The 56,203-nt window shown below is 71.5% G+C and carries 51 protein-coding genes (2 of these 51 cut by a window edge); 18 read left to right on the forward strand and 33 right to left on the reverse strand.

Translation table 11 applies throughout. The features are described from left to right. Positions 1-59, reverse strand: partial view of an N-methyl-L-tryptophan oxidase gene (gene solA / locus ACFYRY_RS02885; protein WP_389139322.1) — the 5' portion only. Its footprint begins 1,078 nt before the window's first position; the window shows 59 of its 1,137 coding nt (coding positions 1-59); it begins with the start codon at positions 57-59; its stop codon lies off the left edge, out of view. 279 nt (positions 60-338) lie between these two features. On the opposite strand from solA, the gene ACFYRY_RS02890 reads away from it, so the two are divergent. Then, positions 339-1,085, forward strand: a complete 747-nt coding sequence (locus ACFYRY_RS02890) for an IclR family transcriptional regulator (protein ID WP_389141034.1) — start codon at positions 339-341, stop codon at positions 1,083-1,085. 172 nt (positions 1,086-1,257) lie between these two features. Then, complete coding sequence (locus tag ACFYRY_RS02895; RefSeq protein WP_389141036.1) at positions 1,258-2,001, forward strand: IclR family transcriptional regulator; 744 nt, start codon at positions 1,258-1,260, stop codon at positions 1,999-2,001. Between the two features lie 185 nt (positions 2,002-2,186). Here ACFYRY_RS02895 and ACFYRY_RS02900 read toward each other — a convergent pair whose 3' ends face one another. From ACFYRY_RS02900 to ACFYRY_RS02910, 3 genes are read right to left on the reverse strand one after another with little or no spacing between them, the layout of a single operon-like run. Then, positions 2,187-3,626 carry an NAD-dependent succinate-semialdehyde dehydrogenase gene (locus tag ACFYRY_RS02900; protein ID WP_389139324.1) on the reverse strand — a complete coding sequence of 480 codons (1,440 nt, stop codon included), beginning with the start codon at positions 3,624-3,626 and terminating at the stop codon, positions 2,187-2,189. Beyond that, positions 3,623-6,508 carry an FAD-binding and (Fe-S)-binding domain-containing protein gene (locus ACFYRY_RS02905; protein WP_389139325.1) on the reverse strand — a complete coding sequence of 962 codons (2,886 nt, stop codon included), beginning with the start codon at positions 6,506-6,508 and terminating at the stop codon, positions 3,623-3,625. Before ACFYRY_RS02905 ends, ACFYRY_RS02900 begins: the two co-directional genes overlap by 4 nt. After that, positions 6,505-7,773: an aspartate aminotransferase family protein gene (locus ACFYRY_RS02910; protein WP_389139327.1), complete on the reverse strand. Its 1,269-nt coding sequence runs from the start codon at positions 7,771-7,773 to the stop codon at positions 6,505-6,507. Before ACFYRY_RS02910 ends, ACFYRY_RS02905 begins: the two co-directional genes overlap by 4 nt. A gap of 226 nt (positions 7,774-7,999) precedes the next feature. On the opposite strand from ACFYRY_RS02910, the gene ACFYRY_RS02915 reads away from it, so the two are divergent. Further along, entirely contained in the window at positions 8,000-9,682 is a 1,683-nt protein-coding gene (locus ACFYRY_RS02915; protein ID WP_389139329.1) for a PucR family transcriptional regulator, read from the forward strand. Between the two features lie 103 nt (positions 9,683-9,785). Here the strand turns inward: ACFYRY_RS02915 and ACFYRY_RS02920 are convergent, their stop codons facing one another. From ACFYRY_RS02920 to ACFYRY_RS02935, 4 genes are read right to left on the reverse strand one after another with little or no spacing between them, the layout of a single operon-like run. Next, positions 9,786-11,186 (reverse strand): acyl-CoA reductase, encoded by a 1,401-nt coding sequence (locus tag ACFYRY_RS02920; RefSeq protein ID WP_389139330.1) that lies wholly within the window; start codon positions 11,184-11,186, stop codon positions 9,786-9,788. Then, entirely contained in the window at positions 11,183-12,526 is a 1,344-nt protein-coding gene (locus ACFYRY_RS02925; RefSeq protein ID WP_389139332.1) for a hypothetical protein, read from the reverse strand. Before ACFYRY_RS02925 ends, ACFYRY_RS02920 begins: the two co-directional genes overlap by 4 nt. A gap of 17 nt (positions 12,527-12,543) precedes the next feature. Beyond that, positions 12,544-13,248, reverse strand: a complete 705-nt coding sequence (locus ACFYRY_RS02930) for an ABC transporter ATP-binding protein (protein WP_389139333.1) — start codon at positions 13,246-13,248, stop codon at positions 12,544-12,546. 11 nt (positions 13,249-13,259) lie between these two features. Beyond that, the gene (locus ACFYRY_RS02935; RefSeq protein WP_389139334.1) at positions 13,260-14,501 is read right to left on the reverse strand and encodes an ABC transporter substrate-binding protein; all 1,242 of its coding nucleotides are present in this window, start codon (positions 14,499-14,501) and stop codon (positions 13,260-13,262) included. Between the two features lie 127 nt (positions 14,502-14,628). On the opposite strand from ACFYRY_RS02935, the gene ACFYRY_RS02940 reads away from it, so the two are divergent. Then, positions 14,629-17,391, forward strand: coding sequence for an ATP-binding cassette domain-containing protein (locus ACFYRY_RS02940; protein ID WP_389139336.1), 2,763 nt, complete (start codon positions 14,629-14,631; stop codon positions 17,389-17,391). A gap of 86 nt (positions 17,392-17,477) precedes the next feature. Here the strand turns inward: ACFYRY_RS02940 and ACFYRY_RS02945 are convergent, their stop codons facing one another. From ACFYRY_RS02945 to fabG, 5 genes are all read right to left on the reverse strand, one after another. Further along, positions 17,478-18,272 carry an SDR family NAD(P)-dependent oxidoreductase gene (locus ACFYRY_RS02945; protein ID WP_389139338.1) on the reverse strand — a complete coding sequence of 265 codons (795 nt, stop codon included), beginning with the start codon at positions 18,270-18,272 and terminating at the stop codon, positions 17,478-17,480. Between the two features lie 16 nt (positions 18,273-18,288). Further along, positions 18,289-19,497, reverse strand: a complete 1,209-nt coding sequence (locus ACFYRY_RS02950) for an acetyl-CoA acetyltransferase (RefSeq protein WP_389139340.1) — start codon at positions 19,495-19,497, stop codon at positions 18,289-18,291. Beyond that, the gene (locus tag ACFYRY_RS02955; RefSeq protein WP_389139341.1) at positions 19,494-21,005 is read right to left on the reverse strand and encodes an OB-fold domain-containing protein; all 1,512 of its coding nucleotides are present in this window, start codon (positions 21,003-21,005) and stop codon (positions 19,494-19,496) included. Before ACFYRY_RS02955 ends, ACFYRY_RS02950 begins: the two co-directional genes overlap by 4 nt. After that, positions 21,005-22,255, reverse strand: coding sequence for an acetyl-CoA C-acetyltransferase (locus ACFYRY_RS02960; RefSeq protein ID WP_389139343.1), 1,251 nt, complete (start codon positions 22,253-22,255; stop codon positions 21,005-21,007). The genes ACFYRY_RS02955 and ACFYRY_RS02960 overlap by 1 nt, the downstream gene beginning before the upstream one ends. A gap of 69 nt (positions 22,256-22,324) precedes the next feature. Next, positions 22,325-23,071 (reverse strand): 3-oxoacyl-ACP reductase FabG, encoded by a 747-nt coding sequence (gene fabG / locus ACFYRY_RS02965; RefSeq protein WP_389139344.1) that lies wholly within the window; start codon positions 23,069-23,071, stop codon positions 22,325-22,327. Between the two features lie 150 nt (positions 23,072-23,221). Here fabG and ACFYRY_RS02970 point away from each other — a divergent pair, with 150 nt between their 5' ends. From ACFYRY_RS02970 to ACFYRY_RS02980, 3 genes are all read left to right on the forward strand, one after another. After that, complete coding sequence (locus ACFYRY_RS02970) at positions 23,222-24,448, forward strand: acyl-CoA dehydrogenase family protein (protein ID WP_389139346.1); 1,227 nt, start codon at positions 23,222-23,224, stop codon at positions 24,446-24,448. A gap of 119 nt (positions 24,449-24,567) precedes the next feature. Further along, positions 24,568-24,816, forward strand: a complete 249-nt coding sequence (locus ACFYRY_RS02975; RefSeq protein WP_389141038.1) for a hypothetical protein — start codon at positions 24,568-24,570, stop codon at positions 24,814-24,816. 15 nt (positions 24,817-24,831) lie between these two features. Further along, a complete protein-coding gene (locus ACFYRY_RS02980; RefSeq protein ID WP_389139348.1) occupies positions 24,832-26,019 on the forward strand; it encodes an SPFH domain-containing protein in 1,188 nt (395 codons plus the stop codon). On the opposite strand, the gene ACFYRY_RS02985 is transcribed toward ACFYRY_RS02980, so the two are convergent. Beyond that, a complete protein-coding gene (locus tag ACFYRY_RS02985; protein ID WP_389139350.1) occupies positions 26,016-26,588 on the reverse strand; it encodes a DUF2889 domain-containing protein in 573 nt (190 codons plus the stop codon). The genes ACFYRY_RS02980 and ACFYRY_RS02985 overlap by 4 nt on opposite strands. Next, on the reverse strand, positions 26,585-27,412 hold the full coding sequence (locus ACFYRY_RS02990; protein ID WP_389139351.1) for an enoyl-CoA hydratase-related protein: 828 nt from the start codon (positions 27,410-27,412) through the stop codon (positions 26,585-26,587). The genes ACFYRY_RS02985 and ACFYRY_RS02990 overlap by 4 nt, the downstream gene beginning before the upstream one ends. 167 nt (positions 27,413-27,579) lie before the next feature. On the opposite strand from ACFYRY_RS02990, the gene ACFYRY_RS02995 reads away from it, so the two are divergent. Both ACFYRY_RS02995 and ACFYRY_RS03000 read left to right on the forward strand, forming a co-directional pair. Next, the gene (locus ACFYRY_RS02995) at positions 27,580-28,383 is read left to right on the forward strand and encodes a FadR/GntR family transcriptional regulator (RefSeq protein WP_389139352.1); all 804 of its coding nucleotides are present in this window, start codon (positions 27,580-27,582) and stop codon (positions 28,381-28,383) included. Positions 28,384-28,465: 82 nt separating this feature from the next. Next, positions 28,466-29,680 (forward strand): amidohydrolase family protein, encoded by a 1,215-nt coding sequence (locus ACFYRY_RS03000; protein WP_389139354.1) that lies wholly within the window; start codon positions 28,466-28,468, stop codon positions 29,678-29,680. 45 nt (positions 29,681-29,725) lie between these two features. Here ACFYRY_RS03000 and ACFYRY_RS03005 read toward each other — a convergent pair whose 3' ends face one another. The 6 genes from ACFYRY_RS03005 to ACFYRY_RS03030 are packed head-to-tail and all read right to left on the reverse strand — an operon-like array spanning position 29,726 to position 34,581. After that, a complete protein-coding gene (locus ACFYRY_RS03005; RefSeq protein WP_389139356.1) occupies positions 29,726-30,850 on the reverse strand; it encodes a serine hydrolase domain-containing protein in 1,125 nt (374 codons plus the stop codon). Beyond that, the gene (locus tag ACFYRY_RS03010) at positions 30,840-32,306 is read right to left on the reverse strand and encodes a class I adenylate-forming enzyme family protein (protein WP_389139358.1); all 1,467 of its coding nucleotides are present in this window, start codon (positions 32,304-32,306) and stop codon (positions 30,840-30,842) included. Before ACFYRY_RS03010 ends, ACFYRY_RS03005 begins: the two co-directional genes overlap by 11 nt. 4 nt (positions 32,307-32,310) lie before the next feature. Further along, the gene (locus ACFYRY_RS03015) at positions 32,311-32,733 is read right to left on the reverse strand and encodes a MaoC family dehydratase (RefSeq protein ID WP_389139360.1); all 423 of its coding nucleotides are present in this window, start codon (positions 32,731-32,733) and stop codon (positions 32,311-32,313) included. Then, positions 32,730-33,182, reverse strand: coding sequence for a MaoC family dehydratase N-terminal domain-containing protein (locus tag ACFYRY_RS03020; RefSeq protein WP_389139362.1), 453 nt, complete (start codon positions 33,180-33,182; stop codon positions 32,730-32,732). The genes ACFYRY_RS03015 and ACFYRY_RS03020 overlap by 4 nt, the downstream gene beginning before the upstream one ends. A 54-nt stretch (positions 33,183-33,236) precedes the next feature. Then, entirely contained in the window at positions 33,237-34,085 is an 849-nt protein-coding gene (locus ACFYRY_RS03025; protein ID WP_389139363.1) for an enoyl-CoA hydratase-related protein, read from the reverse strand. A 4-nt stretch (positions 34,086-34,089) separates the two neighbouring features. Next, on the reverse strand, positions 34,090-34,581 hold the full coding sequence (locus ACFYRY_RS03030; protein ID WP_389141040.1) for a PaaI family thioesterase: 492 nt from the start codon (positions 34,579-34,581) through the stop codon (positions 34,090-34,092). A 145-nt stretch (positions 34,582-34,726) separates the two neighbouring features. Between ACFYRY_RS03030 and ACFYRY_RS03035 the strand changes: the two genes are divergently transcribed. Beyond that, positions 34,727-35,923 carry a CaiB/BaiF CoA transferase family protein gene (locus tag ACFYRY_RS03035; protein ID WP_389139364.1) on the forward strand — a complete coding sequence of 399 codons (1,197 nt, stop codon included), beginning with the start codon at positions 34,727-34,729 and terminating at the stop codon, positions 35,921-35,923. Between the two features lie 221 nt (positions 35,924-36,144). On the opposite strand, the gene ACFYRY_RS03040 is transcribed toward ACFYRY_RS03035, so the two are convergent. From ACFYRY_RS03040 to ACFYRY_RS03055, 4 genes are read right to left on the reverse strand one after another with little or no spacing between them, the layout of a single operon-like run. Next, the gene (locus ACFYRY_RS03040; RefSeq protein WP_389139366.1) at positions 36,145-36,903 is read right to left on the reverse strand and encodes an SDR family NAD(P)-dependent oxidoreductase; all 759 of its coding nucleotides are present in this window, start codon (positions 36,901-36,903) and stop codon (positions 36,145-36,147) included. Then, positions 36,900-37,415 (reverse strand): nuclear transport factor 2 family protein, encoded by a 516-nt coding sequence (locus ACFYRY_RS03045; RefSeq protein WP_389139368.1) that lies wholly within the window; start codon positions 37,413-37,415, stop codon positions 36,900-36,902. The genes ACFYRY_RS03040 and ACFYRY_RS03045 overlap by 4 nt, the downstream gene beginning before the upstream one ends. Then, positions 37,412-38,590, reverse strand: coding sequence for an acyl-CoA dehydrogenase family protein (locus ACFYRY_RS03050; RefSeq protein WP_389139369.1), 1,179 nt, complete (start codon positions 38,588-38,590; stop codon positions 37,412-37,414). Before ACFYRY_RS03050 ends, ACFYRY_RS03045 begins: the two co-directional genes overlap by 4 nt. Positions 38,591-38,625: 35 nt before the next feature. After that, positions 38,626-39,744 (reverse strand): acyl-CoA dehydrogenase family protein, encoded by a 1,119-nt coding sequence (locus ACFYRY_RS03055; RefSeq protein WP_389139371.1) that lies wholly within the window; start codon positions 39,742-39,744, stop codon positions 38,626-38,628. A 107-nt stretch (positions 39,745-39,851) separates the two neighbouring features. Here ACFYRY_RS03055 and ACFYRY_RS03060 point away from each other — a divergent pair, with 107 nt between their 5' ends. Together ACFYRY_RS03060 and ACFYRY_RS03065 are read left to right on the forward strand one after the other, a co-directional pair. After that, on the forward strand, positions 39,852-40,673 hold the full coding sequence (locus ACFYRY_RS03060; protein WP_389139372.1) for an enoyl-CoA hydratase/isomerase family protein: 822 nt from the start codon (positions 39,852-39,854) through the stop codon (positions 40,671-40,673). Positions 40,674-40,773: 100 nt separating this feature from the next. After that, positions 40,774-41,286 (forward strand): MaoC family dehydratase, encoded by a 513-nt coding sequence (locus tag ACFYRY_RS03065; RefSeq protein WP_389139373.1) that lies wholly within the window; start codon positions 40,774-40,776, stop codon positions 41,284-41,286. Positions 41,287-41,295: 9 nt separating this feature from the next. Here ACFYRY_RS03065 and ACFYRY_RS03070 read toward each other — a convergent pair whose 3' ends face one another. Next, the gene (locus ACFYRY_RS03070) at positions 41,296-42,717 is read right to left on the reverse strand and encodes a family 1 glycosylhydrolase (protein WP_389139375.1); all 1,422 of its coding nucleotides are present in this window, start codon (positions 42,715-42,717) and stop codon (positions 41,296-41,298) included. A 77-nt stretch (positions 42,718-42,794) separates the two neighbouring features. Further along, on the reverse strand, positions 42,795-43,709 hold the full coding sequence (locus tag ACFYRY_RS03075; protein ID WP_389139377.1) for a crotonase/enoyl-CoA hydratase family protein: 915 nt from the start codon (positions 43,707-43,709) through the stop codon (positions 42,795-42,797). Positions 43,710-43,826: 117 nt separating this feature from the next. On the opposite strand from ACFYRY_RS03075, the gene ACFYRY_RS03080 reads away from it, so the two are divergent. From ACFYRY_RS03080 to ACFYRY_RS03090, 3 genes are read left to right on the forward strand one after another with little or no spacing between them, the layout of a single operon-like run. After that, positions 43,827-44,612, forward strand: coding sequence for an enoyl-CoA hydratase/isomerase family protein (locus ACFYRY_RS03080; protein ID WP_389139378.1), 786 nt, complete (start codon positions 43,827-43,829; stop codon positions 44,610-44,612). 3 nt (positions 44,613-44,615) lie between these two features. Then, positions 44,616-45,758, forward strand: a complete 1,143-nt coding sequence (locus ACFYRY_RS03085) for an acyl-CoA dehydrogenase family protein (protein WP_389139379.1) — start codon at positions 44,616-44,618, stop codon at positions 45,756-45,758. Then, positions 45,755-46,780 (forward strand): TIGR03617 family F420-dependent LLM class oxidoreductase, encoded by a 1,026-nt coding sequence (locus ACFYRY_RS03090; protein ID WP_389139381.1) that lies wholly within the window; start codon positions 45,755-45,757, stop codon positions 46,778-46,780. The genes ACFYRY_RS03085 and ACFYRY_RS03090 overlap by 4 nt, the downstream gene beginning before the upstream one ends. 3 nt (positions 46,781-46,783) lie before the next feature. Here the strand turns inward: ACFYRY_RS03090 and ACFYRY_RS03095 are convergent, their stop codons facing one another. From ACFYRY_RS03095 to ACFYRY_RS03120, 6 genes are all read right to left on the reverse strand, one after another. Continuing rightward, positions 46,784-47,542: a FadR/GntR family transcriptional regulator gene (locus tag ACFYRY_RS03095; protein ID WP_389139383.1), complete on the reverse strand. Its 759-nt coding sequence runs from the start codon at positions 47,540-47,542 to the stop codon at positions 46,784-46,786. 5 nt (positions 47,543-47,547) lie between these two features. Then, positions 47,548-47,949 (reverse strand): Zn-ribbon domain-containing OB-fold protein, encoded by a 402-nt coding sequence (locus ACFYRY_RS03100; RefSeq protein WP_389139385.1) that lies wholly within the window; start codon positions 47,947-47,949, stop codon positions 47,548-47,550. After that, entirely contained in the window at positions 47,946-49,145 is a 1,200-nt protein-coding gene (locus ACFYRY_RS03105; RefSeq protein WP_389139387.1) for a thiolase family protein, read from the reverse strand. The genes ACFYRY_RS03100 and ACFYRY_RS03105 overlap by 4 nt, the downstream gene beginning before the upstream one ends. Next, positions 49,102-50,676: an AMP-binding protein gene (locus tag ACFYRY_RS03110; protein WP_389139388.1), complete on the reverse strand. Its 1,575-nt coding sequence runs from the start codon at positions 50,674-50,676 to the stop codon at positions 49,102-49,104. The genes ACFYRY_RS03105 and ACFYRY_RS03110 overlap by 44 nt, the downstream gene beginning before the upstream one ends. A gap of 46 nt (positions 50,677-50,722) precedes the next feature. Further along, positions 50,723-52,213 carry an aldehyde dehydrogenase family protein gene (locus tag ACFYRY_RS03115; protein ID WP_389139390.1) on the reverse strand — a complete coding sequence of 497 codons (1,491 nt, stop codon included), beginning with the start codon at positions 52,211-52,213 and terminating at the stop codon, positions 50,723-50,725. A gap of 102 nt (positions 52,214-52,315) precedes the next feature. Further along, on the reverse strand, positions 52,316-53,458 hold the full coding sequence (locus ACFYRY_RS03120) for an acyl-CoA dehydrogenase family protein (protein ID WP_389139391.1): 1,143 nt from the start codon (positions 53,456-53,458) through the stop codon (positions 52,316-52,318). 85 nt (positions 53,459-53,543) lie between these two features. On the opposite strand from ACFYRY_RS03120, the gene ACFYRY_RS03125 reads away from it, so the two are divergent. The 3 genes in view from ACFYRY_RS03125 to ACFYRY_RS03135 are tightly spaced (at most 32 nt apart) and all read left to right on the forward strand, a layout consistent with a single transcriptional unit that may run on beyond the window. Then, positions 53,544-54,299: an SDR family NAD(P)-dependent oxidoreductase gene (locus tag ACFYRY_RS03125; protein WP_389139393.1), complete on the forward strand. Its 756-nt coding sequence runs from the start codon at positions 53,544-53,546 to the stop codon at positions 54,297-54,299. Positions 54,300-54,309: 10 nt separating this feature from the next. Then, the gene (locus ACFYRY_RS03130; protein ID WP_389139394.1) at positions 54,310-55,080 is read left to right on the forward strand and encodes an enoyl-CoA hydratase/isomerase family protein; all 771 of its coding nucleotides are present in this window, start codon (positions 54,310-54,312) and stop codon (positions 55,078-55,080) included. A gap of 32 nt (positions 55,081-55,112) precedes the next feature. Further along, on the forward strand, positions 55,113-56,203 hold the 5' portion of the coding sequence (locus ACFYRY_RS03135) for a CaiB/BaiF CoA transferase family protein (RefSeq protein WP_389139396.1). The gene runs 64 nt beyond the window's last position; only the first 1,091 of its 1,155 coding nucleotides appear in the window; it begins with the start codon at positions 55,113-55,115; the stop codon falls past the right edge of the window.

Below are 56,203 nucleotides of genomic sequence, written 5' to 3' on the forward strand. Positions count from 1 at the left end.
GCCTGGCTGCCCATCGTTCCGACGCCGACGACGGCGACGCGCTTCCTGGCAGCTGACACAGGGGTTTCCTTTCGTATCGCCGGGGCGCATTCTGAGCGCCCGGCGCGAGGCTGTCCGATGCGAAGAGGTCCGGGCGAGGGCCAGGCCCTTCGGCGCCCTGCGGACCGCACCCGCCCGGGCGGGGAGTCCGGCTCGCTTCCTCGGAGCCTTCCGAGGAGCCGTGCCACATTGTGGAATGCTGTGCTAGAATCTGGCACGAGAATGGCAGTGGCTCGAAGGGGAGTCAAGAGGGTGTCTGCAAGAAGTTCCGAGGATTAACGGGGGGAAATCGGATGGAAATGAAGAGCGTCACCAGATCGCTGCGCATCCTGGAGGCGGTCGCCCAGCATCAGCCGGTGACCGTCGGGGAGCTGACGAAGCTCTTCGGCCTCCCGAAGTCGACGGTGCAGCGCACCCTGGTCACCCTGGCCGAGGCGGGCTGGCTGCGGGCGAACCGCAGGGACACCACCCGCTGGGAGATCGGCGCACGGGTGCTGGCCGTACGGCCCGCCGCCCTGCAGGGGTCGAGCCTGTTCGCCGCCGCCCGCGAGCCGATGGTGCAGCTGCGCGACAAGGTGAACGAGACGATCCACCTGTCGGTACCGGACGCCCTGCAGTGCATGGTCGTGGTCGACCGCGTGGACTGCGACCACGCCGTACGGACCTTCCACGCCATCGGCGACACCTCACCCCTGCACGCGACCGCCGCCGGACGAGCGGTCCTCGCCCATCTGCCGAGGCGGGACGTCGAGGAGCTGATCGCGCAGGGGCTGGAACGCTACAGCGACACGACCCCGGCCGAACCCGGTGAGCTGCGCGCGGAGCTGGACCAGATCCGCACCGGCGGCTACGCGGTCAACCGCAACCAGTACCGGCCGGGCGTCTGCGCCATCGCCGCACCCGTCCTCGACGAGGACGGCACACCGCTGGCGACGGTGGCCATCTCCATGCCCGACTCCCGGTTCGACGCGGACGAGCTGCCCGAGTGGGGCCGCCTCGTCGCCGAGACGGCCGCGGAGATCACGGGGCGCCGGCTGGGCGCCTGAGCAGGCGGCGACGCCATGGCGGACCGCGCCGAGGGTCGGCTCCTGGTCAGGGAGCCGACCCTCGGCGCGGGGGCGTCGCAGGCTCCGACCTCGACACGGGCGAGCCATTCCATGCCACAATGTGGAATGCTATGCTGCTATCCGGCATACGAATGAGGGGGTCCGGATGGAGATGAAGAGCGTGACCAGGTCGCTGCGCGTCCTGGAGGCCGTGGCGCAGCACCAGCCGGTCACCGTCGGGGAACTCACGAAGCTCTTCGGGCTCCCCAAGTCGACCGTGCAGCGGACCCTGGTGACGCTCAACGAGGCGGGCTGGCTGCGGGCGAACCGTAAGGACACCACCCGCTGGGAGATCGGCGCACGCGTGCTGGCCGTACGGCCCGCCGCCCTCCAGGGATCGAGCCTGTTCGCCGCCGCCCGCGAGCCCATGACGCGGCTCCGCGACACGCTGAACGAGACCATCCACCTGTCGGTGCCCGACGCCCTGCACGGCATGGTCGTGGTGGACCGCGTCGACTGCGACCACGCCGTACGGACCTTCCACGCCATCGGCGACATCTCCCCCCTGCACGCCACCGCCACCGGACACGCGGTCCTCGCCCATCTGGCGAAGCACGAGATCGACGAGGTCGCGGCAGGCACCCTCCAGGGCTACGGCGAGGAGACCATCACCGACCCGGTGGAACTGCGCGCGGAACTCCGCCGCGTCAGAGACCGGGGATACGCCGTCAACCACAACCAGTACATCCCGGGTGTCTGCGCCATCGCGGCACCTGTCCTGGACGGTGACGGGGTGCCGCTGGCCGCCGTGGCCGTCTCCCTGCCCGACTCCCGCTTCGAGCCCGACCGGCTCCCCGAGCTGGGGCGCCTGGTGACCGACACCGCGGCGGACATCACCACCCGCCACCTGGGCTGAGGGGTCCTCTCACCATGAGCGGCAGCCCCGCCGCTCCCCCGATGTCCGACAGCGGACCGGCCTCAAGAGCGGCCGTCGTGCGCCCACGACGCCCCGTGCTCGGCCAGGAGGACAGTCGGCCGGAGCACGGGGCGGCCCGCGCGGTGCGCGATGGGGGGGCATGTGTCAGGGCAGGACTGCCGCCGTCATCGCACGGGCACCGCGAGGTACTGGTACTCCAGGAACTCGTCGATCCCGACGCGGCCGCCCTCCCGGCCGATCCCGGACTGCTTGACGCCGCCGAAGGGGGCGGCCGGGTTGGAGACGAGACCGGTGTTGAGGCCGACCATGCCGACTTCCAGCCGTTCGCTGACGCGCAGGGCACGGTCGAGGCCCTCGGTGAAGACGTAGCCGACCAGTCCCCACGGTGTGTCGTTGGCCCGGCGGACGACCTCGTCCTCGTCGTCGAAGGTGAGGATCGCCGCGACCGGGCCGAAGATCTCCGTGTCCATCAGACGGCTGTCGGGCGCCACGTCCGTCAGGACCGTCGGCGGGTAGAAGCAGCCCGGCCCCTCCGGGGTGCGGCCCCCCACGAGCACCCGGGCGCCTCGCTCCACCGCGTCGGCGACCAGCTCCTCGACCTTGGTCCGCCCCGTCCTGTCGATCAGCGGGCCGACGTCGACACCGTCCCGGGTGCCGGGACCCACCACCAGGGCCCCCATGCGTTCGGCGAGCCGCCGTCCGAACTCCTCCGCCACCGAGTGGTGCACGAAGAAGCGGTTGGCGGCGGTGCACGCCTCGCCCATGTTGCGCATCTTGGCGATCATGGCGCCGTCCACGGCCACGTCCAGGTCGGCGTCCTCGAACACGATGAACGGCGCGTTGCCGCCCAGCTCCATCGAGGCCCGTACGACGGCGTCCGCGCACTGCGCCAGCAGCAGCCTGCCGACGGCCGTGGAGCCGGTGAAGGACAGCTTGCGGACGCGTCCGCCGCGCAGCAGCGGTTCGCAGACCTCTCCGGCCCGGGAGGTGGTGACGACGTTCAGCACACCGTCCGGCAGCCCCGCCTCCTTGAGGATCGCGGCGAGCGCCAGGCTCGACAACGGGGTCTGCGGGGCCGGCTTGAGGATCATCGTGCAGCCGGCCGCGATCGCCGGGCCGATCTTGCGGGTGCCCATGGCCAGCGGGAAGTTCCACGGGGTGATCAGCAGACAGGGGCCGACCGGGCGGCGGGTGAGCAGCATGCGGTTGCGCCCGTCGGGCAGGACGCCGTGGCCGCCGTCGATGCGCACGGCCTCCTCGGAGAACCAGCGGAAGAACTCCGCCGCGTACGCCACCTCACCGCGTGCCTCGGCCAGCGGCTTGCCCATCTCGGCGGTCATCAGGTGGGCCAGCTCGTCGGTGCGCTCAAGGATGAGCTCGTGCGCGCGGCGCAGGATCTCGCTGCGTGCCCGGGGTGCCGTGCGGGCCCACGCCTCCTGGGCGTTGACCGCCGCGTCCTCCGCGAGCCGGGCGTCCTTGGGACCCGCGTCGGCGACGTGGCAGATGATCTCGCCGGTCGCCGGGTCGTCCACGGCCAGGGTCGCGCCGTCCGCGGCGTCCACCCAGGCCCCGCCGATGAACAACTGCGTAGGTGTGTCGGTCATGAGGTCTCTCCTGGTCGGTCGGGCGCGGGGTCGAGGAGTTCGGCGAGGTGCAGGGCGCGGAGGTCGCGGTCACCGGCGAGGTGGTCGATCTGGGTGGCGCAGCTGAAGCCGTCGGCCACGACGACGCCGGGCGCGTCGTGGTCGAGGCTGTCGAGGCGGGGTGCCAGGGCGAGGTCGGCGACGGCCATGGAGGTGTCGTAGTGCTGTTCCTCGAAGCCGAAGTTGCCGGCGAGTCCGCAGCAGCCCTCGGCCTCGTCGACGGTGCGCACGCCGAGCCGGCGCAGCAGATCGCGCGGGCGGCGGTCGGTGAAGGTGGCGTACTCGTGGCAGTGGGTCTGCAGGACGACAGCGGCGGGCAGGGGCGGCGGGGTCCAGTCCGGGGCGGCGAGGTCGGTGAGCGCGCCGGTGAGGGTGTGGACGCGGGCCGCGACCCGGCGGGCGGCGTCCGTGCCGAGGAGTTCGGGCACGTCGCGTCTGAGGGCGGCGGCGCAGCTGGGTTCCGCCACCACGATGGGCCGGTCGTCGCCGTCGTCCAGGTGCGCGACCGTACGCGCCATGACCCGGCGTGCCACGGACAGCTGGCCGGTGCTGACCCAGGTCAGGCCGCAGCACAGGCCGTCCCGAGCGGTGCTGGGGATCCCGGCGTCGGCGAGCACCCGGGCGGTGGCACCGGCGACCTGGGGGCGGAAGGCACGGGTGAAGCTGTCGACGAAGAGCAGGGCCCTGGCCGGTTCGGCGGTCCTCGTCCCGCGCAGCTGCGCGCGCAGGGCGCGTCGGGAGGCGAAGGCGGGGATGGCGCGCCGGGTGGCGACTCCCCCGAGCCGGGCCAGAACCTTGCCGAGGGGCCCGCGCAGCAGCGCGTTGAGCGGGCGGGCGGCGAAGCCGGCGAGCGCGGAGGTCAGGGGAAGCCAGCCGAGTGAGTAGTGGGACCGGGGCCGGAGCCTGCCCCGGTAGTGCTGGTGCAGGAACTCGGCCTTGTAGGTGGCCATGTCGACGCCGACCGGGCAGTCGGTGGAGCAGGCCTTGCAGGACAGACACAGGTCGAGGGCGTCGCGGACCTCGGTCGAGCGCCAGCCGTCCTGGATCGACTCGCCGACCACCATCTCCTGCAACAGGCGGGCGCGGCCCCGGGTGGAGGCGTTCTCCTCGCCGGTGGCCCGGTAGCTGGGGCACATCACGCCGCCCGCATCACCGCGGCAGCGGCCGACACCGACGCAGCGGCGGGCCGCTCCGGTGAAGCCGTCCTCGTCGTGCGGGAAGGTGAACTCCGTGGTCAGGAGCGGGAGTTCGCGCAGCGCGAGGTCGGTGTCGAGGGGGGCCGGAGCGACGATGACGCCGGGGTTCAGCATCCCCTCCGGATCGAAGATCCGCTTGAACGCGGCGAACGCCTCGATCATCCGGTGGCTGTACATGATCTCCAGCAGCTCACCGCGCGCCCGTCCGTCGCCGTGCTCCCCCGAGAGCGTCCCGCCGTGCTCGACGACCAGGGCGGCCGCCTCGGCGAGGAACCGGCGGGTGGCGGCCCGGCCGGTCCCGGTGACGAGGTCGAAGTCGATCCGCACGTGCACGCAGCCGGCGCCGAAGTGCCCGTACAGCACCCCGGTGAGCCCGTGGCGGGCCAGCAGGTCACGGAAGTCCCGCAGGTAGGCGGCGAGGTTCTCGGGTGCGACCGCCGCGTCCTCCCAGCCGGGCCAGGACTCCCGGCCGTCCACCAGGCGGGCGGCGAGCCCGGCGCCGTCCTCGCGGACCCGCCACAGCGAGCGGCGTTCGGCGGCGCTGTCCACGACCCGGCCGCCCGTCATCCGGCCCCGGGCCTTGAGGACGTCGAGCAGTTCAGCGGCCCGGGTGGTGACCGTCGCCGGGTCCTCGCCGTCGAGTTCGACGTAGAGCCAGGCACGCCCCTCGGGCAGGCCGGTGACGGCGTCCGGACCGCGGCGGGCGCGCATGGTGGCGACGATCGCCTCGTCCATGCCCTCCACGGCGGTGGGCTCCCAGCGCAGGATCTCCGGGACGTCCTCGGCGGCGTCGCCGACGTCGTCGTAGCCGAGAGCGAGCAGCGCGGAGGCGGGCGCGGTGGCGACCAGACGTACGGTCGCGCCGGTGACGACCGCGCAGGTGCCCTCGGTGCCGACCAGGGCGCGGGCCGCGTCGAAGCCGTTCTCCGGCAGGAGGTGGTGCAGTGGGTAGCCGGAGACCTGGCGGGGGATGCGGCCGAGTTCGGTGCGGATCGGGGCCAGGTTGTCGGCGATCAGACGGCGCAGGTCCGCTTCGAGCCGGGCGACGCGTCGGATCGCGTCGGTGTCGTTCGGGTCGGCGGCGCGCAGTCCGGCGTGGTCGGCCACGGCGCGCACCCCGTCGGCGGTGACGAGGTCCAGGGATTCGATGTGGCCGCTGGTCCGCCCGTGCCGGACGGACCGGTTGCCGCACGCGTCGTTGCCGATCATTCCGCCGAGGGTGCAGCGGCTGTGTGAGGACGGGTCGGGGCCGAACGTGAGCCCGTGCTCGCCGGCCGCGTCCCGCAGCGCGTCGAGGACCACGCCCGCCTCGACACGCGCGGTGCCCGACTCGGTGTCGACGGCCAGGATCCGGTTCATGTACCGGGAGAAGTCCAGGACCACGCCGGGTCCGACCGCGTTGCCCGCCATGCTGGTGCCGCCGCCCCGGGCGGTGACCGGGACGCCTTCCTCCCGGCAGGCCCGCAGCACCGCGCACACGTCGTCGGCGGTGCGCGGGAACGCCACGGCCCGCGGCGGCACCCGGTAGTTGGAGGCGTCGTAGGCATAGGGGCCGGTGCCCGCGGGCCCGGTTTCCACCCGCAGGCCGGGCGCGGCCTGCGCGATGCGGGCCGACAGACCCGCCAAGTCGCGGGTGGCACCCGTCATCGCTGTGACGCTCCCGACGTACCGGTCTCCACCGCGGCCGCCCACGCCCGCAGGCCCGCGTCGACGGCCGACTCGTCGATCACGAGCGCCGGGATCATCCGCACGACCTGGTTCCAGGCCCCGCACAGCAGCAGGAGCAGGCCCTCGTCGACGGCGGCCCGCTGCACACGGGCGGCGGTCTCGGGGTCGGGGCTGCCGTCCTCGGTGACGAACTCGGAGGCCAGCATCAGGCCGAGGCCCCGTACGTCCCCGATGGCCGGTGTCCGCTCGGCCACCGCCTCCAGGCCGTCGCGCAGCCGCTTGCCCATCGCCTCGGCGTTCTCGACGAGTTTCTCGTCGCGTACGACGTCGAGGGTGGCGCAGGCGGCGGCGCACGACACCGCGTTGGCGCCGTACGTTCCGCCCTGCGAGCCCGGCCACGCCTTGCCCATGAGTTCCTCGGAGGCGGCGATGCCGGACAGCGGGAACCCGCTGGCGAGGCCCTTGGCGGTGATCAGGATGTCGGGCGTGACCCCGAAGTGGTCGTGCCCCCAGAACCGGCCGGTGCGGCCCACGCCGGTCTGCACCTCGTCGAGGATCAGCAGGAAGCCGTGCCGGTCGGCCCGCTCCCGCAGTCCCTCCAGGAAGGCGCGGTTGGCGGGCACGTAGCCGCCCTCGCCGAGTACCGGCTCGACGATGACCGCGGCCGTGTCGGCGGGCGAGGAGATGGTCTGGAGGGTGTAGTCGAGCTCCTGGAGGGCGAAGCGGGTGGCGGTGTCCTCGTCCCAGCCGTAGCGGTAGGCCGTCGGGAACGGGGTGACGACCACGCCGCTCATCAGCGGGGAGAAACCGGACCGGAAGCGGGTGCCGGAGGTGGTCATGGCGGCCGCGGCCACGGTCCGGCCGTGGAACCCGCCGTGGCAGACGAGCACGTTCGGGCGGCCGGTGGCCTGCCGGGCCAGCCGCAGCGCGGCCTCCACCGCCTCGCTGCCGGAGTTGGTGAAGAACAGGCTGTCCAGGCCGGCCGGCAACACCTCGCCGAGCTTGTCGACGAGCTGCCGCAGGGGCTGGTGCATGACGGTCGTGTACTGGCCGTGGACCAGCGTGCCCACCTGCTCCTGCGCGGCCGCCACGACCTTGGGGTGGCAGTGCCCGGTGCTGGTGACGCCGATGCCGGCGGTGAAGTCGAGGTAGCGGCGGCCGTCCTCGCCGTACAGGTGGACGCCCTCGCCCCGGACCGCCACGACGGGCGTGGCCTGGCGAAGGTGCGGCGACAGTGCGGTCATGTTCGTCTCCCGGCCAATGCGTTGCGGTCTACTCCGGCATCCCGAGCATCTCCACCCGTTCGCGAGCCGACAACGCGTGATCTGTCCAGCGGGGAGGCGGTGTTCGGACGTTGTGTCAACCGAGCCGGGTCCGGCGGGCCGCCTGTGGCCCCGGTGACCACCGTGGGTCCGCTCTTGCGCAGGTCAGCCACGCTTGTCACAGTGTCCGGGCGGGCAGGGAGGCACCATGAGCGAGTACGTCGAAACGTCCCGGACGTCCGGATCAGGCGCCGCCCCCACGGGCGGTGCGCTGACCGTCGCCGACGTCCTGGCCCTGCCGGTCCTGGCCGCGGGGCGACCGGAGGTCGTCACCGGTGTGGCCCGGCTCGACCGGCCGGTCCGCTGGGTCCACATCACCGAACTGACGGACCCCGCCTCGTTCCTCAAGGGCGGCGAGCTCGTCCTGACCACCGGGATGCCGCTGCCTCAGGACACGGCGGGCGTGCGCCGCTACGTCGACGAACTCGCCGATGTCGGCGCCGCAGCCCTGGTCATCGAACTCGTCCGGCGCTACCACCGGCCGCCCGACCCGCTCATCCAGGCCTGCCGGACCCGTGGGCTGCCGCTCGTCACCCTGGCCGAGGACGTCAACTTCCTGGAGGTCACCCAGGTCGTCCACACCCTCATCCTCGGCAACCAGGCGGATGCCATGCGCCGGACCCAGCGCGTCCACGAGGCGTTCACGGCCCTGACGTTGCGCGGCTCGGGCCCGGAGGAGGTCGTGCGGGCGGCGGCGGAGATGAGTGGCCGCACGGTCGTCCTGGAGAACCTGGTGCACCAGGCGCTGATCTGCGAGCCCTCCGGCAGCACCGTGGACGAGGCACTGACCGGCTGGGAACAGCGGTCCAGGGCGACACCTCCCGGCGATCGCACGGAGGTGAGCGGTCCCGAGAGCTGGCTCGTGGCGCCCGTGGAGTACCAGGGCGAACGCTGGGGCCGGGTCGCCATGCTCCCGCCCCCGTCCGGCACCCCGGCCTCCGCCCCGGCGGCTTTCCTCCCCGAGGACGTCACCGTCCTGGAGCGTACGGCGATGGCGCTCACGATCGCCCGCCTCATCCACGCCACCCCGTGGGAACGCACGGCGCACCGGAACGCGTTGCGTGATCTCGCCGGACAGCGCCACCACTCCCCCGAGGACGCCCGTGCCCGGCTGGCCGCGCTGGGCCTGCCCACCGAGGGCAGCGTCTTCCTCGCCGTGCTGGCGGACGTCCGGGCGGACGTCCGGGCGGACGTCCGGGCGGACGACGACGGCGGGGCGGAGAGCCGGTTGTCGCAGGAGCTCAGGACGACGGGCGTCCCGGCGCTCGTCGGCACACTGGCCCCCGGCCGCCTCGGCGTCCTGCTGGCCCTGCGGCCGTCCCAGCCGTGGCGGCCCGTCGTCGAGCGGCTGAGCCGTGTCGCCCTCGACCTGTGCCCCGAGGCCGTCGTGTGTGTCGGTCCGGAGGTCACGCACCTCTCCGACGCGGCGCGTTCCTTCCGCGCCGCGGCCCGCGTCGCCGAGGCGGCCCTGCCCGGGCGACCGCTTCCCGAGGGCAGGACCTTCCTCGAACTGTCCGACATCGGCCTGCCTCAGCTGCTGTACGCGCTGCGCGAGGACACCCGGATCCAGGACTACGCCGAGCGACAGCTCGGGCGGCTCATCGAGCACGACACCCGCCACGGCACCGATCTGCTGTCGACCCTGCGCCACTATCTGGACGCGGCGGGCAACAAGACCACCGCCGCCCGGCTCGGCGCCCTGTCCCGGGAGACCGTCTACCAACGGCTGCGCACCATCGAGCGGCTCCTCGACCGTGACCTGGAGTCCGGCGAACAGCGCACCGAACTGCACGTGGCGCTCACCGCGCTCGACGTGCTCAGGCTCGGCTGACGCACGGCGCCGCCGGTGCGCCCACGGCCCCACGCACGACTGCGCGGACGGCCCGCCGTGAGCAGCAGCCAGCTGACGTCCGCCCCGCTCAACGCCCCCGGGATCACTCGTCGTTGACCCAGCGCATCAGCCGTTGCAGCGGGTAGAAGCCGTCGTGCGAGAGGCCCGGCGGCATGCCGCCCGCACCGCCGAGGGACACCACGCGCTGCACTCCGGCGCAGGCGAGGGCGCCGCGCAGGTCCGCCTTGCGGGAGTCGGGGTACACGCCGACCGTCTGGGTGGCGACCCCGGCGTGCCGCACCGCCTCGGACAGCTCGCCGACCGGGACGACGTCGACGATCTTTCCGTCGGGGTGGAAGTCGACGGGTTCGGGAGAGCGGATCACCAGGCCCCGGCCGTCGTAGCCGCCCCACACCCGGTACTCGGGGGCCATGGACTTCAGGACGTCGATCTCCTCGCGCAGTTCGGTCGGGACCTGCGGGCCGCCCGCCGAGCTGAACTCCCGGGCCACGCCGAGGCGTTCGCACAGCAGGGCGGCATAGCGGTCGGCGTCGTCCCAGGAGCCCTCGACGAACTGGAAGCGACTGGCCACGCAGGCCTGCTGGTTGAAGAACGTGGCGTCAGCGGCGCCCGCTTCGGCGGCCCGGGCCAGTGTCTCGAGGGACGCGAAGGCCTCGCGGCCGATGAGGGAGATGGAGGTCTTGGGGTCGAAGGAGACGAGCTCGAACCCCGGGCCGACGTACTTCAGCGCCCCGCGGATGGTGGCCTCGCCGCCCCAGGCGACCAGCTTGTCGAAGAACTGCGGGCGGAACAGCACGCTCTCCACCGTCTCGTCTCCGCCGCGCCAGTACACCGCGGAGAACGACCGCACCACGGGGTGCCCGGGGGCGACCGCGGCCATGGTGCGCAGGATCGCGGTGGCGGTGAACAGGTCGTTCGAGGGCAGCTTCAGCAGGTTGACGCCCTTGGTGAGGGCTCCGCGCACCACCGACATCGCGGCGACACCGGGTGCGTTGCCGGCGATGATGTGCACCAGGCGCGGCGGGAAGGCACGGGTGGCCGCGGTCCGGTTCCCGGGCAGCCGCACCTCGCGCCAGCCGTCGAGCACGTCCGCGCCACCGAGTTCGTGGTCGATCTGGGCGTACAGGCCGGGCCGCTGGAAGCTGCGCCACAGCACGGCGTAGGCGCGTTCGAGCACGTCCGCGGGCAGCGGGCTGACCCGGGCCATCCGGTCCAGGGCCTCGGCGAGCAGTCCCGCGCGGTCCGCCTTGAGTGCCTCGCCGGTCTCCACCAGCAGGTCGACGATCTCCGCGACGGGCACCTGGAACGCGGGGCCGGGTTCGGTGCGGGGCCACACGAGGTGGTCCAGGTCGAGGGCCGGCGTGGTGAAGGCGGCGCCGGGGCGGCCGTGTGCGGTGTGTGAGCCGTGGTCGACCTCGCCGCGGACCACGTGGACGACGGGTACGGAAGCAGCCGCGGTCGTGTCGAGCATCGTGCCGCTCATCCGTGGATCATCCCCCGCACATAGGAGTCGAGTGTCGCGGCGCAGGTGACCTTGTCGTCGCCGCCGAGGTCGCCGTAGCGCCGGATGTCGGGCAGGACGACGGGCCCCGCTCTGCCGCAGTCGCACGGCGAGAAGTCCACGAAGACCCGGTCGCCGCTGATCAGTCCGCCCCAGCGGCCTTCCAGGGAGACGTCCAGGAAGGCGAACCGCCCCTCCACCACGCCGTGTTCGGCGTTGAGCAGCTTCTCGCCCGGCTGGTCGAGGACCAGCGGGATCACCCACGGCGGCACGTGGTAGTTGCCCTTCTCGCAGGCGGGACAGGAGCCCTGCATCTCGGTCATGCCGTAACTGCGCACGCGCCGCACACCGTCGTAGAAGGCGGCGAACTGCGCCTGGTAGTCGTCGGGCAGCGCCCGGCCCTTGTTGCCGCCGCCGCTGAGCACCAGCGTGTCGGGGTGGAGGCTGCCGTCGGACACGCCCCGGGCCCGCAGGGCCTGGATCAGGGTGAACTGCTGGTTGTTCATCCCGGCGATCAGCAGCGGCTCGTCACGGTGCGCGAAGATGTCGTCGACGATCCGGGCCACGGCTGTGCCCAGTTCCTCCTCGCGCGTCTCGGAGGCGGACTCGAAGGAGCTGATCTCCTGCGGGGTCGCGGTGCCCTCCGCCATCCGGCGACGCAGCAGTGCGCTGCTCATCAGCTCGGACACCCTGAGCGGCTCCTCGGTGAGCAGCTGGGTCTCGCCGGGCCTGGCGAAGACGTCCGCGTGCCAGCGGAAGCCGTCGATGGACCGCATCGGACCCTTCGCCGGTGCCAGCAGGTAGCCACGGCGGGTGGGCTTCGGCGGGAGCGGGTCGGGCCAGCAGGTGACGTGTTCCAGGATGTCGTGCAGGAAACCCAGGTCGGTGGCGTCGCAGTTGAGGAAGGACACCTTTCCGGAGGTGCCGCTGGTGATGTAGGGACGGTGCCCGGCGGCGGTGACGCGTTCGGTCCACTCGTCGATGTCGCGTACACCGTCGATGTCGACGTCGCCGGGTTCGACCGCCGACACGGTCGTGTACCAGCGCAGGAGCCGGTCCCAGCGGCCGCCGGTGATGAGGGAGAGCGGGTACGACTTGTAGCTGGTGTGCGAGAAGAGCAGCGGTACGAGGTCCTCGAAACCGGTGATCTCGCGTACGCCGGTCTCCGTCGCCCGGGTGCGCAGCAGTGGAACGCGCTCGCGGTGGGCGGCGAAGGCCTCCCGCGCGGCGTCCAGCTGCAACTCCCGGGTCACCTCGCCGGGTTGGCCGAACGGGTCGTCGGACGCGACCAGGGCCCGGAGTTGCTCGCGTGCGCTTGCCACAGAACCACCTCAATCAGTTAGGACGTCGCGTTCTTCGCGAGGTAGGACGACTCGATCGCGGCCAGGTCGGCGCGCAGCTCCGCCGGGGTGCCGGTCATGGTGACGCGGCCGCGGTGCAGGACGTAGACCCGGTCCGCGATGTCCAGCACCTTGCGGACGTGCTGTTCGACCAGCAGCGCCCCGAGGCCCTGGTCCGCCGCCTCGCGTACGGCGCGCAGCAGCCGGTCGACCACGAGCGGGGCGAGGCCGAGCGAGAGTTCGTCCGCGAGGAGCAGCTTGGGGGCGCGGCCCAACGCGCGCGCCAGGGACAGCATCTGCTGCTCGCCGCCGGACAGCATGCCGGCCCCGGTTCTGAGCCGTTTCTCGAGTTCGGGAAAGAGCCGCAGGGCCTGCCGGGTCGGGACCCGGCCGACCCGCAGGTTGTCCGCGGTGTCGAGGCGGGTGAAGACCGCCCGCTCCCCGACGTACGCCAGGCCCTGACGGGCGCGGCGGTGCAGCGGTGCGCGGCCGGTCCCGCCCAGCCAGCACACCTCGCCCGCCATCGGGTTCAGGTCGCCCGCCAGCACCCTCAGGGTCGTGGTCTTGCCCGCGCCGTTGGGTCCGAGCAGGGCGACGACCTCGCCGGGGCGGACCTCGATGTCGAGGTCGCGCACCACGGGTTGGCTGCCGTATCCGGCGGAGAGGGAACGTGCTGCGATCAGGGGGACGTCGGTGTCGGGCACGGGGCCGCTCCTCAGCCGGCCGGCGGGGTCGTCAGGACCTTGCGGACGTCGACGAAGGTCGATCCGGCCTTCAGCCACTCGATCTTCCCGTCGCGGATGGTCAGTTCGGTGGCGGTGGTGTTGTGGATGCGGTTGAGGCCCTTGATCGGCAGGGCTGTGGACGCCTTCCAGCTCAGCGGCGGGGTCAGGCCACCGGTGTTGATGCCGGGCGTGGTGTCGAGCTCATCCACCAGCGCCTTCGCCGTGATCGTCGGGAGCTTCTTGGCGGCCTCGGTGAAGACCTTGAAGGCCACCCAGGTCGTGGCGTTGGCCCCGTTGGTGGGGTCGATGTCCTTGTTGCCCTTGGTGGCCGCGAGGAAGTCCTTCCAGGCGGCGTCGGACGTCGGCGGGTAGTAGCCGGTGATCGCGGCGCCCTCCAGCGGGCTGCCGCTGCCGCCGGTGCTCTCGGCGAGTTGCGGGGTGAGGTTGCCGACGACGCTGCCGAGTTTCGTCTTGGCGCCGGACTGCACGTACGACTTCACGAACAGGCCCGAGGCGGTGCCCATGATGACGCTCACGCAGTCGCTGCCCTTGGTCGCGGCGGCGACCTGCGGAGCGAGGTCGGTGGCGGTGAGCGGCACCTTGATGTCCTTGGGCGCCGATCCCCCGGCGGAGACCGCGCCGAGGGTGAGGAACTGCGAGACGACGGCCGCGGCGGCCACGTCGTAGCGCACGCCGGAGATCTTCTTGCAGCCGTTCTGCACCAGCTGCCGGCCGTGGGCCGCGAACACCACCGGGGTACCGCCGTTGACCGGGAACGACAGCGGGTTGGAGAACTCGGCGGCCGAGACGCCGGTGCCACCGAGGTAGGGGATGCCCGCCTTCTGCAGGATGGGCATGTAGCGGTCACCGGCGAGGCTGTACGACCCCACCACGGCGACCACCTTTTCCGCGACGGCCTGCTGGGCGCACTTCTCGGCCTCGTCGGGGTTGTTCTTCTCGTTGCAGGTGAGGACCTTCAGCGGGCTGCCCTTGATCCCGCCGTTGGCGTTGACCCACTTCTCGTAGGCCTGGGCGGTGAGCCGGACCCCGGGCTGGGCGCTGCCTTGGGTGTCCTCCGGCGTCCAGACCATCACCTTGACCGGTGTGCCCTTCAGCGTGGAGGTCTCGGCCGAACTGCCGGACGCCTCTCCTCCGCACCCTGCGGCGAGCAGGACTCCGGACACCGCGAGACAGCTCGCAGCGGTGGTTCTGCGTCGTCGTGAGTCGTTCATGGTTCCTCCGCGGAGCTCGTCGTCGAGATGGCGAACAGCATGGGGTGCGTTTTCGAGTTAGTGAAGTACTCTCGGCACAATTATTTAAATGAATGTGCTGTCTCGCCCCGCTCCGGGAGGTTCCCCGATGGACGACATCCTGCGGTTCGCGCTGCTCGGCCTGGGGCTCGGCGCGCTCAACGCGCTCACCGCCCACGGCATCGTGCTGGTCTACCGGGGCTCCGGAGTCCTGAACCTCGCGCACGGCGCGATCGGCATGGCCGGCGCCTATGTCCAGTGGGAGCTCTCCGCCCAGCACGGCCTCGCGTACTGGCCCGCCACCGCGTGCGGGGTGCTCACCTCGGCGACGCTGGGCGTCCTCACCCATCTGCTGGTGCTGCGCCCGCTGCGCACGGCTTCCGCGCCGGCCCGCCTGGTCGGCACCCTCGCGGTGTTCATCGTGCTCACCGCCCTCGCCGTCAAGCGCTACGGCGACAGCCTGGAACTGGTGCCGGGCAAGCTGCCCACCCGGCTGCTGACCATCGCCGGGGCGACGGTGTCCGAGGACCGGGTCTGGCTGCTCGGCATCGCGCTCGCCATCACGGTGGTCCTTCATCTCCTCTACCGGCGCACCCTGTTCGGCCTCGGCACCACCGCGGTCGCGGAGAACGAGAACGCCGCCGCCGCGCTCGGCTGGTCCCCGGACCTGATCGCCACCGTCAACTGGGCCCTGGGATCGGCACTCGCGGGACTCACCGGCATCCTGATCGTGCCGGTCATCGGACTGTCGGTGACCGGGTTGACCACCCTTCTGCTGAGCGCGCTGGCCGCCGCCCTGGTCGGCAGGTTCTCGTCGTTCCCGATCACCCTGGCGGGCGGTCTGCTCATCGGAGTCGTGCAGTCCGAGCTGACCCGCTTCGGCTCCGGCGTCACCGGGCTGGCCGCGTCGGTGCCGTTCCTCTTCATCGCCCTCGTGCTGGTCGCACGGGGCAGAGCGCTGCCGCTGCGGGGCACGTTCCTGGACCGGCTGCCCGCCCTGGGCACCGGAAAGGTACGTCCAGTGCCGCTGGCTCTCGCCGTCCTGGTCGGGCTGCTGCTGGTGAGCCTGTCGACACCGCTGTGGGCCGACGCGATCACCAACACCCTGGTGCTGTCGCTGGTCATCCTGTCGATCGTGGTGGTCACCGGGTACGCGGGACAGGTGTCCCTCGCGGCCTACGCCCTCGCCGGCACCGGCGCCTTCATCGCCGGGCACACGGCGGCCGACTGGGGCTGGCCGTTCGAACTCGCCCTGCTGGCCGGGGTGTTGGGGACGGTGCCGATCGGTCTGCTGTTCGCCCTCCCGGCGGTCCGCACCCGCGGGGTCAACCTCGCCATCATCACCCTCGGCCTCGGCACCACCCTGGAGGCGATGGTCTTCCAGAACACCGATCTGTCGACGACCCCCGGCAGCGACGGCATCGTGGTGGGCAAGCAGACGCTCTTCGGGATCAGCGTCTCCGGCGTCGACCATCCACAGCGGTACGCCGCCGTGGTCCTGGTGATGTTCGTCGCCGCCGCGCTGGTGGTCGCCAATGTGCGGCGCAGCCGAACCGGCCGCCGGCTCGTCGCCGTACGGGCGAACGAGCGGGCCGCCGCCGCGCTCGGTATCGACGTCCGCGCGGCCAAGCTCTACGCGTTCGGCCTGTCCGCGGCCATCGCCGCGCTCGCCGGGGTGCTCACCGGCTTCCGGTCGACCTCGGTGGTCTTCTCCGACTTCGCGAGCTTCGGCTCCGTCACCGCGCTGGGGCTCGCCGTCATCGGCGGCGTCGGCTTCCTCGTCGGACCACTGTTCGGGGCCACCTTCGCCGCGGGGACGGTGGGGGCCCGGTTCGGGGACCTGGTGCTGCCCGGGCTGAGCGAGTGGATGCCGCTGATCGGCGGGGTCATCCTGGTCCTGACGCTGGTGGGCAACCAGGACGGCATCGGAAAGGGCCTCGGCAGCCAGGTCGCGGGCATCCGACGCCGGGTGTCCGCGAAGCGGGGCGCGCCCGCTCAGAAGGCCGAACGGGCGACCGGTGCCGTGCGGAACGGCGCTCGGAAGGCCGTACCGGAGGAAGAGCGGGAAGCGACCGTGCCTGCCGGGCCGGACGTGCCGCGCGCCGCACCGCTCCCCCTCCAGGTGCGTGACCTCACCGTGCGCTACGGCGGTGTCGTCGCCGTCGACGGGCTCTCGCTGGACGTCGAACCCGGCCAGGTGGTGGGGCTGATCGGCCCCAACGGCGCGGGCAAGACCTCCGCCATCGACGCCGTCACCGGATTCACCCGGGCCGCGTCCGGACGGGTGTGTCTGGGCGACCGGGACGTGACCCGGCTGCCCGTGCACCGGCGGGCCGCGGCCGGGCTCAGCCGGTCCTTCCAGTCGCTGGAGCTGTTCGAGGACATGACCGTCCTGGACAACCTGTACGCGGCCTGCGACCGGCCCGGCCGATGGGCGTACCTCACGGACCTGGTCCGTCCCGGCAGCCGCCCGCTGCCCGCCCATGTGCTGGTCGCAGTAAGGGAGTTCGGGCTTCAGGACAGCCTGGACCGTGCGGTGGGCGACCTGTCGTACGGCGAGCGGCGGTTGCTGGCCATCGCCCGGGCGGTGGCGGCCTCGCCGTCCGTGCTGCTCCTCGACGAACCCGCCGCCGGACTGTCGGACGACGAGACACGGGAGCTGGCCGGCCTGGTGCGGCGGCTGGCCGAGGACTGGGGCATGGGCGTGCTGCTCGTCGAGCACGACGTCGACATGGTCATGAGCGTCTGCGACCAGGTGGTCGTCCTGGACTTCGGACGCCGGATCTGCGCCGGCACACCCGATGAGGTGCGCCGGGATCCTGCGGTGCGGGCCGCATACCTGGGCGACCTGGAGCCGGAGACGCTGGCCTGACCGGGCGCCGCGGACCGGGCACCGGACGGCGGAAAGCCGGAGGCGCTGTGCTGAAGCGCCTCCGGCTTTCCGCGACACCAGCCGCGTCACGCGTCCCGCAGGTCCGCGACATACGGCTGATGGGACAGCAGCCCGCCGTCCACGCGCAGGGTGTGCCCGGTGACGAAGGCCGACTCGTCGGAGGCGAGGAACACGACCGCCGCCGCGACGTCCTCCGGGCGCCCCAGGCGGGGGGTGAGGTGATGGCGCAGCATCGCCTCCCGGATCGCTCCGTGCGCCGAGCCGGAACTGGCCGGCGTGACGATGAATCCCGGCGCGATGGCGTTGCAGCGCACGCCCTGCTTGCCGTACTGGGTGGCGACGTACTGCGTGAGGTTGATGAGGGCGGCCTTGGAGGCGCCGTACGCCGGATTGCGCAGGTCCCCGGCGAGGCCGGACCCCGACGAGGTGTTGATGACGGAGCCGCCACCACGCGCGACCATGTGCGGGACGGCGGCCTGGATGGCGACCATGGTCCCGCGCAGGTTGATCCGCATGGTGTCGTCCCAGACCGCCGGATCGGCCTCGACGACGGCGAGGTCCCGGCGGGCGGCCAGATGGGTGGCCGCCGCGTTGTTGTGCAGGATGTCGAGGCCGCCGTACGTCTCGACCGCCGCGGCCACCATGGCCCGAACTCTGGCCACGTCCCCGAGGTCGACGGCGACCGCCGTCGCGGAGCCCCCGGCGGCGCGGATCTCCTCGGTCACCGCCTCGGCGCCGTCGAGGTCGATGTCGGCGACCACCGTGTGCGCGCCTTCGGCCGCCAGGCGACGGGCGGTGGCCGCGCCGATGCCGGACGCGGCCCCGGTGACGACGGCGATCTTGTCTTCGAGTCGCGCCATGGCCGAACCGCCGTTTCTATTCGGTGAGTTGACTGCCGACGACCGACACGAACGAGACGCACTCGCCGGGTCCGCCGCCGAGGTTGTGGGTCAGGGCGAGCGAGCGTCCTTCGGCCACGGACTTCACCGTCCGCTCGGCCGGTGCCTCGCCGCGCAGTTGCAGCCAGGCCTCGAACATCATGCGCAGGCCTGAGGCACCGATCGGGTGGCCGAAGGCCTTCAAGCCCCCGTCCGGGTTGACCGGCAGCGAGCCGTCCAGGTCGAAGGCGCCGCTGGTCACGTCCTTCCATCCCTGACCGCGCTCGGAGAAGCCCAGGTCCTCCATCAGCACCAACTCCGTGGGCGTGAAGCAGTCGTGGACCTCGGCGAGCGCGAGCTCGGCACGCGGGTCGGTGATGCCGGCCTGCCGGTAGGCCTCCTGTGCGGAGGCGACGACCTCGGGGAAGGTGGTGAAGTCGTACTCCGGGTCGAGGAGCCCGTCCGCCGGGCCCGCGACGAAGGACAGCGCCTTCACGAAGATCGGCTTGTCGGTGTACCTGTAGGCGTCCTCGGCGCGGACGACGATCGCGGCCGCCGAGCCGTCGGAGACTCCCGAGCAGTCGAACACGCCGAGCATGCCCGCGACGATCGCGGCCGACCGGATCCGCTCCGTCGGGACCTCCTTGCGGAACTGGGCGCGGGGGTTGCGGGCCCCGTTGACGTGGTTCTTCCAGGCGATGCGGGTGATGACGTCCTTCATCTCGTCCTCCGCCAGGCCGTACTTGGCCGCGTAGGCGGGGGCGAGGAGGGAGAAGTTCGCCGGAGCGGTGATCTCGCCGCGGCTGTCGTCTCCGGCGCCCGGGATCGCGGTACCGGACAGCCCGGACATGCCGGAGTCCTTCAGTTTCTCCACGCCGACGGCCATGGCCACGTCGTACGCGCCCGAGGCGACCGCGTAACAGGCGTTGCGCAGTGCTTCCGAGCCGGTGGCGCACATGTTCTCCACCCGGGTGACCGGCTTGCAGGGCAGGCGCAGCGGCCGGCTCAGGGTCAGCCCGGAGACACCGGAGGCCTGGGTGCCGAGCCAGAACGCGTCGATGTCGTCGAGGGTGATGCCGGCCGAGGTGACGGCCTCCCCCACGGCGTCGATCAGCAGGTCGTCCGCCGAGCGGGTCCAGTGCTCGCCGAAGGGCGTGCAGCCCATGCCGACGATCGCGACCCGGTCCCGGATTCCGTGTGAGCTCATCCGTGTGTCTCCTCGGTCTCGCCGGTCCCGTCGGTCCTCAGGGAATCGGTGGCATCGGTGGAATCGGTGGAATCGGTGGAATCGGTGGAATCGGCCATGCGTACCGGCCGGGCCTTCCAGAAGTAGTTGTGGACGCCGGACGCCGTGACCGTGCGCCGGAACGTCATCTCCACCCGGGCGCCGATGACGGCGTCCGCCTCGGTCGCGTCGGTCAACTGGCAGCGGAACCGGCCGCCGCCGTCGTAGTCGACGACCACGACCAGCATCGGCGGACTCGGCGTGTGGGCCAGCCGGTCCACGGTGAACGTGGCGACCGTGCCGCGTACGTGCTGCATCGGCTCGTCCGTCATGGTGTCCACGCTCCGGCAGGACGCGCACACCCGGTCCGGCGGCAGCTGCCGGGTGCCGCACTTCTCGCAACGGGCGGCGACGAAGCCGTACTTCCAGCCGGTGCGGCGGTGCGCGGGCGGGGCGTAGGGCGGCTCGGGGTCCGGCCTGCGGGGTGGTTCGCGGTCCAGGAGGCCGCGCCAGGAAAGGTAGGTGGCGTACGGCATGGGCGCGCTGCCCGCGGCGATCTGGGCGGCGACCGGGCGGGCGCCTCGGTGTGCCGGGAGCGCGTCGGTGGTGCGCAGCAGGAGGACGCCGACGCCGTCGCCGAGCACGACGAGCGCGACGACCTCCCCGGGCCGGGCCCGGTCCAGGACGTCGGCGAGGAGCAGCCCTGGCTGGGCGGTGCCGGCGTTGCCGATCACCCCGGTGAGGTCCGGGGTCACCGCCTCGGGGCGTACGCCCGCGGTGCGCCGCACCGACGCGCACGCCCGCGCGTGCAGTCCGGAGACCACGAAGTGGTCGATCGACGCGCTGTCGAGAGCCGCCTGTTCGAGAGCGGCACCGAGCGCCTTGCCCGCGAGGGACACATAGATATCCTCGGCGAATCGCTCCTCCCAGACCCGGGACGCGGGGGCGCCCGGCAGCCGCCAGCGGTCGAGGAACTCGTCGCTGACCGTGTCGTGGGCGAGCAGTTCGGCGATGACAGGGGCCCCGTTGCGGTGGCCGCCGAACACGAACGCCGCCGCGCCGTCGCCGCCCGCGGTCTCGTCGTTGCCGCCGGGCAGGCCGGTGCGCAGGTCGGAGAGGACGGTCAGGGTCGGGACCGGGGAGCGGGCGGCGGTCACCAGCGCGCCGAGGCCGGAGCGCACCGAACCGGTCATGTCGGCGGCGAGCACATGCTCGTCGAGGCCGAGCGCGGCGTGCACGGCGGTCGCGTTCGTCTTGTCGAGGTAGGCGGGTGCGGCGGTGGCGAGGAACAGCTGGCTTACGCGGGAGCGCAGGCCGTCGCGGTCCAGGGCGTTGCGGGCCGCCTCGACGGCCATGGACGTGGTGTCCTCGTCGTAGCCCGCGACCGCGCGGGTGCCCTTGCCCGCCCGGGTGCCCAGTACGGTGCCGACATCCGCCCGCGCGAGGCGGTGGTACGGCACATGGGCGCCGTATGCGATCAGTCCGGCCATCAGCGTCCTCCATTGGCGTTGATTGCGTGCGTGGGGCGCTCGAAGACCGCGGCCAGTCCCTGACCGCCGCCGAGGCACATGGTCTCCAGGCCGTAGCGGGCCTGGCGGCGGTCCAGTTCGCGCAGCAGGGTGGCGAGGATGCGGCCGCCGGTGGCGCCGACGGGGTGCCCCAGTGAGATGCCGGAGCCGTTGACGTTGAACCGCTCGAAGTCGGTCTCGGTCAGGGCCCATTCGCGGGTGCAGGCCAGCACCTGGGCGGCGAAGGCCTCGTTGAGTTCGATCAGGTCGATGTCGGAGAGCTTCAGTCCGGCGCGCTCCAGGGCCCGGGCGGTGGCGGGCACCGGGCCGATGCCCATCGTCTCGGGCGGCACGCCGACGACGGCCCAGGAGACCAGCCGGGCCAGCGGGCGCAGGCCGAGTTCGGCGGCACGCTCGGGGTGGGTGACGACGCAGAGCGCGGCGCCGTCGTTCTGACCGCTGGCGTTGCCCGCCGTGACGGTGGCCTCCGGGTCCTGGCGGCCGAGGACGGGCCTGAGCTTCGCCAGCTTCTGAGACGAGGAGTCGGGGCGCGGGTGTTCGTCGGTGTCGACGACCGTCTCGCCCTTCCTGGTCCGTACCGTCACGGGCACGATCTCGTCGGCGAACCGGCCCTCCCGCTGAGCGGCGACTGCCTTCTGGTGGGAGCGCAGGGCGAGTTGGTCCTGTTCCTCGCGGGGGATGACGTACTGGCGTCGCAGGTTCTCCGCGGTCTCCAACATGCCCCCGGGGACAGGGTGGTTGACGCCGCCGGAGGTGACCCGGCCGCGGGCCAGCCGGTCGTGCAGGGTGGTGCCCGCTCCGCGCACGCCCCAGCGCACGTCGGTGGTGTAGAACTCGGCCTGGCTCATGGACTCGACGCCCCCGGCCAGCACGAGGTCGCTGGCGCCGGTCTGCACCTGCATCGCCGCGGTGATGATCGCCTGGAGCCCGGACCCGCAGCGGCGGTCGATCTGCAGTCCCGGCACCTCCACGGGAAGACCCGCGTCCAGGGCGGCGACCCTGCCGATGGCGGGGGCCTCGCCGTTGGGGTAGCACTGGCCCAGCAGGACGTCGTCCACGGAGGCCGGCGGGATGCCAGTGCGGTCGAGCACGGCGCGGATCACCGTGGCCGCGAGTTCGGCCGCCGTCACGTCGCGGAAGACTCCACCGTAGCCGCCGACGGGGGTACGCAGGGGTTCGCAGATCACCGCGTCACGCAGCAGGGCGGGCATCGGCTGGGCCTTTCGTCGGTCGGGTGGGATGGACGGGGATGGCGTGCGCGCTCACCGGTGGAGTGGCGCTCACATGTACCGGCCGCCAGTCACCTCGACCACGGCTCCGGTGACGTAACTGGCCATGTCGGAGGCGAGGAACAGGACCGTCTGGGCGACCTCGGCGGGTTCGCCCGCGCGGCCCAGCGGGATCTCGGCGAGCTTGGCGTCCCAGGCGGCCGGGGGCATCGCCTCGGTCATCGCGGTGCGGATCAGCCCGGGCTGTACGGCGTTGACGCGGATGCCCGCTTTCGCCAGCTCCTTCGCGGACGCCTTGGTGAGGCCGACGAGGCCGGCCTTGGCGGCGCTGTAGTTCGTCTGGCCGAAGTTGCCGACCTTGCCGGCGATGGAGGAGATGTTGATGATGCTGCCGCCCTGCCCGTGGGCCCGCATCGCCTCGGCGGCGTGCCGGGTGCCGTTCCAGGCGCCGGTCAGATGGACGTCGACGACGGCACGGAAGTCGGCGAGGGCCATTCTGCGCAGGGTCGCGTCCCGGGTGATCCCGGCGTTGTTGACCATGACGCCGACCGGCCCGAAGGTGTCGGCGCAGTGGGCGACCAGGGCGGCGACCTCGTCCTCGTCGGTGACGTCGCAGCGCAGCGAGGTGGCGGCGACGCCGTTCTTCGCCAGGCGTTCGGCGGCGTCCGCCGCGCTGTCCTCGTTGATGTCACCGAGGACCACGCGGGCGCCCTCGGCGCCGAGGACACCGGCGATCTCGAAGCCGATGCCCTGTGCGCCGCCGGTGATCACCGCGTTCCGGCCGTCCAGCAGTCCCATCTCAGCCCGCCCCAGACTCGACGCTATTCCTCATAAATAGATAACCTATTATGCTGAAACAATCAATACAGCGATCGGTCGGGCAGACGGGGTCGGACGGGCCGGGCCGGACGAGCCGCTCGAGCGGAGCCGGACGAGGAGACGACGCAGGTGGACATCAGCTATCCCGCGGGTACCGAGACGTTCCGCACCGAGGTCAGGGCGTTCCTCGCCGAGACGCTGCCGTCGGACTGGAAGGGCATCGGCGCCCTCGACGAGGACGCGGCCTGGGCCTTCGCCCGGGACTGGCGCCGTCGGCTCGCCGAGCACGGTTTCCTCTCCCTGACCTGGCCCGAGCGCTACGGCGGCCGCGGTCTGTCCAAGCTGCACCAGGTGGTCCTGATGGAGGAGCTGGCCCGGGCGGGGGTGCCGTTCGGGCTGCCCCAGGACACCTTCGGCGTGAAGATGCTGGCGAACACGCTGCTGCGCTGGGGCACGGAGGAGCAGAAGAGCCACTTCCTGCCCCGCATCCTCAGTGGCGAGGACACCTGGTGCCAGGGGTACTCGGAGCCGGACGCGGGGTCGGACCTGGCCTCCCTGAAGACCCGCGCGGTGCCGGACGGCGGGGAGTGGGTGATCGACGGCCAGAAGGTGTGGACCTCCGGCGCCCACCACAGCGACTGGATCTTCGTGCTGGCCCGCACGAACCGCGAGGCGCCCAAGCACCACGGCATCTCCTTCCTCCTCGTCCCGCTCGATCAGCCCGGCGTCGAGGTGCGGCCGTTTCGCATGATGAGCGGGCAGCTGCACTTCAACGAGGTCTTCTTCAACGGCGCCCGCACCCGCGCCGACCTCGTCGTCGGCGGCGTCGACAACGGCTGGACGGTCGCCCAGAGCCTGCTGGGCGTGGAACGCGGGGAGGAGGCGGCGACCAACCCGATCCTGTTCCGGGCCGAGGTGGAACGCCTCGTGGAGCTGGCCCGCCAGTACGGCAAGGACCAGGACCCGGTCGTACGGCAGCGGATCGCCTGGTGCTGGTCCAAGGTCGAGATCATGCGCTACCTGGGGTACCGGATCCTCACCGGCTGGCTGAAGGGCACCGAGCCCGGACCCGAGACGTCGATCGCCAAGCTGTACTGGAGCGAGTACCACACCGCGGTCACCGATCTGGCGATGGACATCATGGGCCTGCACGGCCAGGTACCGGAGGGCCGCCCGCCCCTGCGCACCTACCGCGCCGACGACCCCGGCGCCGCGAACTCCTCGGCGTCCTGGTCGACGACCTACCTGATCGCCCGCTCCGGCACCATCTACGCGGGGACGTCCCAGGTACAGCGGAACATCCTCGCGGAGAAGGTGCTGGGGCTGCCGCGGGAGCCGAGGGCCGCGGCGGGTTAGGGGATGCACCGGGCCGGGCATCACCGGCGAGGCAGGTCGAAACGTCATGCCCGTTGGGCGCCCGGCCCTGGGGGGTCTATCGTCGGATCGTGGGCCAGAGTGATGGAGGGCGGCCGGTGATGCCGCAGGACGAGGCCGTGATCGGTTGTACGGGGAAGGTGCTCGTCGCAACCCGCGGCGCCAACGGCCCGGGCGAGATCCTGGTGCGGGTCAGAGGCGGCTCGGAGACCTTTCTCGCCTGGTCGGAGGATCCACTGCCCACGGGGGCGTCGGTGCTCGTGATCGAGTCGCGTGGCTGCCGCGAGGTCGGCGTCATCGAGTGGGTGGATCCATTGGACGCGCTCGGCGATCCCGCCGGCGCCGACTGAGGAGTCGAAAGAGAAATGTTCGGATACCGCGTTCCCGCTCCCGACGAGGCGATGTTGATCTCGGGGGGCAGGCGGGGACTGGGGGGCGCGCCGTTCCGAGTGGTGACGGGGCACGGCAAATTCGTGGTCCCGTTCTTCCGCAAGACCCGTTTCCTCACGCTGTCGATGTGCGAGTCCGAGGTCACCGAGACCTGTGTGACCCGTCAGGGCATCGCGCTGCACGTGCGTGCCGTCATCGCGTTCAAGGTCGGCAACGACCACGAGAGCATCATCAACGCGGGCCAGCGCTTCCTCTCCGACCAGGACCAGATGTCGGTCCTGACCGGCCGGATCTTCGCCGGCCACCTGCGGGCCATCATCGGCTCGATGACCGTCGAGGAGATCGTCACCGAGCGGCAGAAGCTCGCCGCGGAGGTCCTGGACACCTCGAAGACCGAGATGGCGAAGATCGGCCTGATCGTCGACTCGCTGCAGATCCAGTCGATCGACGACGGCGACGCCGGCTACATCGACGCGATGTCCGCTCCGCACAAGGCGGCCATCCAGCGGCAGGCCCAGATCGCCCAGGCCCAGGCCACCCAGGCGTCGGTCGAGGCGGAGCAGGAGGCGGCCCGCAAGCAGGCCGAGTACGCCCGGCAGACCGCCGTCGTCAAGGCCGAGTACTCCGCCGAGGTGGACCGCGCGCAGGCGCAGGCCGCCCAGGCCGGGCCGCTGGCGCAGGCCCATGCCCAGCAGGAGGTGCTCGCCGCCCAGACCGAGCTGGCCCAGCGCCAGGCCAAGCTGCGCCAGCAGCAGCTGGTGGCCGAGATCGTGAAGCCCGCCGAGGCCGAGGCCGAGCGGATCAGGGTGCTCGCCGCCGCCGACGCGCAGCGGATGAAGATCCAGGCGGAGGCCGCCGCCTCCTACGACCGGGTCGCGCTCGACCGGATGCTGATCGACCAGCTCCCGCAGATCGTGAAGGAGGCCGCGGGCGGCCTCGCCGGCGCCAACGTCAATGTCCTCAACGGCGCGGACGGCCTGGGTGAGATCGCCGCGGGCCTGGTGTCCCAGGGCCTGACGATCCTCGACTCGGTCCGGCAGAACCTGAACGGCCCGGACTCCTCCGACGGCCACCGCCCCGAGGAGGGCAGCACCAACGGTCTGATCCAGCTGCGCTCGGGCAAGGACAAGAAGCCCGGCGACGGCCCGGTGGACGTCGACTAGTCGGCGCTCTCGAAGGTCGTGAGCTCGGGGACCGGACGTGGGCCGGTCCCCGGGCGCCAGCCCGCGTCGAGTTTGCGCAGGCCCACGCCGTCCGGTGCCCAGATGTGGCAGCTGTTCAGCACCCCGGCGGTGCCCCGCGGGTTGTGCGTCGGATCTCCGCCGGCCCGACGCCGCGCTCCCGACGAGATGGCGGCCTGTACGACCGCCGGACCCAGAGCACGGGCCAGCTCGTACAGGTGGGTACAGCCGGACACGCCGCGGAACCGCTGCTGGACCGCGCGGTTGTATCCGGCGGCGACACTCAGCCCGACCAGGCCCTCGAAGGCCGGGGCGATCAGCGGGCATTCGGCGTGCGGGAAGGTCGCCATGTCCGCCTCGGCGGCCACCACGACCATGTCGGCCAGACGGATCCGTACCGCGAGCCCCATCCGGTGCACCACGCCTCCCGGCGGCTCCTCCCAGGGCCGTTCGTCGCGCAGTTCCGCCTCCACCGAGATCTCGTCGTCGGGCTCCTGGTACGCGCGGACGGTGATCGTACGGCGGTGCAGCGGGAGTTCGGAGCGGGTCACGACGTGGCCTCCTCGAGCGTGGACGTGGCCTCGCCCAGACCCGCGAACACCGGCGGCCGGCGCTCGATGAAGCTGAGCACGCCCTCGCGGTAGTCCGGGGCCCGTTTGGCGGTGGCCAGCAGTGCGGCGGCGCGGTCGCTGCTGTCGGTGAAGGTCCGCGCCTGGTCGTCGGCGAGCTGCCGCTTGATGAGGGACATCGCGTACGGGCTGGCCGACCGGGCCAGTTCCCCCGCGTAGGCGAGCGCCGCCGGCAGGAGTTCCTCGGGCTCGACGAGTCGGTTGACCAGGCCCATCGCCAAGGCCTCGGTCCCGGTGATCCGGCGCGAGGACAGCAGCAGGTCACTGGCGTTGCCGTAGCCGATCAGCCGGGGCAGGATCCAGGACACACCGTCCTCGGCGACCAGCCCGCGGGCGCTGAAGGCGGCGGCGAACTTGGCGTGCGGCACGGCGAACCGGACGTCGCACATCAGCGCCTGGTTGAACCCGATGCCGGCGCAGGCACCGTTGACGGCCGCCACCACGGGTTTGGGGAAGGACATGGGGCGGGTGCGCGGAGGCAACTGGTCGGTGGGCCACGGGCGGGCGCCGGACGACGCCGCGTCCAGCACGCTCATGTCCATCCCCGGGCAGAAGCTGCGACCGGCGCCGGTGAGCACCACGGCCCGTACCCGTGGATCCGCCTCGGCCCGGTCGAACAGCTCGTTGTAGAGCAGCTCCATCTCCAGCGTCCAGGCGTTGTGCCTCTCGGGCCGGTTCAGGGTCAGCAGCATGACCCCGTCGTCGGTCAGCTCGGTGAGGATCACCGGGGTCGGGTTCTCGGTCATCGAGGGTCACTCCCACGGAGCCGTCGGCTTTATAGATAGATGAATAATCTATATACCAGAAGACGAGCCGGGCACCAGACCGATGCGGCAAAAGGAAGATCACCCAATACTTGACCTGGTACCCTTCATGCACTAAGACGATTCATTTTGCTATATGAGGAGACCCCGTGACCGAGGCAGCCCGCGCAGCAGAAACGGCGACCGTACCCGCCCCTTCCCGCAGCCGCGTCGGACGCCAGGTACGGGTCCCGAAGACCGCGGAACTGGTCGCGGCGCACCTGCGCCGCCAGATCGTACGGGGCGAACTCAAGCCCGACGACGCGCTGCCGCCGGAGTCGGGACTGATGGAGCAGTTCGGCATCTCACGGCCCACCCTGCGCGAGGCGTTCCGGGTACTGGAGTCGGAGTCCCTGATCACGGTGCGCCGCGGCGCCCACGGCGGCGCCCGGGTGAGTGCCCCCGACGCCGACGTGGCAGCCCGCTTCGCCGGCCTGATCCTCGAGTACCGGGGCGCCACCCTGGGCGACATCTACCGCGCGGCCGCGGTCATCGAGCCGCCCTGCGCCCGCCAGCTCGCGCTCAAGCACACGGCCGAGGACATCAGGAGGCTGCGCGACGCGGTGGCGGCCGAGAAGGCCGTCCTGGACGACCCGCTCGCCCTGGTCGAAGCGCAGGACACCTTCCACGCCCTGCTGGTCGAACTCACCGGCAACCAGACCCTGATCCTGCTGTGCGGGATGCTGCGCACCATCATCGACCGGGCCAACGCCTCGTACACCGCGGCCGCCGCCGACGCCGAGACCCAGAAGGCACAGGCCCTCAAGGGACACCGGGCGCACGTGCGGATGGTCGGCCTGATCGAGTCCGGCAAGGCCGACGAGGCGGAGAAGCTGTGGCAGCGGCACATCTCCAGCGCCGACGACGTGGTGAACGCCGCCGGACCCAAGACGGTGCTCGAACTCCTCGACTGACCTGGCCGTACCGGACTTCGCCCTGACCCCTTGCGCTCCATAAACAGTTAGATAATTATAGAAGGCGTACTGAATAAGCGTAATGATCAGACCCCGGGGTCCGGAGGCGACGGCCATGGCCGAACAGCGCAAGCGCATCTTCGACTGCGACCAGCACATGTACGAGGAGCGGGACTCCTTCACCCGCTACCTCCCGAAGGAGTTCCTCGGCACGGCGGTCGCACCGGTGACCCTGCCGGACGGGCGGGAGGTGATCCTCGCCGGGGACCGGATCGTCGTATGCCTGGAACCGGAGTTCGGGCAGGTCTACCGTCCCGGCTCGCTGAAGGAGATGCTCAAGGCCATGGCCTCGGGCAACCCCGAGGAGACGTACCAGTTCGAGCCGATGCACGAGTCGTACCAGAACCGCGAGGCCCGGCTGCGCGTCATGGACGAGCAGGGCCTGGACCAGACGATCATCTACCCGGGCGGCTGGGCGCTGGTGGCGGAGGAGTACGTGAAGGGCGTCGAGCCGCTCTACGCCAACTACCACTCCTTCAACCGGTACATGAACGAGGTCTGGGGCTTCAACCACCAGGGCCGTATCTACGCCCCCGCGCTGCTGTCCCTGCGTGATCTGGACAGCGCGGTGAAGGAGCTGGAGTACGTCCTGGAGCAGGGCGCCCGGTTCATCATGCTGCCGACCGGCCCGCAGTACGGCCGCTCCCCCGGCGACCCGTACTTCGACCCGTTCTGGAAGCTGGTCAACGAGGCCAAGGCCAGCGTCTGCTACCACATCAGCGAGTTCTACTACAACTCGAACGTCGCCCCTGCCTGGGGCCACGACCCGAACCCCATCCACTTCCGGATGTCCGCGTGGCAGTGGATGAACACCTACGGTCAGCGCCCGATCGAGGAGACGCTGTCCGCGTTGATCTTCGACAATCTCTTCGGCCGCTTCCCCGACATCAACGTCCTGGTGTCCGAGTTCGGCGCCGAGTGGGTGCCGCACTTCGTGCGCCACATGGACAAGAGCCGGGGTATGGGCCGCAACGGTCCCTGGCTCGGCGGCCAGTTGGACGAGCGTCCCAGCCAGATCTTCCGCAAGCACGTGCGTGTGGTGCCCTACCCGGAAGACGACATCCCGAGCCTGGTCAAGCGCCTCGGGTACCACGAGTCCATCGTGATGGGCTCCGACTTCCCGCACGCGGAGGGCATCGCCAACCCGGCCGACTACCGCAAGCTCCTCGCGGAACTCGACGAGTCGGTCCAGGACGACATCATGTACAACAACGCTCAGCAGCTGATCAGCCGCTGAGCGAAAGGGACGTGAAGAGGGGCGGGCCCGATACGGGTCCGCCCCTCAGTCGGTGAGATCGGCCGCCAGGTTCGCCAGGTTCGTCAGTAGCGCCGTGCCCCGGCGGGAGTGGTCGTAGCCGGCGAGCGGGTAGCCGTTGCTCAGGCAGGCGAAGGACAGGCCGGTCTCCGGGTCCATGAAGCCCAGTTGGTAGGCGGCCCCGGCGCTGCCGAAGAGGGCGGGCGAGCCGGTGGACGGCAGGTTGCTGCCCGCGTCGGGACCGGCCACCGTGACGAACAGACCCATGCTGGTACGGCGGTTGGAGCCGCCCCCGTAGATCTGCTCGCCGTGCGGGTGCTCGGTCAGCCGGATCCGGGTGCCCTCCGCCACCGCCTCCGGCTTCCACAGGCCCGAGTGCTCCAGTGCCTGGAAGTACAGGGCGACGTCGGCGGCCGAGCCGACCAGCGCGTGGCTGGGCTCCCCGGCCGCGAGCACACGTGGGTCGGACAGATACCAGGGGCCCCAGGGGTCGGCCTCCTGGTCGTCGCTGGTGCGGTCGGTGGCGGTCATCGGGGCGACGGTGCCGGGCTGCCGGTCGACCGGGACGCCCAGTTCGATCGACGTCAGGCCGAGGGGGCGGGTGATCCGCTCCCGCAGGTAGTCGGCGAAGGCCAGCCCGGTACGCCGTTCGACGATCTCGGCGATCAGCCAGGCGGCCGAGGTGAGATGGAACTGGAAGCGGCTGCCCGGCGCGGAATCGAGCCGCCAGCGGCCGAAGGCGGCCAGCCGCTGGTCGCGGTCCAGCATCTTCGGGTATCCGAGTGGCGCGAAGGGGAAGCCGGCGGTGTGGGTGAGCACCTGCTCGACCGTCACCTCGTCCTTACCGTTCGGCGCGAACTCCGGGATGATCGCGGCGATCCGCTCGTCCAGGCCGAGCAGTCCTTCGCCGATCAGTTTCCACACCACGCCGGCCACGATCGACCGGCCGACGGACTGCAGGACGTACCGGGTGTCCGGGGCGGCGCCCCAGGTCTCGAAGGCGACCAGCCGACCCTCGCGGGCGACGGCGACCTGCGCGGACGGCAGCGGCCCGTGTTCGACCTCGATGCGGATCCTGCGCAGCAGTACGTCCAGCCGGTGCGGGTCGACACCCACGCTCTCAGGGTCGACGACCGGGCGGTCAGCTCTCACGCGTTCCTCCTTCGTGCGGCTCCCGCAACCGGCGGCGAACGACCTTGCCGTTGGCGTTGCGCGGCAGGTCGGTCACGAACCACCAGCGGACGGGGACCTTGAACCCGGACAGCCGGGCGCGGGCGTGGCTCCTGAGGAGATCAGGTGGCGGCGGGTCGTCGGGATCGGCGGGGACGACGAAGGCGACGACGGTCTGTCCGAGCCGTTCGTCGAAGACGCCGGTGACGGCCACGTCCGTGACTCCGGGGCACGAGGCCAGGACCGTCTCGACCTCCAGCGGGTGGACGTTCTCGCCACCGCGGATGATCATGTCGGTGCGTCGGCCGAGGAGGTAGAGATAGCCGTCCTCGGCCACCCGGCCCAGGTCGCCGCTGTGCAGCCAGCCGTCGGCGTCGAGCCGGAAGAGGTGGTCGGCTCGGGCGTGGATCTCGCCGACGCCGTCCGGCCCAGCCTCCGCGACCCTGACCTCGACCCCGGGGGCGGGCCGCCCCACCGAACGCAGCAGTTCGGTCCGTCCGGCGACCGCCTCCTGGTGGTCCTCGGGGGTGAGCACGCTGATCGGGGAGCCCTCGGTCTGGCCGAACATGTTGAGCATGCGCACGCCGGGCATCGCCTGGTACGTCTGTCGCAGGGTGCCCGGGCGGACGGGTGCGCCGCCGTACTGGAGGACCCGCAGCGTCTCGTGGCGGGCCTCGCCGGCCGCGAGCAGGGTCTCCAGCATCGCCGGGACCATGCTGGTGTGCGTGGTGCCGAGGCCCCGCAACTGGGCCCAGCCCTCGACGGTGAAGCGGGGCAGTCCGGTGACGAGTGCGCCGGCGGCGAGGGCGACGGCGATGTTGCCGAGGCCCGCGATGTGGTGGAAGGGCGCGCTGCCGCCGTAGAAGCTGTCAGGGTCCAGTGCGCACAGCCGGCCGTTGACGCGGGCGCGGGCGGCCAGCCGTCGCTGCGTCATGGGGACGGGTTTGGGCCGGCCGGTGGTACCGGAGGTGTGCAGAACGGCGGCGAGTTCGTCGGGCTCGGCGGTCAACGCACGTGTGCTGTCGCGCAGTTCGGGGAGGACCTCGACCCGCCGCCCGGACAGCTCGGCGACCTGCCTGCCGAGGTCGGCGAACTCGGGCTGGGCCACCAGAACCTCGGTCCGGATCCCTTCGACCACATCGGCGATCTCGTACGGCGTCATGCGGACGCCGAGCGGGGCGAGCGGGTGACCGGATCCGGCGCCGCCGATCACCAGGGCGAGCGCGTCGGCGGAGGTGGCGACCAGCGCGGGGACAGGTGCGCCGGGCTCCAGGCCGAGTGTGTCCAGCCAGTCGGCCATGGCGCCCGCCCGGTCGAGGAGTTCGCGTCCGCTCCAGGTCAGGTCGCCGAAGCGGACGGCGGGGCGGGCATGGTCGTAGGCGCGGTTCACCATGGCGGTCCAGGTGGCTGCCGTACCGGGATCCTGCGCGACGCCCACCGGTTCAGGGCTCCAGCCGGGCCACCGCGGTGCCGGTGACCACCTCGACGCCGTCCTGGTTGAGGGTGCGCACGGAGAACTGGGCGACCGGCCCGGTCGGGGTGTCCTCGATCGACTCGACGGTGGCCGTGGCCGTCAAGGTGTCACCCGGCCAGACCTGCGCCTTGAAACGCACTCCGTAGCGCAGCAGTGCCTCGGGGCCGACCCAGTCGGTGAGGACCCGGCCGGTCATGCCCATCGTCAGCATGCCGTGGGCGAAGACCCCGGGATATCCGGCGGCCTCGACGGCGAACCTCTCATCGGTGTGCAGCGGGTTGAAGTCGCCGGAGGCGCCCGCGTACTGCACGATCCGGGTGCGCTTCAGGTCGTCGACGAGGACGCTTTCGCGGGTCTCGCCGACCTTGATGTCGTCCCTGCTCGGGCTCATCGCGTGTCCTTCGGGGTCGCGGGGCCCTCGGGGACGACGGCCACGGTGACGGCGCTGACGACCGGTTCGCCGTCGGCGTCCCGGTATTCGGTGATGCGCTCGCTGAACAGCAGGCGGCCGGTGCGGCCCTGCTTCTCCCAGCTGCGGCCCAGAACCGTCCGCGCGTGGAGAATCTCCCCGGCGCGCACCGGGCGGTGGTACTCGAAGTGCTGCTCGGCGTGCAGCCCACCGCCGCCCTCGGCCATCACCCCCGGGCCTCGGCCGGAGCCGAACCACTCCTCGTCCGGCCGCGGCCGCAGGTGGTACTCCGGGTCGTAGTGGGCGCTCGCCATGGTGAAGGTGGGTGGTGCGAGCGCGGTCTCGCCCTGGTAGGCCGGGTTCTCGTCGCCGACGGCGCGGGCGAACATCATGATGTGCCCGGCCTCGACGGGGAACGGCTGCCCTGTCATCGTCGTGCTCCTCGGTCGATACGGTCGGTACGGTCTTACGGTCGCTACTGCGGGTCAGTACGGCAGGAACGCGTCGCGGGTGGCCTCGTCCGGGTCGAAGTCCGGCGGCAGTCCCTCGAACTTCGGCTCCCGTTTCTCCACGAAGCTCGCCACGCCCTCACGGAAGTCCGGCGAACCGGCGAAGAACTCCATCGCGGAGTAGGACCGGGCCAGGGCCTCGGTGAAGGTGCGGTCCAGGTCGCCGTACACCTGATGACGTACGACGGCCATGGCGCGCGGGGAGCAGTTGCGGGCGATGTCGCGGGCGTAGGCGCGGGCGGCGTCGAGCAGGTCCTCGGGTTCCACGACGCGGCTGACCAGGCCGAGGTCCTTCGCCTCGTCGGCGTCGACGACACGGCCGGACAGCAGCAGGTCGAGCGCGTTCTCCAGGCCGACGACGCGCGGCAGCACGTACGGCAGGTTGTACTCGCCGGCCAGGCCGCGCCGGGTGAAGGCGGTGGTGAAGCGGGCCCCGCGGGCGGCGAACCGGACGTCGCAGATGAGGGCCTGGACCAGGCCGATGCCGGCGCAGGCGCCGTTGACGGCGGCGATCATCGGCTTCGGCAGGTCGCGCCGGCTGTACATGGGGACGCGGGCCCGCAGGTCGAGGGACTGCCCCGGCTGGGAGTTCTGCTCCAGGCGCTGGACGTCCATCCCGGGGCAGAAGGCCCTGCCCGTGCCGGTGACGACCACGACCCGGACGGCCGGATCGTGCGCGGCGTCGTCGAGGAGCGCGAAGAAGCGGCGCTCCATGGGGATGCTCCACGCGTTCTTGCGCTCGGGCCGGTTGAGGGTGACGGTGGCGACGCCGTCCTCGTCGACCTCGTACAGCACCAGGTCGTCCTGGGCGGGTTCCTCGCTCATCGCGTCACTCCTCGGTCAGCGGTTCGATGGGGTCGCCGACGCCCGGCCGTTCCCCGGAGATGGTCACCACCACCTGACCGCGGGCGCAGACCCGTCCGTCGGTGATGACGTCGACGTCGGCGAAGTGCACCCGGCGGCCCCGCCGCACGCAGCGGGCGTGGGCGACGGCCTCCCGGCCCCGGGCGGGCGCGAGGTACTGCACCGACATCGACACCGTGCTGAGCCGACTCCCCTTGGTGAAGTCGTGCCCGGCGATCACGGATCCGGCGCCGGCGGTGTCGATGAGCGCCGCGATCACCCCGCCGTGGAAGACGTCCTCATGGGCGGAGAGGGACTCGGCGTAGGGAAGCACGATCTCGACCTGGTCCGGGTCCCAGCGCGTCACCCGGATGCGGCAGCGGCGGTTGAAGGCGACCCCGCGCTCCCAGCGGGCCCGGAACCACGCCCGGCGTTCCAGCTGTTCCTGGTCGGTGAGGGTCCTCGCCGCGACGGTCATCAGCACGCCCTCCGGTCTCGGCCTGGCGGCCGATCCATATAGTTACATGAATTGGATAGTTGAAGCAATCGTGCTGGATGCAACTGCTCGCGTAGATGTATTATTTATATAACTGATTCGCTGTCCGTGAACAGAGGGAGCCTCGATGCCGTCGACCGCCCTGGCCGGGATCCGCGTCCTGGACCTGTCCCGTGTCCTCGCAGCGCCTCTGGCCACCCAGATGCTGGCCGATCTCGGCGCCGAGGTGATCAAGGTCGAGCGGCCCGGTACGGGGGACGACTCACGGACGTACGGGCCCCCGTTCGCCGCCGGGACCGACACCGCCGCCTTCTACCTCTCCTGCAACCGCAACAAGCAGTCCATCACCGTCAACCACGCCACCGCCGAGGGGCAGGAGTTGATCCGCGCCCTCGCCGCACGCTCGGACGTCCTGGTCGAGAACTTCCGCGCCGGGACGCTGGCGAAGTACGGCCTCGACCACGAGAGCCTGCGGGAGCTGAACCCGCGGCTGGTCTACCTCTCCGTGACGGGCTTCGGCCAGACCGGGCCGTACGCGGAGCGTCCCGGCTACGACGGCATCTTCCAGGCCATGTCCGGGATGATGAGCGTCTCCGGGCACCCCGAGGAGCCGATGAAGGTCGGCGTCAGCATGGTCGACATCCTCACCGGGCTGTACGCCTCCACGGCCGTGCTGGCGGCGTTGCGGCACCGGGACATCACCGGCGAGGGCCAGTTCATCGACCTCTCCCTGCTGGACTGCGGTCTGGCCTCGCTGTCGCACTTCGCGATGAACTATCTGATCTCCGGGGAGGTGCCGCGGCGGCGCGGCAACGGTGGGTACGGCGGGATCCCCTCGCAGGCCTTCATGTGCGCGGACAAGCCGCTGTTCCTGGTCGCGGGCAACGACAAGCAGTTCGCCGCGTTCTGCGTCGCGGCCGACCGGGCCGATCTGCTCCAGGACGAGCGGTTCGCTTCGACCTCCGCCCGCATCACCCATCGTGAGGAGATCCTGCCGGTGCTGGAGGCGATCCTGCGCACCCGGACCCGGGACGAGTGGTTGACGGTTCTCGACGAACACGACGTCCCGGCTGGCCCGTTCAACGAGATGCCCGAGGTTTTCGCCGATCCGCAGATTCGGCACCGGGAGATGCTGGTCGAGGTGGCGGACCCGGTGTCGGGGCGGATGCCGATGCTGGCCAATCCGATACGGTTCGCGGCTACGCCGGTGGAGGGGTATGTGCCGCCGCCGAGGCTCGGGGAGCACACGGCGGAGGTGCTGGGCCGGCTTGCCGGGGTGACGGAGGAACGGTTCTCGCAGCTGCGGGGGTGGGGTGTTGTGTGAGGTGGGTGGGGGTGTGGGTAGCAGGTTTCTCGCCCCCGCCGCCCCTACCCGTCCCATCCTGGGGCTCCGCCCCAGACCCCGCTCCTCAAACGCCGGAGGGGCTGTCTTCAGCCCGTCCGGCGTTTGAGGACGAGGCCCGTTCAGGGCCGAAGCGGGGGTCTGGGGGCGGCAGCCCCCAGGTATGGGACGGGTAGGGGCGGCGGGGGCGCAACAACTCCGCCTCAGCCGATCAACGTCCGCCCGCCCTCCAGCATCAGCGTCGCCCCCGTCAGATAGGCCATGTCGTCACTGACCAGTGCCGCCACCGCCCGGCCGATGTCCGCCTCCGGGTCGCCCATGCGACCCAACGGGATGCCGGCCAGCACCTGTTCGGCCTTGTCGGGGTGATCGGCGAAGTACGCCTCAGCCGCCGGGCTCAGCGCGGCAGGGCAGACGACGTTCACCCGGATCCCGTACACGCCCCACTCCCGCGCGGCCACCCGCGTCAGCCCCCGCACGGCCTCCTTGGCCATCGCGTACGCCGCGAAGGTCACCTCACCCTGCACCGCGGCCGAGGAGCCGAGGTTCACCACACTCCCCCGGCTGGCCCTCAGGTGCGGCAGAGCGGCCCGCATCGCGTGGAAGGCGGCCAACGGGCCACTGCGGTAGGTGAGTTCGACGTCGTCGTCCGACGTCTCCTCCAGCCGACGCCGCACGGAGCTCTGCGCGTTGTTGACGAGCACGTCGAGCCCGCCGAACTCCCGCACCGTCTCGGCCACCATACGGTCCACGTCGTGCCGCTCCCCCACGTCCCCGACGACCGTGAGCGCCCGCCCGCCACGCCCGGCGATCTCCCCGGCCGTCTCCTTCAGCTTGCTCTCGGTGCGGCCGGTGATCGCGACCGCGGCGCCCTCGGCAGCCAGCGCGAGCGCGATACCGCGCCCCACGCCCTGCCCTCCGCCGGTGACCAGCGCCGTCTTCCCGGACAGCCGTGCCATCATGCCTCCTTCCAGAACGCCGACCAGGAGGCGAACGCGTCCGGCAGCGCCGGTTCGCCGGACCCCTCCCGCCAGCCGTTGAATCCCACCGCCTGGGGCCGCTCGGTGACATCGGCCGCGTACCAGTGCTGCTCACGCCGCCGGGAGAAGTACCACTCGCCGTCGACACGCGCGTACTCGTCGAGATAGCGGATGGCCATGACGATCCACCGCTCCCCCACCTCGTGCTCGGCCCGGCAGTAGACGGATCCGGTCGCGGTGTCGCGGCCGCTGAACTCGATCCGGTGGCCGCAGATCTGGTGCACCGAGCGGCGGAACCCACGCAGAAGGGGTTCGATGTACGCCGACAGCGCCTGCCGTCCGCTGCCGTGGCGGCCCAGCTCCACATCGGGACGGAAGCAGCCGACCCAGGCGTCGAGGTCGCGGGCGTCCACGGCGAGCGCGTAGCGGACGGGCAGTTGCTGGATGGCCAGCTGCGACTCGATGCGGTCGACGCGATCCTCGATCGACGTCATGGCCGGGGCTCCTTCGGCAGGCCGAGGAGCTGTTCCCCGATGATGTTGCGCTGGATCTCGCTGGACCCGCCGTAGATCGTCTCCGCCAGGGAGAGCAGGAAGGAGCGCTGGCGGGTGTCCAGGCCATAGTCCTCTCCGACGATCTGCCCGGCCGGACCGGCCAACTCCAGTGCCAGGTGACCGAGTTGCTGGTGGCGGGTGGAGGCGTACAGCTTGGCCGTGGTGGCCTGTGCGCCCGGGGTGCGGCCCGCGGTCAGTTCGGCGAGGGTGCGCAGGTTGGTGGTGCGCATGATGCGTACGGAGATCCAGGCGTCCACGATCCGGCGGCGCAGCATCGGGTCGTCGAGCGCGCCCCGTGCCCGGGCCAGGTCGATCAGCGCCTCGGCCTCCCGCTCGAAGGTGAGCTGCTGGGGCAGGAGCGTGGTGCCGCGTTCGATGCCGAGCGTGGCCATGGCCGTGCGCCAGCCCTGCCCGACCTCACCGACGACCATGTCGGCGCCGGTGCGCGCGTCGGAGAGGAAGACCTCGGCGAACTCGTCCTGACCGGCGAGGTTGCGGATGGGGCGGATCTCCACGCCCGGCTGGTCGGCGGGCAGGAGCAGCATGGTCAGGCCCTTGTGCCGCACGGAACGGGGGTCGGTGCGGGTGAGGACGTAGAGCCAGTCGGCGTGGACACCGAAGGACGTCCACACCTTCTGCCCGTTGACCACCCAGGTGTCGCCGTCGCGTTCGGCCCGGGTGCGGACCGACGCCAGGTCGGAACCGGCGCCGGGTTCGCTGAAGCCCTGGCCCCACAGTTCCTCGACGGCGAGGATCGGCGGCAGGAAGCGCTTCTTCTGCGACTCCCCGCCCACCTGGAGGAGCATCGGACCGAGCAGGTCGAGGGCGTTTCCGGTGGCCCGGTAGGGGGCGTTCGCCCGGGCGTACTCGTACTCGAAGACGATCTCCTCGAGCAGTCCGAGCCCGCGTCCGCCGTACTCCTGGGGCCAGCCGACGCCCAGCCAGTTCCCTGCGGACAGTTCACGGTCCCAGGCGAGGCGGACCTCCCAGGCCGCGCCGTCGGTGGGGCCGCCCACGCCGCGGTGTGCGGCGAACTCCCCCACCAGGTGGTCCGCCAGCCAGTCCCGCAGCTCGTCGCGGAAGTCGCTCACCGCGGGCCCGAAGTCCACTTCCATGTCTGCTTCTTTCTCGGGGTGCCGGGGGTGTGGTCTCAGATGCCGAGCCGGGAGGCGAGCAGCTCCCGGTGGTACGACGGGGTGCCGAGCAGCACCTCGGAACTCTTGGCCCGCTTGAAGTACAGGTGGGCGGGGTGCTCCCAGGTGAAGCCGATTCCGCCGTGGACCTGGATGTTGTCGGCGGCGACCCGGGTGAACGTCTCCGAACAGAAGGCCTGGGCGAGGGCCGCCGCGATCGCGATCTCCGCCTCGTCGTCCGTGTCCAGGGCCCACAGTCCGCCGTACGCCGCCGAGCGGGCGGACTCGATCTCCACCAGCATGTCGGCGCACTTGTGCTTGATCCCCTGGAACGAGCCGATGGGCCGCCCGTACTGCACTCGGATCCTGGCGTAGTCCACGGCGGCGTCCAGCGCGGCTGCCGCTCCCCCGACCTGTTCGGCGGCGAGCAGGACGGCGGCGGTGGCGAGGGTGCGTTCGAGGGCGGGCCAGGCCGTGCCCTCGGTGCCCAGCAGGCGGGCGGGGGTGGCCGTGAACTCCAGTCGGGCCTGCTTGCGGGTCTGGTCGAGGGTGGGCAGGGGGATGCGGGCGAGGCCCGGCGCGTCGGCTTCGACCGCGAAGAGGCTGATGCCGCGGGGGGTGCGGGCGGCGACCAGGAGCAGGTCGGCGAGGTGGCCGTCGGGGACGTAGGCCTTGACGCCGGTCAGCCGCCATCCGCCCTCCTGGTCGTGGGCGGTGAGCCGGATGCCCGGCTCGTCCCAGCGGCCGGACTCCTCGGTGAGCGCCAGCGTGGCCACCGTCCCGCCGGACGCGATGCCCGGCAGCAGATCGCGTCGGGCCTGTTCGTCGTCGCAGCGCAGCAGGGCCTCGGCGGCCAGGGCGACGGTGGCGAAGTACGGGCCGCCCAGCAGCGCGCGGCCGGCTTCCTCGAAGACGATGCCGAGGTCGACGTAGCGGAAGCCGAAGCCGCCGTACTCCTCCGGCACGGCGAGTGCCTGCAGGCCGAGTTCGGTGGCCATCCGCCGCCATACGACCTCGTCGTAGCCGCGCGGGTCGGCGGCCAGGCGGCGCACTTGTGCCTCGTCGGAGTGCTTGGCCAGGAACGAGCGCACGACCTTGCGCAGTTCGTCCTGTTCCTCGCTGAAGGTGAGATCCATGCCGGGCTTCCCGTCTCGGTGGGCCGCGCTCGCCGACTGCTTGCCGCTCGCCGCTCGATACAGTTAGATAATTATAGTATCCACACTGAATTCACCAGGAGCGCGACGTGACCGATCTCTACGCCCCGTTCACGAGCCTGACCTTCGAGCGGCCCGCGCCGGGCGTGCTCCGTGTCGTGCTCGACGCGCCGAACCTCAACGCCGTGGACCCCCGGATGCACGGTGAGCTGGCCGATGTCTGGCCCATCGTGGACCGGGACCCGCAGACCCGGGCGGTGCTGGTGCAGGGCGCGGGCAAGGCCTTCTCGGCGGGCGGGACCTTCGACTCCATCGAGGCCATGACCGAGGACTACGCGGTGCGCGCCCGGGTGATGCGTGAGGCGCGGGACATGGTCTACGGGGTGACCAACTGCTCCAAGCCGGTGGTCTCCGCGATCCACGGACCCGCGGTCGGCGCGGGCCTGGTCATCGGCATGCTCGCGGACATCTCCATCGCCGGGCGCAGGGCGAAGATCGTCGACGGGCACACCCGCCTCGGGGTGGCCGCCGGTGACCACGCCGCCATCTGCTGGCCGCTGCTGTGCGGCATGGCCAAGGCGAAGTACTACCTGCTGACCTGCGAGGCGCTCACCGGTGAGGAGGCCGAGCGGATCGGGCTGGTGTCGAAGTGCGTGGACGACGCGGAGGTCCACGCCGAGGGCCTGCGGGTGGCGACCGCCCTGGCCGCCGGGCCGGCGAGCGCGATCAGCTGGACCAAGCGGTCCCTCAACCACTGGTACCGCTCGGCCCAGCCGATCTTCGAGGCCTCGCTGGGGCTGGAGTTCTTCGGGTTCGCGGGTCACGAGGTCGTCGAAGGTCTCGCCGCCCATCGGGACAAGCGCGCCCCCGACTTCGAGGGTGTGGCCGACAAGCACCCGATCGACCTGTGACCCGGCGGACGCCCGGGGATGCCCACGGACACCACCGCCACACGGACACCACCGATACCACGGACACCACGGATACCCACCGATGCTTGAGGAGCCCGCGATGACGTCGGAGTACACCACGGAGTACACCACCACCGAGATCCCTCCGCTGGTCAAGGGGATGACGTACGAGGAGATGCCGAAGGGGCAGGTCTTCCGGACCGCCCGCCGCACCATCACCGAGACCGACCTGGTCAACTTCATCACCTGGGGCGGTTTCAACGAGCCGCTCTTCTGGGACGCGTCGCACGCCGCGGACGGCGGTTACACCGGCCGGCTGGTGCCGGGCGCGCTGACGTACTGCATAGCCGAAGGACTCGTCCTGCAGACCAACGTGCTGCACGGCACCGGCCTCGCCTTCCTGCACATGGAGCTGACCGTGCGGGGTCCCGTGTACGTCGGTGACACGCTGTACGCCGTGGTGGAGACCACCGGCTCCCGGCCGTCCAGCAAGCCCGGCCGGGGTGTGGTCACCAGCCGGATCACCGTCCGCAACCAGCGGGACGAGGACGTGCTCGTCTACACGCCGGTGCGGCTGATCCGGGGCAGGGACTTCGAGGCCGGGACACACTGAGCCCAGGGACTACGGGGCCGGGACGCGCCGGGTCCGCGTGGCGCCCGGCACCAGGGTCAGCCCGGCCGCGCGGCCCTCGCCGAGGACGACGGCGTCGGGGTGCGCGAACGCTCCCCCGCGCACCCAGTCCGACGGGATCGGGGGGCGCGGCGGGGGCTCGTGGTCCGGCACGGCCATCGCGTAGAGACGGGTGTAGCGGAACTTCGCCTCCAGGTTGTCGAGCACGGACCAGTACTCGTAGCCGCAGACGTCCACCCCGGCCGCGACGATTCGCGCCAGCCAGGTGAGGCGGGCTCGCAGCAGGGCCCGGCGCCGGGTGTCGTCGCTGTGCCCCCTCTCGTCGACCAGGTCCAGGTCGCCCATGCCGTTGTCGATGACCGACAGCGGCGGCAGCAGGTCCCCGTACAGGTCATGGAGGCTCGCGACGGCGTCGGCGAGACCTTCCGGGATGATGGGCCAGCCGTACGCCGTCGTCTGCACGTCGTCGAAGGGGACGATGGCGAAGCCGAGGCCGACGAGCAGCCGGTTCACCTCGTTGAGGGCGCCGAGGCACTTGCTGGTCGGCAGGACGCGGGGCAGGTTCTCCGGTGCGGTGACCCGGAACGGGGTGTGCCAGGACAGGCCCAGCAGGTCCTGGGCGGTGGCGATGACCTCCAGGTCACCGGGGCGTACGCAGCCGGTGTCCGCGACGGGCACGACGTCGTCCTCGGTCACCATGTGCTCGCCGAGCAGGAGGGGGTCGAGGAAGAGACGGTTGGTCCAGCTCTCCAGCCGCTCCAGGGCGAGGCGGTCGTAGGGGTCGTCGGTGGCCGGGTAGCCACCCACGAGGGTGACCGTGGTGCCGATCCGGCCCCGCGCTCCGGCGGCCCTGAGGGCCAGGGTCGCGAGCCCGTTGGCGAGCAGGATGTGGTGGACGGCCGCCAGCCCGGCCCGGCCGACGCCCCGGCCCGGGGAGTACATGCCGGCCACGTGGTCCGCGAGTGTGGGACCGGCCAGGTCGGTGGAGGTGATCCAGCGGTCCACCCGGTCACCGAAGCGACGGCCCAGTTCGGCGGCGTACTCGGCGAAGTGTTCGGCGGTGTCGCGGGCGAGCCAGCCGCCTTCGGCGTCCAGCCACGGCGGCAGTGAGCGGTCGAGCAGCGTGAGACCGGGGCGCGTCCCCTGCGCGAGCAGGGTGTCGAGCGCGCGGTCGCAGCGGTCCAGGGCGGCGTCGTCCCAGCTGCCGGGGCCGTCGGGCTGGAGCTGCGACCAGCCGGCGACCATCCGGTGCGTGTGGGTGACCACACCGGTCAGCTGCCGGATGTCGTCGGTCCACTGCCGGAAGTGCCCGCCCCGCTCGGGCGCGGGAGGCGGCGGGGCCGCGATGGTGTCCGCGGTGGCGACTCCCCAGTCGACACCGCGAAGGGCTTCATGCAGGGAACCATCGCTCATGGTTACCGTCCAGGCGGTCAATGGTTTAGCGCATTCAACTGAATGTCCGCCGGTCGGACGCTAACACTTCGAACAAACTACGACAATGTTTCGTCCGTATTTTCCGCTCCCTGGGGATCGGGCTCCGGTTCCCCGAAGGGGCGGAACCCCTCCTCCCGCCACCAGGGGTAGAGCGCGGGCATGTCCTCGCTGACGCGTCCCGGGAACTTCGGCGGTCGTTTGGCGAGGAAGGACTCGACGCCCTCCACGGGGTCGGGGCCGCCGCCGATCTGGCTCATGATCCGTGAGTCGAGCCGGTGCGCGGTCATGGGGTGGGGCTCGCCGAGCATCCGCCACATCATCTGGCGGGAGAGGGCGACCGAGATCGCGGAGGTGTTCTCGGCGATCTCCCGCGCGAGCTGGTACGCCGCGGGGAGCAGTTCCTCCGGCGGATGGACGGAGCGGACCAGTCCGGCCGCCAGGGCTTCGTCCGGGCCGAAGATCCTGCCGGTCGCCACCCATTCCATGGCCCGCTGCATGCCCACCGCCCGCGGCAGGAACCAGCTCGCCGCCGACTCCGGCACGATGCCGCGGCGCGCGAAGACGAAGCCGAACTTCGCCGAGGTCGACGCCAGCCGGATGTCCATCGGCAGGGTCATACTGGCCCCGACGCCCGCCGCCGGACCGTTGATCGCCGCGATCACCGGTTTGGTGCTGGAGAAGATCCGCAGTGCGACCCGGCCGCCGGTGTCCCGGTGCCAGGCACCCGCCCTGCGGTGGTCGAAGGAGGAACCGCCGGAGCTGACGTCGGCGCCCGCGCAGAATCCGCGCCCGGCACCGGTCACCACGATGACCCGCACCTCGTCGTCGGCGTCGGCCGCGTCCAGGACGTCCAGCAGGTCGGCCATCATCCGTGGGTTGAAGGCGTTCAGCTTCTCGGGCCGGTCGAGGGTGACGGTGAGGATCCGGTCCGCCACCTCGGCCCGCACGGTCTCGTACTCCTGCTCCGGCATGCGTGTCCTCCGCCGCTCGTCAGACCGCCGTCACTCCACGGCCGGCCGGTTTCCAGAAAGCTTAATTAGTTATAGCATTCAACTCTACTGACTGGTTCCTGACTGATGGCGGTGGAGATGACGGACCTCTTGGTGACGGCCGTCGGGCCGATCCGGCTGATCGAGCTCAATCGGCCCGACCAGCTCAACGCGATGAGCGAGGAGCTGCACTCGGGGCTCGCGTCGGTCTGGAACACGCTCGCCGACGATCCGGGGGCGCGGGTGGTCGTACTGACCGGGCGCGGGCGCGCGTTCAGCGCCGGGGGCAACTTCGACATCATGACCCGTGTCCAGCGCGAGAGCGCGTTCCGCGAGCAGAACGTCGACGAGGCGCGGCGGATCATCACCGGCATGGTCCGCTGTCCGCTGCCGGTGATCGCTGCGGTCAACGGGCCCGCCGTCGGCCTCGGTTGCAGCCTGGCCCTGCTGAGCGACCTCGTACTGATCGCCGAGGACGCGTACCTGGCCGACCCGCACGTCCAGGTCGGGCTGGTCGCGGGCGACGGCGGCGCGCTCGTCCTGCCCCTGCTCGTCGGCCTGACCCGCGCGAAGGAACTGCTCTTCCTGGGCGACCGGGTCGGCGCCGAGGAAGCGGTCCGGCTGGGCATCGCCAACCGCACGGTCGCGAAGGACAAGCTCAGGGACGAGGCCATGGAGCTGGCCGGGCGACTGGCCGCCCTGCCCGCCCAGGCGTTGCGCGAGACCAAGCGGGCGGTGAACCTGCATCTGGAACAGGCCCTCGACACGGTGCTGGAACCGGCCCTGCTGGCCGAGCGGGACACCATGCACTCACCGGACCACATCGCCGCGGTGGAGAAGATCATCGCGTCCCGGGGCCGGCGCCGGGCCGCCGAGGAGGCCTGAGCCATGGACTTCGCCTTCAGCGCCGAGCAGGAGGAACTGCGGCGCACGGTACGGGCGTTCCTCGCGGACACCTCACCCGAGACCGAGGTACGCCGCCTGATGGAGACGCCGGAGGGCTTCGACCGGGCGCTGTGGCGCCGGATGGGGACCGAACTCGGCCTCCAGGGGCTGGCCGTCCCGGAGGAGTACGGCGGGGCGGGATGCGGGCCGGTCGAAATGGGCGTGGTGCTGGAGGAGACGGGCCGGGCACTGCTCTGCGCGCCGTTCCTGTCCTCGGCCGTGCTGGCGACGACCACGCTGCTGCGCTCGGCCGACGAGGACGCCCGCAAGCGGCTGCTGCCGGGCCTGGCCTCCGGCGAGCTCGTCGCGACCCTGGCCCTGACCGAGGACTCCGCCCGCTGGGACGCGGCGGGCGTGGGCCTCACCGCCCGTGAAAGCAACGGCAGTTGGCTGCTGACGGGACACAAGACCTTCGTCCTCGACGGTGCCGGCGCCGACGTCGTCCTCACCGTGGCCCGTACCGACGACGGCACAGGCGTGTTCTGGGTGGACGGCGACGCGGCCGGCCTGTCGCGTGAGCCGCTGCCCACGATGGACCCGACCCGCCGCCAGGCCCGCCTCGACTACCAGGATGTACCGGCGACCCGGCTGCGTACGCGCGGCAGCGGCTGGGAGCTGGTCTCGGAGGTCCTCGAAAGGGCCGCGGTGGCGCTGGCCGCCGAGCAGGTCGGGGTGGCCACCCGGGCACTCGACATGGCGGTGGACTACGCCAAGGTGCGCCACCAGTTCGGGCGCGCCATCGGCTCCTTCCAGGCCGTGAAGCACCTTCTCGCCGACGTCCTCCTGGAGGTGGAGTCGGCGCGTGCCGCCGCGCACTACGCGTTGCTCGCCGCCGCGGACGAGGACCCGGAGCTGCCCGCAGTGGCGAGCCTGGCCAAGGCCTTCTGCTCCGACGCCTGTCTGCGGGCGACCGAGCAGAACATCCAGGTGCACGGCGGCATCGGCTTCACCTGGGAGCACCCGGCCCACCTGTATCTGAAGCGGGCCAAGACGTCACAACTGCTGTTCGGGGACCCGGCCTACCACCGGGAACTGCTGGCACAGCGCATCGGTCTGGACACGGTCACAGTCGAAGGAGCGGCATGAAGGTCGACGGCAAGCTCAATGTGTGGGGCACCGCCGAGGTGGTCGAGGAGGCCCGGCACCACGAGAAGGCGGGCTACGACGGCCTGTGGGCGTCGGAGTCCAAACACGACCCTTTCCTGCCGCTGCTGCTCGCCGCCGAGCACACCGGCCGGCTGGAGGTGGGTACGGCCATCGCGGTGGCCTTCGCCCGCTCCCCCATGCAACTCGCGTACACCGCACACGACTTGCAGAGCTACTCCGGCGGGCGTTTCGTCCTCGGCCTGGGCAGCCAGATCAAGCCGCACATCGAGCGGCGCTTCTCGATGCCGTGGAGCCGTCCCGCGGCCCGGATGCGGGAGTACGTGAGCGCCCTGCGGGCCGTCTGGGCCGCCTGGAACGAGGGCGAGAAGCTCGACTTCCGCGGTGACTTCTACTCGCACACCCTGATGTCGCCCTTCTTCTCTCCCCCGCCCGCCCCGGGCGGTGCGCCCAAGGTGTTCGTGGCCGCGGTCGGCGAGGCGATGACCCGGGTGGCGGGTGAGGTCGGGGACGGGCTCCTCGCGCACGGCTTCACCACCGAGCGGTATCTGCGGGAGGTGACCCTGCCGACGGTGGAGACGGGGCTGGCCGCCTCCGGCCGCACCCGCGCCGACTTCTCCCTCTCCCATCTCCTGCTCACGGCGACCGGCCGTACCGAGGAGGAGATGGCCCGCGCGGTGGACGGCACCCGCCGCCAGATCGCCTTCTACGGCAGCACACCCGCCTATCGCGGCGTGCTGGAGCTGCACGGCTGGGGCGAACTCGGCGACGAGCTCCACGCGTTGTCGAAGTCGGCCCGCGAGGACAAGTGGGAGGCGATGGGCCGGCTCGTCGACGACGAGGTGCTCGACACCTTCGCGGTGGTGGCCGAGCCCGACCGGGTGGCGTCCGAGATCCGGCGCCGGTACGGAGCGCTGGTCGACCGGGTGTCGTTCTACACGGCGTACGAGATCGACGCGGAGGTGTGGGAGCCGATCGTGCGGGAGTTGCGCACGGCCGGGTGAGGGTCAGCCGAGCAGGTCCAGGACCGTCGTCATGGACCTGTTCTGCAGGAGGTAGTCCTCGGCCTCCTGGAGGTGCAGGCGCCACAGTTCCTCGGCGGCCTCGGTCCGGCGCGCGGCCACCAGGTCGACCAGTGCGCCGTGGGCACGAAAGCCCCGGCGGTTGGCCCGTACGTTCTCGGGGCTGCCGGCGTCGAGGTCGACGTGGGACCAGTTCGCCTGGTCGATGATGTGCCGGACCATGCCGTTGAGGACGCTGAGCGTCTCGTTGCCCGCCAGTTCGACGACGAGGGCGTGGAACTCCATGTGGGCGCGGATGAAGGCCGACGGGTCGTCCATGAGCCCCTCTGCCTCGGCGACGGCGGCCCGCAACCGCTCCAGGTCCTGGTCCGTGCGGCGCTCGGCCAGCAGACCGGCGCACGGCGCCTCGATGACCGTACGGGCGTCGTAGACGTCCTTGAGGGTGGTGCCCCGGTACTCCAGGACGACCCCCGCGTAACGCGCGGCCACCGTGCCCTCCGGGACCTGCACCCGGGCCCCGCCCCGGGCACCCCGGCGCACGTTGATCAGCGACTCCGACTCCAGCACCCGGAACGCCTCGCGCAGCGTCGGCCGGGACACGGCGAACTCCGCCATCAGCGCCGTCTCGGCGGGCAGCGCCTCGCCCTCCGCGAGTTCCCCGCGCACGATCTTGCGGCGCAGCTGCGCCGCCACCAGCTCGGCCATCTTGGGGACCCGCACCGGCGTGTTCGCCACGGCGTCCATCTCCTTCAGTCACCCGCATCCGGTACGAAGTACGGCAGTGTGATCTCGTCGGTGAGCGGGCGGAAGTCCACCCGGACGCGCATGCCGACGACGACCTCGTCCGGATCGCCCGCGTCGACGTGGGACAGCAGGGTGCCCCCGTCGTCCAGATCGATCACGGCCAGCGCGAAGGGCGTGTCGAACCCCGGCCCCGGCGCGCGGTGCACCACCGTCACCGAGTAGACCGCGCCCCGGCCCCCGCTGGGCACGTACCGCCAGTCCCCTGCCATGCATCCGGGGCAGGCGGGTTCGGGGGCGAAGAAGCGCAGGCCGCAGCTCGGGCAGTGCGGGACGACGAGGTCGCCGCGCCGGGCGGCGTCCCAGAACGGCCGGGACAGCTCGGTGGGGGCGGGTACGGGCCGGTTCATCGCATCCTCCCGAGCACGCTCATCTCGTAGTGCTGCGCGCCCGAGCCGGCGTTGCCGACGACCGCCAGCTCGGCGCCCTCCACCTGGTGCACCGCGCTGCCGCGCAGCTGCCGTACGGCCTCGACGACCTTGAGTGTCATCTGCTGCGTCCCGTTCCAGGCGTACGACAGACAGCCGCCGTCCGGATTGACGGGATGCTTGCCGCCGACGGCGATCGCGCCACTGGCCGCGAGCGGTCCGCCCTCACCCTCGCCGCACAGGCCGAGGACCTCCAACTGCCGGATGATCTCGAAGGAGTTGGGGTCGTAGAGGGAGAAGACGTCCACGTCGTGCGGGCTGACGTCGGCCATGGCGTAGGCGCGGGTGGCGGCGTCCCGGCCGAGCTGCCCGACCTCCCGGTACAGCGCCGGGTTGGCGTACGCGGCCTGGTGGTACTCCATGCCGCCGCCGAGCACCGCGACGGGCGGGTGCGGCAGGTCACGGGCCCGTTCGGCGGTGGTCACCACGAGGGCCGCGCCGCCTTCGCCCACGATGCAGCAGTCCAGCAGGTGGAAGGGCGTGGCGACCATCCGGGAGGCGAGCACGTCGTCGGCGGTGTACGGGCCGCGGCCGTACATCATCGCCTCCGGGTTGGTGGTGCCGTTGTTGCGGATCGTGGCGGCGACCTCCGCGAGCTGGCGGGACGTCGTGCCGTAGTCGTGCATGTGCCGGGCCGCGACCAGGGCGAACTGGGCCACCACATAACTGCCCCAGACGTCGGCGAACTCCAGCGGCACCCCCGCCCCGACGGGGCCCGCCCCGCGTGAGACCAGCTTGCAGCCGCCGACGACGACGGTGTCCGCGAAACCGGCCCGGACGGCGGCGGCCGCCTTCAACAGGCCTCGCGAGCCCGCGTTGTCGAGCATGGAGTCGCTGGTCCAGCGCAGGTCCCGGCCGAGCATGCGGGCCCAGGAGCTGCCCTCGCCGGGGACGCCGCCGGGGCCGGGCCAGTCGACCTGGGCGCCGTCGATGTCGGCCGGGGTCAGCCCGGCGTCGTCGATCGCGCCCCGCACCGCTTCGAGGGCGAGGCCCATGGCGTCGCGGTCCGGCAGGGACAGCGCCTGCTCGGTGGCGTACACGCCGACGATGACGGGCCGGCGGGCGTTCACGGTGTCACCGTCCCGCGCCGAGGGTGTCGCCACCGGGGTAGCCGCCACCGCCGAAGCGTTCGTCGAGCGCCTCGTAGTCCTTGGCGAAGTCCTTCGTGCGGGGCAGCGCGTCCACGAACTCCACCGTCTTCGGTTTCTTGTACGAGGCGATCCGCGCCCGGCAGTGCTCGATGAGGTCCTCGGCCGTGACCGGCTCGGCGGCCGGATGGAGCACCACGACGGCCTTGACGTCCTGGGCCCAGCGCTCGTTGGGCACGCCGATGACGGCGGCCTCCTTCACCGCCGGGTGCGATTCGACGCAGTTCTCCACCTCGGCCGGGAAGATGTTCTCGGCCGCCGACTTGAGCATGCGGGTCGTGGTGCCGAGGAAGCTGATCGTGCCGTCCGGCTCACGCCGTCCGAGGTCGGTGGTGTGCCACCAGCCGAAGCGGAAGCGCTCCTCGTTGATCTCGGGACGGTTCCAGTAGCCGAGGTGCACGAGGTCGCCGCGGACGCAGATCTCGCCGGCCTCGCCCACCGCGCACTCCTCACCGGCGCCGTCGAGGACGCGTACGGCGGTGAAGGGGCCGGGGCGGCCCGCGTTGCCGGTGCCCGAGCCGCCGTAGGCGCCGGTCACGGCGAAGCCGGTCACCTCGGTCTGTCCGTAGCCGCGGCCCTCTCCGCCGCCATTGCGGGTGAAGCGGCTGGTGTCGGTGGGGACGGTGCCCTGCCACAGGGGGGCGGCAACGCTCGCGCGCAGGTGGGAGAGGTCGTGGCCGGCCTCGCGGTTCAGCGCGACGAGCTGCGCGATGGTCGGGGGCATCAGGTAGGCGTGGGTGCACTGTTCCGTCGCCAGGAGCGGGAGCAGTTCCTCGGCGACCACGCGGCGGACGATCACGTTCTTGCCGCCGTGGACGAAGGCCGGGACGCCCCAGAACTGGTAGTTGCCGATGTGGAACATGGGACCCGCGCCGAGGAAGGCGGTCTCCGTGCCGATGTCGCCCATCCAGGCGGCGCTCGCTCCCATGGCGAGCAGGTTGCGGTGCGAGAGCATCGAGCCGGACTGCCGGCCGGAGATCGCCGCGGTGTAGATGACCAGGAGAGCGGCGTCGGGGTCGACGTCGGCGATCAGGTCCTCGGGTGAACCGGCGGCAAGGAAGGACTCGTACGACTCAGGTCCCTCGGTGTCGTGCTGGAGCCACAACGCCCGGTGGTCGCTGCCGAGTTCGGCCCGAGCCTTGGCGACCGTGTCGCCGATCTCCTCGTCCTGCCAGACGACGACCGTGGGGTCGAAGTCCTCGACCGCGAAGGCCATCTCGGGGGCGGCCCAGCGCCAGTAGCCGGGACAGACCATGGCGCCGACCTTCGCGGCGGCGCCGAGGAGCTCCCAGATCCGGTACGAGTTCTGGCCGAGCCACAGAATGCGGTCGCCCGGGCCGACGCCCGCGTCCACGAGGGCGTGGGCGAGCCGGTTGGTGCGCTCGTCCACCTGGGGCCAGGTCAGCCGGACGTCGCCGTCGACGAGGGCTACTCCGTCGGGGAAGGACCGTCGGTGCTCACGGATGATGTCGCCGAACGTCAGGCGGCGGGCGGATTGCATGCTGTTGACTCCAAAAGCTGCTGAGGCTTCGAAAGGTCGAGGGGCGTCAGACGCGACCGATGCCGACACCCTTGACGTTGATGAACTCGTCCAGACCGGACTTGCCGCCCTCCCGGCCGAATCCGCTCATGCCGACACCGCCGAAGGGCGTGGCGGGTGAGGTGATCGGGTTGGGGCCGGGGTTGACGTAGACCGTCCCGGCCTTCAGGCGCGGCACCAGGCGGTTGACGCGCGCGATGTCACGGGACTGGATGTAGGCGGACAGGCCGTACTCGGTGTCGTTGGCCAGGGCGACGGCCTCGTCCTCGGTGTCGAACGGTGTGATGGCCAGGACGGGGCCGAAGACCTCCTGCTGGGCGAGGTCGCTGCGGTTGTCGACGTCCGCGAAGACGGTCGGGGTCACGAAGTAGCCGTCGGAGTCGATGCGTTCGCCGCCGTACACGAGCCGGCCGGCGCCGTTCTCGATCGCCTTGTCGACCATGCCCTGTACGCGGTCGCGGGCGGCTTCGTTGATGAGGGGTCCGATGTACGTCGTCGGGTCGAGCGGGTCGCCGACCGGCAGGTGGGCGACCACACCGGTGACCCGCGCGACGACCTCTGCGTAGACCGTGCGCTCGACCAGCAGCCGGGTGGGCAGCGCGCAGCCCTGGCCGGTGTTGCTCATGGCGAAGGCGGCGCAGTACGGGACGACGGTGTCCAGGTCGGTGTCGGCGAAGAGCAGGTTGGCGGACTTGCCGCCGAGCTCGAACACGACCGGCTTGAGGCTCAGTGCCGCGTCCGCCATGATGCGGCGCGCGGTGGCGGGGCCGCCGGTGAACGAGATCTTGTCGACGCCGGGGTGCTTGACCAGGGCCGATCCCGCGTCACCCAGCCCGGTCACCACGTTGATGACACCCTCGGGGATGCCGGCCTCCCGGGCCAGGTCGGCGAAGAGCAGCGCCGAGAACGGGGTCGACTCGGCGGGTTTGATGACCACGGTGTTGCCGGCGGCGAGCGACGGCGGGACCTTCATGGCCAGCGACAGCGCGGGTGAGTTCCAGGTGATGATGTGGCCGATGACGCCGTACGGCTCGGCGATGGTGTACTCGACGTTCTCGTGCGGGCTGTAGGCCGCGCCCACCATGCCCTCGATCTTGTCGGCCCAGCCGGCGTAGTACTCGGTCCACTCGGCGACGTGCGGTCCGACGTTCTCCGCCCAGCCGCCCACGCACACGCCGTTCTCCAGCGGGCAGATCGCCGAGAAGTCGGGGATGTGGTCGCGCAGCAGCCCGGCGAAGCGGGTCAGCAGCCGGCGGCGCTCCGCGGGGCGCATGGTGCCCCACACCTCGAAGGCCTGGCGGGCGGCTGCCACTGCCTGGTCCACCTCGGTGGGCCCGGCGAGCGGAATGCGCGCCTGGACCAGACCGGTCGCGGGGTTGCGGTGCTCGTAGCTGCCGCCGCTGGTGTCCGTGAGGTCCTTGCCACCGATGACCAGCCGCGGCTGCGGCAGATCGTGCTCGGCTCTGTCCTGGTGCAACTTCACATCGACCGTGACCACGGACGCCTCCTCGAACCCGACCCCACCACCGACCCCACATCTCGCTTAAATAGATAACCTATTTAGCCATCGTTATCAATAAGCGGAACTAGCGAGGTCACCTCACAGCCCCAGCGACCGCCCGATGATCTCCTGCATGATCTCCGACGTCCCGCCGAACACCCGCTGCACCCGGCTGTCGCGCCAGATGCGGGCGATCTCGTACTCGTTGACGTAGCCGTAGCCGCCGAAAAGCTGCATGCACCGGTCGATGACCGCCCAGCCGGTCTCCGAGGTCCAGTACTTGGCCGCGGCGGCTTCCTCGGGGGTCAGCTCGCCGTGGAACAGGGCCAGGATGCAGCCGTCCACATACACCCGGGCGGCCCCCAGCTTGGCCTTGATGTCGGCGAGGGCGAAGCGGTTGGCCTGGAACTCGCCGATCGGCTGACCGAACGCTGTGCGGGTCTTCGCGTACTCCAGCGCCAGCTCGTAGGCCCGCTCGGCCGAGGCCAGCGAGGCGACGGCGATGGCGAGGCGCTCGGTGGGGAGGTTTCCCATCATGTGGTAGAAACCGCGACCCTCCTGGCCGATGAGGTTCTCGGCGGGGACGCGGACCTCGTGGAAGAAGAGTTCGGCGGTGTCCTGGGCCTTCATCCCGACCTTGTCGAGCTTGCGCCCGCGCTCGAAGCCCTCGGCGCCGCGCTCGACGACGATCAGGCTGATGCCCTTGTGTCCGGCGTCCGGGTCGGTCTTACAGGCGACGATGACCAGGTCGGCCAGGATGCCGTTGGTGATGAAGGTCTTGGAGCCGTCGATCACCCACTCGTCGCCGTCCCGGCGGGCCGTGGTGCGGATGCCCTTGAGGTCGGAGCCGGCGGACGGCTCGGACAGGGCGAGCGCGCAGATCGTTTCGCCACTGGTCACCCCGGGCAGCCAGCGGGCCTTCTGCTCCGGGGTGGTGAGGCGTGCCAGATACGGGGGGATGACGTCGTTCTGCAGCCCGAGCCCGATGCCGACCGAGCTGGTGGCGGCCATCTCCTCCGCCATGATCGCGTTGTAGCGGAAGTCCCAGATGCCCTGACCGCCGTACTCCTCCGGGAACTGCCAGCCGATGAGCCCGGCCTTGCCGGCGGCCGCCCACGCGGCCCGGCTCACCTGCCCCTCACGCTCCCACTGCTCCGCGTACGGGGCACATTCGCGCAGGTAGTAGGAGCGGGCGGTGTCCCGGAACAGCTCGTGCTCCTCGGTGAAGATCGTACGGCGCATGCTTGACTCCGCTCGGGCATCTCGCTTATTTAGCTGAAGTAGTTATACGATAGCGCTGTATCGGGACCAGGGCGAGGGAGGGCGCGTGAGCGTACGGGACAAGGTGGCACTCGTCACCGGAGCGGGCCGCGGCATCGGCGAGGCGATCGCCGACCGACTCGCCGCCCAGGGAGCCGCGGTCGCCGTCTGCGATGTGGACGCGGAGGCGGCGGGTAAGGTCGCCGCCCGGCTCACGGAACAGTACGGGGTGCGCTCGACGGCCGTCGGCGCGGACATCTCCGACAGCGCTGCCGTGCACGCCGCGGTCGCACAGGTGGCCGGTGAGCTCGGCCCGGTGGAGGTGCTGGTCAACAACGCGGCCATCGACGTGATCGGCCGCTTCGTCGACAGCGCCGAGGAGACCTGGGACCGGATCATCGACGTCAACCTGCGCGGCACCATCACGGTGACCCGGGCCGTGCTGGACCCCATGATCGAGCGTGGCGGCGGCCGGATCGTGCACATCGCCTCGGACGCCGGCCGGGTCGGCTCGTCCGGGGAGGTCGTGTACTCCGCGACGAAGGGCGGGATCATCGCCTTCGGCAAGGCGCTGGCCCGCGAGGTCGCCCGGCACGGCATCACCGTGAACAGCGTCTGCCCAGGCCCGACCGACACCGCGCTGCTCGGGCAGGTCGCCGAGTACAGCCAGAAGATGTACGACGCGACCGTGCGGGCGATCCCGCTGCGCCGCGTCGCCCAGCCCACCGAGATCGCCGACGTGGTGGTCTTCCTCGCGTCCGACGGCGCCGCCTACCTGACCGGGCAGACGCTCTCGGTCAGCGGCGGCCTCACGATGGTCTGAGGTGAGCTGCGTGCTGCGCGTCGAACTCCGCGACCGAATAGCCGTGTTGACCCTGGACCGGCCGGGGCAGCTCAACGCCCTCGGCTCCCGGACCATGGAAGAGCTCACCCAGGCGCTGGACGACGTCCGCGACAACGACGACGTGCGCGCGCTGGTCCTGACCGGTGCCGGACGGGCCTTCTCGGCCGGCGCCGACATCGGTGAGATCGAGTCATGCACGACACCCGGGCAGTTCCGGGCCTTCGTGGGGCGGCTGACCGAGACGTTCGCGCTGCTGGAGGACTTCCCGAAACCCTCGGTCGCCGCCGTCCACGGATTCGCCTTCGGCGGCGGCCTGGAGCTGGCGCTCGCCTGCGACCTCAGGGTGGCGGAGCGGGGCACCCGGCTCGGGCTGCCGGAGATGAAGCTCGGCGTCCTGCCGGGTGCGGGCGGCACGCAGCGGCTGCCGCGTCTGGTGCCGCCCGCGATCGCCAAGCAGATGATCCTCACCGGCGAACCCATCGACGCCGAGCGGGCCCGGGAGCTGGGTCTGGTCAACGAACTGGCCGAGCCCGGCACAGCGCTCGCCGCCGCCGAAGCCCTGGCCGGCACGCTCGCCGCCGGGGCGCCACTGGCACTCGCGGCGGGCAAGCGGCTGATCGACTACGGCCTCGGCATGGACCTGGAGGCGGCGATCGCCTACGAGCGCGAGACCGTCTCGGTGCTGTTCTCGACCGAGGACCGCGTCGAGGGGCTGAAGGCCTTCCGGGACCGCCGCCCGGGTGAGTTCCGCGGCGTGTGACGAACCGTCCCCGACAGATCTGGAGGTGTGCCGTGCGGCCACTTGAGGGCATCGCCGTCGTCGAGCTGGGCATGTGGGTGGCGGCACCGGCCGCGGCCACCATGCTCGCCGACTGGGGCGCGGACGTGGTGAAGGTGGAGGCGCCGACCGGCGACCCCAACCGGTACACGCTCAAGCACGTCGGGCAGGACATCGACAGCGCGCCCCCGTTCGAGACCGACAACCGCGGCAAGCGCGGGATCGTCCTCGACCTGCGCTCGCCGGACGGCAAGGACGTACTGGAGCGGCTGCTGGAACGCGCCGACGTGTTCGTCACCAACCTCCGCCCCGGCGCCCTGGAGCGGCTGGGCCTCGCACCGGACGAGCTGCGGGCCCGCCATCCCCGCCTGGTCGTCGGCACGTTGACGGGCTACGGCTGGACGGGCGCCGAGCGCGACCGCGCCGGGTACGACGTCTCCGCCTTCTGGGCCCGGCCCGGCATCGCCGCCATGCTCAACCCGGCCGGGGAGCCACCACCCGGCATCCGGCCCGGCCTCGGCGACCGTACGGCCGCGGCCAACCTGGTCGCCGGGGTACTGGCCGCGCTGCTGCGACGCGAACGCACCGGCGAGGGCGGCGTGGTCGACGTGTCGCTGCTCCGTTCCGGCACGTACGCCAACGGCAACGACCTCGCGCTGCAGAACTTCTTCGGCAAGCGCGGCCGTACCCGCCACCGTACCGAGCACGAGTCCCCGCTCTACAACTCCTACCGGGCGGCCGACGACCGCTGGTTCTGGCTGGTCGGCCTGGAGGGCAACCGGCACTGGCCCGGCGTGGTCAAGGCGCTCGGCCGCGAGGACCTGGCGACCGACGAACGGTTCGCGACCGGCAAGGCCCGCCGCGGCCACGTACGGGAGCTGATCGCCGCGTTCGACGCGGAGTTCGCGAAGCGTCCGCTGGACGAGTGGGCCGAGCGCTTCGACGCCGAGGGCGTGTGGTGGGCGCCCGTGCAGACCCTGGCGGAGGTGGCGGCCGATCCGCAGGCGGAGGCGGTCGGGGCGTTCGTCGAACAGCCCGGCATGGGGGACGCGCCGCCGCTGCGGACGGTGGCCACACCCGTCGCCTTCTGGGGCGTCGACGAGAA

Origin of the sequence: Streptomyces sp. NPDC005263, assembly GCF_042872365.1 — a bacterium.
In the GTDB taxonomy this organism is placed as follows: Bacteria; Actinomycetota; Actinomycetes; order Streptomycetales; family Streptomycetaceae; genus Streptomyces.

Coding starts and splice junctions, on each gene's coding strand:
- ACFYRY_RS02890 (WP_389141034.1), top strand. CDS start 339: ATGAAGAGCGTCACCAGATCGCTGCGCATCCTGGAGGCGGTCGCCCAG.
- ACFYRY_RS02895 (WP_389141036.1), top strand. CDS start 1,258: ATGAAGAGCGTGACCAGGTCGCTGCGCGTCCTGGAGGCCGTGGCGCAG.
- ACFYRY_RS02900 (WP_389139324.1), bottom strand. CDS start 3,626: ATGACCGACACACCTACGCAGTTGTTCATCGGCGGGGCCTGGGTGGAC.
- ACFYRY_RS02905 (WP_389139325.1), bottom strand. CDS start 6,508: ATGACGGGTGCCACCCGCGACTTGGCGGGTCTGTCGGCCCGCATCGCG.
- ACFYRY_RS02910 (WP_389139327.1), bottom strand. CDS start 7,773: ATGACCGCACTGTCGCCGCACCTTCGCCAGGCCACGCCCGTCGTGGCG.
- ACFYRY_RS02915 (WP_389139329.1), top strand. CDS start 8,000: ATGAGCGAGTACGTCGAAACGTCCCGGACGTCCGGATCAGGCGCCGCC.
- ACFYRY_RS02920 (WP_389139330.1), bottom strand. CDS start 11,186: ATGAGCGGCACGATGCTCGACACGACCGCGGCTGCTTCCGTACCCGTC.
- ACFYRY_RS02935 (WP_389139334.1), bottom strand. CDS start 14,501: ATGAACGACTCACGACGACGCAGAACCACCGCTGCGAGCTGTCTCGCG.
- ACFYRY_RS02940 (WP_389139336.1), top strand. CDS start 14,629: ATGGACGACATCCTGCGGTTCGCGCTGCTCGGCCTGGGGCTCGGCGCG.
- ACFYRY_RS02945 (WP_389139338.1), bottom strand. CDS start 18,272: ATGGCGCGACTCGAAGACAAGATCGCCGTCGTCACCGGGGCCGCGTCC.
- ACFYRY_RS02950 (WP_389139340.1), bottom strand. CDS start 19,497: ATGAGCTCACACGGAATCCGGGACCGGGTCGCGATCGTCGGCATGGGC.
- ACFYRY_RS02955 (WP_389139341.1), bottom strand. CDS start 21,005: ATGGCCGGACTGATCGCATACGGCGCCCATGTGCCGTACCACCGCCTC.
- ACFYRY_RS02960 (WP_389139343.1), bottom strand. CDS start 22,255: ATGCCCGCCCTGCTGCGTGACGCGGTGATCTGCGAACCCCTGCGTACC.
- fabG (WP_389139344.1), bottom strand. CDS start 23,071: ATGGGACTGCTGGACGGCCGGAACGCGGTGATCACCGGCGGCGCACAG.
- ACFYRY_RS02975 (WP_389141038.1), top strand. CDS start 24,568: ATGCCGCAGGACGAGGCCGTGATCGGTTGTACGGGGAAGGTGCTCGTC.
- ACFYRY_RS02980 (WP_389139348.1), top strand. CDS start 24,832: ATGTTCGGATACCGCGTTCCCGCTCCCGACGAGGCGATGTTGATCTCG.
- ACFYRY_RS02990 (WP_389139351.1), bottom strand. CDS start 27,412: ATGACCGAGAACCCGACCCCGGTGATCCTCACCGAGCTGACCGACGAC.
- ACFYRY_RS03000 (WP_389139354.1), top strand. CDS start 28,466: ATGATCAGACCCCGGGGTCCGGAGGCGACGGCCATGGCCGAACAGCGC.
- ACFYRY_RS03015 (WP_389139360.1), bottom strand. CDS start 32,733: ATGAGCCCGAGCAGGGACGACATCAAGGTCGGCGAGACCCGCGAAAGC.
- ACFYRY_RS03020 (WP_389139362.1), bottom strand. CDS start 33,182: ATGACAGGGCAGCCGTTCCCCGTCGAGGCCGGGCACATCATGATGTTC.
- ACFYRY_RS03025 (WP_389139363.1), bottom strand. CDS start 34,085: ATGAGCGAGGAACCCGCCCAGGACGACCTGGTGCTGTACGAGGTCGAC.
- ACFYRY_RS03030 (WP_389141040.1), bottom strand. CDS start 34,581: ATGACCGTCGCGGCGAGGACCCTCACCGACCAGGAACAGCTGGAACGC.
- ACFYRY_RS03035 (WP_389139364.1), top strand. CDS start 34,727: ATGCCGTCGACCGCCCTGGCCGGGATCCGCGTCCTGGACCTGTCCCGT.
- ACFYRY_RS03040 (WP_389139366.1), bottom strand. CDS start 36,903: ATGATGGCACGGCTGTCCGGGAAGACGGCGCTGGTCACCGGCGGAGGG.
- ACFYRY_RS03045 (WP_389139368.1), bottom strand. CDS start 37,415: ATGACGTCGATCGAGGATCGCGTCGACCGCATCGAGTCGCAGCTGGCC.
- ACFYRY_RS03050 (WP_389139369.1), bottom strand. CDS start 38,590: ATGGAAGTGGACTTCGGGCCCGCGGTGAGCGACTTCCGCGACGAGCTG.
- ACFYRY_RS03055 (WP_389139371.1), bottom strand. CDS start 39,744: ATGGATCTCACCTTCAGCGAGGAACAGGACGAACTGCGCAAGGTCGTG.
- ACFYRY_RS03065 (WP_389139373.1), top strand. CDS start 40,774: ATGACGTCGGAGTACACCACGGAGTACACCACCACCGAGATCCCTCCG.
- ACFYRY_RS03070 (WP_389139375.1), bottom strand. CDS start 42,717: ATGAGCGATGGTTCCCTGCATGAAGCCCTTCGCGGTGTCGACTGGGGA.
- ACFYRY_RS03075 (WP_389139377.1), bottom strand. CDS start 43,709: ATGCCGGAGCAGGAGTACGAGACCGTGCGGGCCGAGGTGGCGGACCGG.
- ACFYRY_RS03080 (WP_389139378.1), top strand. CDS start 43,827: ATGACGGACCTCTTGGTGACGGCCGTCGGGCCGATCCGGCTGATCGAG.
- ACFYRY_RS03085 (WP_389139379.1), top strand. CDS start 44,616: ATGGACTTCGCCTTCAGCGCCGAGCAGGAGGAACTGCGGCGCACGGTA.
- ACFYRY_RS03090 (WP_389139381.1), top strand. CDS start 45,755: ATGAAGGTCGACGGCAAGCTCAATGTGTGGGGCACCGCCGAGGTGGTC.
- ACFYRY_RS03095 (WP_389139383.1), bottom strand. CDS start 47,542: ATGGACGCCGTGGCGAACACGCCGGTGCGGGTCCCCAAGATGGCCGAG.
- ACFYRY_RS03100 (WP_389139385.1), bottom strand. CDS start 47,949: ATGAACCGGCCCGTACCCGCCCCCACCGAGCTGTCCCGGCCGTTCTGG.
- ACFYRY_RS03110 (WP_389139388.1), bottom strand. CDS start 50,676: ATGCAATCCGCCCGCCGCCTGACGTTCGGCGACATCATCCGTGAGCAC.
- ACFYRY_RS03120 (WP_389139391.1), bottom strand. CDS start 53,458: ATGCGCCGTACGATCTTCACCGAGGAGCACGAGCTGTTCCGGGACACC.